Genomic DNA, 56,740 nt, shown 5'->3' with positions numbered 1-56,740 from the left:
CACCACCAGGTCCGCCGCGTAGCGGACGAACGGCCCGTCGGCCGCGGCGAACGTCGCCTGCTGGACCGCGCCGCAGAAGCGGCCGATCAGGTCGCTCGTCAGGTTCTTCAGCGCGGCCAGGCTCCCCCGCCGGCCGTCGTACGCCGCCCGCGGCCAGCTGCCGATCGACCGGAGCCGGTCGAGGACCGCGTCGAGCTCGTCGTCGGTCGCGTCAGGGAGGTACCAGGCGCGCACGGTCGACCACACGCCGGCGGTGTCGAGCCGGGTCAGGTCGACCTTGCCGGCGACCGTGCCGTCCTCGACGTCGTGGACCGAGTAGGCGACGTCGTCGGCGAGGTCCATCACCTGCGCCTCCATGCAGCGGCGTCGGCCGGGGGCCGCGCGACGCACCCAGTCGAAGGCCGCCCGGTCGTCGTCGTACACGCCGAACTTGGTGTCCTCGGCCGGGGTGCCGTCGGCGTGCAGCCGGCCGGTGCTCGGGGCGTCGGCCCGGGACCACGGGTACTTCGTGCAGGCGTCCAGGGTGGCCCGGGTGAGGTTCAGCCCGACCGACTCCCCGGCGGGATCGGTGGACTTCGCCTCCAGCCGGGTGAGCAGCCGCAGGGTCTGGGCGTTGCCCTCGAAGCCACCGCAGTCGGCGGCGAGCGCGGCCAGCGCCCGCTCGCCGTTGTGCCCGAACGGCGGGTGCCCGAGGTCGTGCGCCAGTGCGGCCGTCTCGGTGATGTCGGGATGGGTGCCGAGCGCCCGGGACAGGTCGCGGGCGATCTGCGCCACCTCGAGGCTGTGGGTCAGCCGGTTGCGGACGAAGTCGTCGCTCTGCGGCCCCACCACCTGGGTCTTGGCGGCCAGCCGCCGGAACGACGCGGCGTGCACGACCCGGGCGCGGTCGCGCTCGAACGCCAGCCGCTCCGGCGCCTCCACCCGCTTGGGCGGCTCGGGCACGATCCGCTCGCGCGCGTGCTCGTCGTAGCGCCGTTCCAGCTCGTCCACGCCCCGGACCCTATCGACCGACGGCGACGACGCGGACGCACCGTCGCCGGCGAATCAGTAGGTGGTGACGTGGACGTGGTCGTAGTGGTTGGCGGTGGCGGACCCGCGGTCCGACATGCCGCGCCAGCCCTCGCCGGACCGGTCGACCGACCAGATCTTCTGCGCGTAGATCACGTAGTTGACGCCCAGCGCCGCGTAGTTGGCGCGGACGAACTCCGCGACCTCCCACCCGCGCGCACCCGAGACCATGATGTCGACGGCGATGCCCTGGGCGTGCTCGCCGTCGCTGCGGAAGGTGCCGTAGGTGGTGATCTCGGGGAAGTTGGCGCAGACGGCCGCGTGGACCTTCTTGATGTTGGGGCTGACCGCGGACGGCACGGTGGTGCCGTTGGTGCAGTCGCCGCCGAGCGTGGCCGGCTTCTCGTCGCTGAAGTAGCCGGCGGTGACCCAGCGGGCCTTCCCGTCGACGACGACCTCGGCGCGCTCGCCGTAGGTGCGGCCGGTGACGAGGACGCGCTCACCCTGCTCGATGTCGCCGATGTCCTTCCCGCGCTTGTCCGGGCGGGTCCACAGGTTCAGCGTCTCGGTGGTCCAGCGCTTGGTGCGGGCGTTGCGCACGGCCTTCGCGACCGCCTTCTCGGCGAGCAGCCTCTCGAGCGCGCTGGGCGGCTTCGGCTTCTCGGCCGCCTTCGGCTTCTCGCTCCGTGCGCTCTTGCGCGAGATGACGGGCAGCTCGCGGGTCTTGTCGCTGACCGAGCCCGCGGCCGACGACGCGGTGCGGTCGACGGCGACGAGGTCCTTCTCGGGCGCTGCGGAGCCGAGCACTCCGGCGGTGACGACGGCACCGGTCGCCAGGGCGGCGAGCGAGCCGGCCAGGGCGGCGGCTCGGGGCGTACGTCGCGCGGTTTCCCGCTTGTGGCTGGTGGCCACGCGCTGATTCCTTTGCTGTCGCTTGCAGGTCAAGGGAGGCGGGCGGTTCGCGACCTGCCTCCGGCCGTGCCCGTCACCCTAGCGGCGAGTGGCACGACGTGGGAGTCAAGCACACCGAAAGAATGGTTCACGAATCAACAAACCCTCTCACCGGGGTGTTCCCCGTCACCCGCCGGTGGTCTCGTCGACGTCCTCCTGGAGGGCGCAGGCCGCGCCGTCGGTGTCGTCGAGCCAGCCCTCGGGCAGGACGACGCGGTTGCGCGGCGAGCCCTGGCGTCCCCGCGGCGCGCCCAGCTCGGACACCGGGTACGGCTCGGTGGGATCGAGCTCGGCGAGCAGCCGGTCGAGGGCGGCGAGGGAGTCGACGAGGCCCAGGGAGCGGCGCAGCTCCCCACCGGCGCGGAAGCCCTTGAGGTACCAGGTGACGTGCTTGCGGAACTCCTTGCAGCCGCGCTCCTCCCCCATGTGCTCGGTCAGCAGCTCGGCGTGACGCCGCATCATCGCCGTCACCTCGCCGAGGGTCGGCAGCGCCGTCACCGGCTCGCCCGCGAAGGCGGCCGCCAGGTCGCGGAACAGCCACGGCCGGCCGAGGCAGCCGCGCCCCACCACGACACCGTCCACGCCGGTCTGCTTCACCATCCGGATCGCGTCGGCGGCCTCCCAGATGTCGCCGTTGCCGAGCACCGGGATGTCCACGTGGTCGACGAGCTCGGCGATGGCCTCCCAGTCGGCCTGGCCGGAGTAGGCCTGGGCGACGGTGCGGCCGTGCAGGGCGATGGCGGCGCAGCCGGCCTCCTGCGCGATCCGGCCGGCGTCGAGGTAGGTCAGGTGGTCGTCGTCGAGGCCCTTGCGGGTCTTCATCGTCACCGGGACGTCGTACGGCGTCGCGGCAGCGACCGCCTCCTCGAGGATCCGGGCGAGCAGGCCGCGCTTCCACGGCAGGGCGCCGCCGCCGCCCTTGCGCGTCACCTTGGGGACCGGGCACCCGAAGTTGAGGTCGATGTGCGCGACGCCGTACTCCTCGCACAGGATCCGGGCGGCGCCCCCGACGTACTCGGGGTCGGTGCCGTAGAGCTGCACGGACCGGACCTGCTCCGCGTCGTCGAAGACGAGCATCCGCTTCGTGGTCTCGTCACCCTCGACCAGGCCGCGGCTGGTGATCATCTCGCACACGTAGAGGCCGGCGCCCTGCTCCGCACAGAGCCGCCGGAAGGCGGCGTTGGTGACACCGGCCATCGGCGCGAGCACGACGGGCGTCTGCACGCGGAGACTGCCGAGGGCGAGTCCCTCGCGGACGGGTGCCAGCATGGCGCTCATTCTCCGGGGGCCCGCGGCGGCGCCCAAATCAGCCTTCGCGGCCCCTGCGGCCTAGCGCCGCTTGTTGCCGGACTTCTTGCGCTCCGGCGGCGAGACCTTGCCGACCTTGCCCGTCCAGGTGATCGGCTCCAGGTCGGCCGGCGGCTGGTAGGTCACCGCCTCCAGGTCGTGGTCGGGCGCGATGAAGTAGACCTGGCACAGCTCGGCCGTCGCGCCGGTCGGGAAGTCCTCCGGCAGCGGCCCGCCGTGGCAGCTCGGCAGCTGCTTCTTGTCGAAGTAGGCCGGCGCCTCCAGGTGCTCGCCGTCGTCGGCCCAGATGATGTTCTCCAGCTTCAGCCCGCCGAGGTCGTTCTCACCCCGGTTGGTGACCGTCAGCCGCACGAAGTACGGCGTCCGGGCGCCGGTCTCGGCGTCGACGTTCCACCCGGAGAAGGACTGCTTGAACGACGTGCGCTCGATCCGCTCGACCGTCACGGCCAGCGCCGCGTTGTAGTCCTGGCGGAGCTCGAAGGCGATCACGCCCTCCTCGCCGAGGTCCAGCGCGGTGCCGGGCGGGGTGAGCTCCACGTCCGACGGCACCTCGAGGTAGGGCCCGGCGCTGGTGGTGGTCGTGGAGGGGCTGGGCGTGGCCGGCCGCTCCTCCTCCGCACGCCGGTCGTCTGCTCCGCACCCGGCCAGCCCGATCACGAGCCCGAGCGCGAGTCCGAGCACGGGCATCGGGACCAGGCCCTGCCGGGTGCGGTTCAGCATCCGACGAACCGCTCGGCGAAGTAGGCGGTGAGCCGGTCGAGCGACACCCGCTCCTGGGACATCGAGTCACGCTCGCGCACCGTCACCGCGTGGTCGTCGAGCGTCTCGAAGTCCACGGTGACGCAGTACGGGGTCCCGATCTCGTCCTGCCGGCGGTAGCGGCGGCCGATGGCACCGGAGTCGTCGAAGTCGACCGTCCACGCCCGGCGCAGCTCCGCGGCGACGTCCTTGGCCTTCGGCGAGAGGTCGGCGTTGCGGCTCAGCGGCAGCACCGCGACCTTGACCGGCGCGAGTCGCGGGTCGAGCCGCAGCACGGTGCGCTTGTCGACGCCGCCCTTGGTGTTGGGCGCCTCGTCCTCGGACCAGGCGTCGACGAGGAAGGTCATCAGGCTGCGCGACAGGCCCGCCGCCGGCTCGATGACGTAGGGGACGTAGCGCTCGTTGTTGGCCTGGTCGAAGTAGCTGAGGTCCTGACCGGAGTGCTTGGCGTGCGTCGACAGGTCGAAGTCGGTGCGGTTGGCGATGCCCTCGAGCTCGCCCCACTCCGATCCGGCGAAGTTGAACCGGTACTCGATGTCGACCGTGCGCTTGGAGTAGTGCGAGAGCTTCTCCTGCGCGTGCTCGTAGTGGCGCAGGTTGTCGGGGTCGATGCCGAGGTCGGTGTACCAGCGGGTCCGCTCGTCGATCCAGTACTGGTGCCATTCCTCGTCCTCGCCGGGCTTGACGAAGAACTCCATCTCCATCTGCTCGAACTCGCGGGTGCGGAAGATGAAGTTGCCGGGGGTGATCTCGTTGCGGAAGCTCTTGCCGATCTGGGCGATGCCGAACGGCGGCTTCATCCGCTGGGAGGTCACCACGTTGGCGAAGTTGAGGAAGATGCCCTGGGCCGTCTCCGGGCGCAGGTAGTGGAGGCCCGACTCGTCCTCGATCACGCCGAGGTAGGTCTTCAGCAGGCCGGAGAACTGTCGCGGCTCGGTCCAGGCGCCGCGGGTGCCGCAGTTGCTGCACGCGACGTCCTTGAGGTCCACGTCGTCGGGGTCGTCGATGCCCTTCTTCTCCGCGTACGCCTCCTGCAGGTGGTCGTAGCGGAACCGCTTGTGGCACGACTGGCACTCGGTCAGCGGGTCGGTGAAGGTGGAGACGTGGCCGGAGGCCTCCCACGTCTGCCGGGGCAGGATCACGCTGGAGTCCAGGCCCACGACGTCCTCGCGGCTCTGCACCATCGAGCGCCACCACTGGCGCTTGATGTTGTCCTTGAGCTCGACGCCGAGCGGCCCGTAGTCCCAGGCCGAGCGGGTGCCGCCGTAGATCTCGCCGCAGGGGTAGACGAACCCACGACGCTTGGCGAGGGAGACGACCTGGTCGACGGTGGACGGGGGCGGCTTGGCCACGAGGGATCCTTTCCTGGGCCGCACGGCCGGCTGCCGCGCGGTCTTCACGGTTCGAGGAGGTTGCGCAGCAACCGTCACGAACCTCCTAGGTTACGCGGCTCCGGGCCACGTTGAGCACCGCATCGGGCTCGACGACCTCGTAGGCGCTGGGCTCGTCGATCGCCCGGCTCAGCACGGGCACCCCCCGCAGCTTGAACTCGTACGACGACAGCGCCCGCCGGTAGGCGCCGACGTTGTGCCACCGGGTCGCGAGCACCCACAGGTCCGGCTCGTCGAGGTTGCGGCCGAGCCATCCGTCGAGGTAGCCGGGCGCCGCGGCGAGCAGACCGTGCACCGCCTCCAGGTCGGCCCGGAGGTCCGCGGGGCCGGTCGGGTCGGGGGCGCGGAAGCGGTTCACGACGAGCACGCCGGCACTCTACGCACCGGGCGATTTGATCGCGGACCGTCGCAATGTGAGAATGATTCTCATGCGCTTGTCGACTGCGGTCTCCGCCCTCGCCACCACCGTCCTCCTCACCTCCGGGTGCTCGGCCTTCTCCGACGACTCCGACGACGGCCGGCCCAGGGTGGCGGCCGCGTTCTACCCGTTGGCGTACGTCTCGGAGCGGGTGGCCGGCGACCACGCGGCGGTCGACGTGCTGACCCAGCCGGGCGGCGAGGCCCACGACCTCGAGCTGGACGTCCAGACCACCGCGTTCGTCGCCGAGGCCGACCTGGTCGTCTACGAGGGCGGCTTCCAGCCGGCCGTCGACGAGGCCGTCGAGCAGAACGCCGAGGGCGAGACGCTCGACGCCGCCGACGTGGTCGACCTGCTGGCCGTCGACGAGTCTCCCGAGGAGCACGCGGAGCACGGCGAGGACGAGCACGCCACCGAGCAGGGCGAGCACGCCGAGGAGGAGGGCGGGCACGCCGAAGAGGCAGAGGCGCACCACGGGCACGAGCACGAGCACGGTGACGAGGACCCCCACTTCTGGCACGACCCCCTGCGGATGGCCGACCTCGGGGACGCCGTGGCGCAGAAGCTGGCGGAGATCGACCCGGACCACGCGGCGTCGTACGAGGCGAACGCGGCCGAGCTCCGCGCCGACCTCGAGGCACTCGACGCCGAGTTCGTCGCGGGGCTCGCCGACTGCGAGCGGGACACGGTCGTCGTGTCGCACGACGCGTTCGGCTACCTCGAGAAGTACGGCCTGCACTTCGCCCCGATCGCCGGCCTCTCCCCGGACGCCGAGCCGTCGCCGGCGCACCTCGGCGAGCTCCAGGAGCTGATCCGGACCGAGGGCATCACGACGGTCTTCAGCGAGCGGATCGCCTCCCCCGCGCTCAGCGAGTCCCTGGCGGGCGACCTGGGCATCGAGACCGGCGTGCTCGACCCGGTCGAGGGCCTCACCGACGAGACCTCCGGGGAGGACTACCTTTCTCTCATGAGGCAGAACCTCGAGGCGCTGCGCGCGGCGAACGGCTGCCCGTGACCCGGACCGTCGTCGCCGTCCGCGAGGGTTCGGTGGTCCTCGGCGGGCGACCTGTCCTGCGGCACATCGACCTCACCGTCGAGCAGGGCCAGTTCGTCGCCCTGATGGGCGCCAACGGCTCCGGCAAGTCGACGCTGGTGCGGGCCCTGCTCGGGCTGCGGCCCCTGGCGGGCGGGCAGGTGCGGCTCTTCGGGACGCCGCTCGAGGACTTCCACGCCTGGCACCGGATCGGCTTCGTGCCTCAGCGAGCGAGCGCCGCCGCCGGCGTGCCCGCATCGGTCTGGGAGCTCGTGGCGTCGGGCCGGCTGACCCGGCGCCGCCTGCTGCGGCCCCTGACGCGCGCCGACCGGGCCGCCATCGAGGAGGCCCTCGAGGTCGTCGGCCTGGCCGACCGGCGGCACGACGCCGTCAGCCTCCTCTCCGGCGGACAGCAGCAGCGGGTGCTCATCGCCCGCGCCCTCGCCGGCCAGCCCGAGATGTTCATCCTCGACGAGCCGACCGCCGGCGTCGACCTGCCGAACCAGCAGGCCCTCGCCACCGCACTGTCCGCCCTCAAGGACCGTGGCGCGACCGTCGTGCTGGTCGCCCACGAGCTGGGGCCGCTGGGGCCCCTGGTCGACCGCGCCGTCGTGATGCGCGACGGGCGGGTGGTCTACGACGGCGCGCCGCTGCTCGACCACGAGGTGCACCAGCCCTGGTTCGCCGAGCCGCACACCCACCACCACCATCCGGCGACCGAGCAGCGCCCGCGTCCGGACCACACGCCGCAGTTCTCCGCGCCGCTCGACCCTCCGGCGGGCGGACGATGACCCAGCTGACCCCGTTGGAGCTGCTCGGCACCGACTTCATGCAGCGGGCCCTGATCGCGGCGCTGCTCACCGGCCTCGCGGCCCCGGCCGTCGGCACCTTCCTCGTCCAGCGACGGCTCGCCCTGATGGGTGACGGCATCGGACACGTGGCGGTGACCGGGGTCGCGATCGGCCTCCTCACCGGCACCTCGCCGACCTGGACCGCCGTGGTGGTGGCGGTGCTCGGTGCCGTGCTGATCGAGGTGATCCGCGAGCGCGGCCAGGCCAACGGCGACGTGGCGCTCGCCCTCCTCTTCTACGGCGGTCTCGCCGGAGGCATCCTGATCAGCGGCCTCGGCGGCCAGAGCGCCGCGACCCTCGGCAGGTACCTCTTCGGCTCGATCACCAGCATCTCCGAGCAGGACGTCGTCGTGACGCTGGTCCTCGCGACCATCGTGATCGTGCTCTGCGTGGGCCTCTCGCCGCAGCTCTTCGCCGTCACCCAGGATGCCGAGTTCGCACGGGTCGCCGGTGTGCGCGTGCGTGCCTACAACGTCATGATCGCCGTCCTGGCGGCGGTGAGCGTGACGGTCGCGATGCGGACCGTGGGGCTGCTCCTGGTCTCCGCGCTGATGGTGGTGCCGGTGGCGACGGCCCAGCAGCTCACCCGGTCGTTCCGCTCGACGATCGGCGCCGCCATGGTGCTCGGTGGGGTGGCGTCGCTCGGGGGCCTGGTGATCACGACGTTCGCCCCGCCGGAGACGCCGGTGGCACCGGGCGCCACGATCGTGCTGGTCGCCCTCGCGGGCTTCGTCGTCGCGTGGCCGATCGGGGTGTGGAGCCGGCACCGCGCCCGGCTCCGCGAGCCGTTCGCCGGCGGCGCGGCCACCGGCCACGAGCCGACCGGCGAGCATCCCCACGAGCACGGCCCGCGCTGCGGCCATGTCGCGGTGCCGCACGACGACCACGTCGACTACGTGCACGACGGCCACCGGCACGCCCCCCACGCCGGTCACTACGACGAGCACTGAGCCCGCCGGCCGAGCGCGGCCGGCGCCTCAGCCCACCGGGTTCGGCTCCGCTCCCCCGTAGCGACGGTCGCGGCGGGCGTACTCGTCGATCGCCTGCCAGAGGTGGCGCCGGTCGACGTCGGGCCAGAGCACGTCGGAGAAGACGAGCTCGGCGTACGCCGCCTGGTAGAGCATGAAGTTGGACAGGCGCTGCTCGCCCGAGGTGCGCCAGATCAGGTCGGCGTCGGGGAGCTCGGGCACGTAGAGGTAGCGGCCCAGGGTGCGGTCGTCCACCCGGTCGGCGTTGACCCGCCCGACGGCGACGTCCCGCGCCAGTGCCCGCGCGGCGTCGCCGAGCTCGGCCCGGCCGCCGTAGTTGACGCACATCGTCAGCGTCAGCACGTCGTTGTGCCGGGTCAGCTCCTCGGCGACCCTCAGCTCGTCGATCACCGACTTCCACAGCCGCGGCGCGCGGCCGGACCAGCGGACCCGCACGCCGAGCTCGTGCATCTCGTCGCGGCGCCGGCGGATGACGTCGCGGTTGAAGCCCATCAGGAACTTGACCTCGTCGGGGCTGCGGGACCAGTTCTCCGTGGAGAACGCGTAGGCGGAGACGGCCTTGACCCCGATCTCGATCGCGCCCTCGACCACGTCGAACAGCGAGGACTCCCCCGCCTCGTGGCCCCTCGTCCGGGGCAGGCCCCGCTCCTTGGCCCAGCGGCCGTTGCCGTCCATCACGATCGCGACGTGCCGCGGCACCAGCTCGACCGGGATCGACGGCGGTCGGGCACCGGACGGGTGCGGGCTGGGCGGACGTGGGTCGGCTCGGCGTGCGGCCACCGCAGCGGCACGCGTGCGTCGGGAGGCGCGGGTCACGGGTGCAGTGTGTCAGGGGCGGCGGGGCGGACGCCCTCACACATGCCTCAGCGCTCGACGTAGGTCAGCGACCGCAGGCCGCGCTCGAGCTGCCACTGCACGAACGCCGCCACCAGGCCGCTGGCCTCGCGGACGTGGCGGGGATCCGACGCCTCGACCACCGGCCAGTCGCCGGCGAGCAGCGCGCCGAGGAGGGTCAGGGTCTCGGGTGCAGGCGTGGCGGAGCCCGGGATGCGGCAGGTCGAGCAGAGGACGCCGCCCATCGAGGGGTTGAACCAGCGGTGGTGGCCGAGCTCGCCGGTGGGCGTCACCGGCGCCCGCCCGCAGTGGGCGCAGTCCACGAACGTCGGCGCGTAGCCGGCGACGGCCAGGGCGCGCAGCAGGTAGGAGTCGAGGACGTGCCCCGGGCGCCGCTGGCCGGACGCCATCGCGTTGAGGGCGCCGAGCAGCAGGCCGAACTGCTGGCGGGCCGGCTCACGCTCCTCGACCACCAGCCGCTCGGCCGTCTCGAGCATCACCGTGCCGGCCGTGTAGCGGTCGTAGTCGAACCCGATCGCGGCCGCGTAGGAGCCCCTGGTCTCGGCCTGGGTGACCACGTCGAGGCTGCGGCCCTCGGCGAGCTGGAGGTCGACGTGGGTGAACGGCTCCAGGCGCGACCCCCAGCGCGACGTCGTACGACGCACGCCCTTGGCCACCGCGCGCACGCGACCGTTGCCGCGGGTCAGCAGCGTGATGATGCGGTCTGCCTCGCCCAGCTTGTGGGTGCGCAGGACGATCGCCTCGTCACGGTAGAGCGGCACCCACCTATTGTGCCGTCATGGCACCGACAGACCCGGCCGCCACCCCGATCGTCGTGCCGCCGGCCGCGGGCGGGAGTGCGCCGAGACGACGAGCCGGCAGGCCCGCGGCACCTCCGGTGACCCTCGTCGACTGGGTGATGCTGCTGCTCGCCGTGATCTCCGTGGGGCTGCTGGCGTGGATCACGTTCTGGGACGTCGACCCCGACGTGGCGAGCCGGGTGGTCGCGGCCGACATCGCGATCTGCGGGGTCTTCCTCGTGGAGTTCTGCTGGCGGTGGCGCCGCTCGGGGATGGGCCCGCGGTTCGTGCGGTCGTACTGGTACGAGGTGCTCGGGATGATCCCGCTCGCACACCCGGCCTTCCGTGGCTTCCGGCTGCTGCGCATCGTGGTGATCGTGGCGCGCCTCGGTCGGGCCGCCGACCGGGCCTTCGGCGACCGGGTCACGGTCTACCTCGTCGCCAGGTTCGCCGACACCGTCGTGGACGTGATCCGCCGACCGGTCACCGTCGCGGTCCTCGACGAGGTGATCGCCGTGATCCAGACCGGCAACTACACCCGCCACGTGGCCACGGCGATCGACGAGAACCGGGCCGAGCTCGACGCGCTGATCCTCGACCTGATCCGGGAGGACCAGGCGACCGGGAAGCTCCGGTTCGTGCCCTTCCACGACGACGTGGTCAGGTTGGTCGCCGACACGGTGTTCCGGATCGCGGAGGGCGCTCTGGCCGACCCCCGGGTGCACGAGCTGATCTCCGACGCCATCCGCGAGTCCGCGACCGAGCTCCGCGCGAACGTCGGGGCCCGGATGCACGAGGCGGTCAGGGACGACGTCGGGAAGGTGGGGGTCCGCTGACCTACGGTGGAGGCATGCGCCAGCACCTCCACGTCGTCGTCATGGGTGTGGCGGGCACCGGGAAGTCCACCGTGACGCACGCGCTCGCCGACCGGCTGGAGCTCGTCGTGACCGACGGCGACGACCACCACCCGCCCGCCAACGTGGCGAAGATGGCGGCCGGCGTACCGCTGGACGACGACGACCGGGAGCCGTGGCTGGCGGCGCTCGCCCGGTGGACGGCCGCCGGACACGCGGCCGACCGGCCCACCGCCCTGGCGTGCTCGGCGCTCCGCCGCCGGCACCGCGACGTGCTGCGCAGCGCGGTGCCGGAGCCGACCGTCTTCGTCCACCTCGCCGGCTCCCAGGAGGTGCTGGCCAGCCGGATGGCCAACCGCACGCACTTCATGCCCCCGGCGCTGCTGGAGTCGCAGCTGCGCACCCTCGAGCCGCTCGAGGACGACGAGGTCGGCGGCATGGTGGACACCGACCTCCCGCTCGACGCCGTCGTCCGGGACGCCGTGGCCCTGGTCGGCCGCCTGTCGGGCCAGCGCATCTAGCGAGGCGGCGGCTCACGCCCCCGTCGGGCGGGTACGGCGACTGCGGCGCGCCGGCCGCCAGCAGTCGAGCATGAACCGGGTGGCCGCGAGGTCGAGCCGCTCGGGTCGCAGCCGCCACTCCAGGATCCCGCGCGCCTTCAAGAAGGTCGCGTTCGGCAGCTGGTCGGCGAGCAGCTCGGCGTCGGCGCCCGGGTGGATCGGGTCACGGGGGTGCCCCACCACCAGGGCCGGTACGTCCATCGCCCTCCGCTCCCGCACCGACGGCGCGGCGCGCCCGAAGAAGACGCCGTGGACGTAGGCGGCCATCGGGCCGGGCCGCTGGTCGAGGGTGTCGAGGCCGATCCCGACCCAGTACGGCGCGAGCCGACGAGGCACCCGCCGCGTGGCGAACCGGACCCCGGAGACGGCCAGCGGGGCGAACCGGGCGACGAGGAGGAGGGGCGCGAACGCCAAGATCGCTGCCTCCACCGCGTTGTCGAGCACCGGCATCTCGATGAGCAGCCCACGCACCCGCTCCGGCGCGATCGCCGCGACCTCGAGGGCCACGTTGGCGCCGAGCGAGGTGCCGCCGACCACCGCCTGCCGCGCGCCGAGGTGGTCGAGGAGCACAACGACCTGCTCGGCGAACGACGTCACCGAGTAGACGAGGGGGTCCTCCGGCTTGTCGGAGGACCCGTGGCCGAGGAGGTCGAGGGTGACCACGTGGGCGCCGGCGCCGGCCAGCGTGCGCGCCAGCCCGTGGTGCATGCGGCGCGGGATGAGCAGTCCGGGCAGCAGCACGACCCACTTCTCGCCGGAGCCGTACTCGGTGTACTCGAGGCGGTCGCGACCGCGCTCGGTCTCGACGAAGACCTGCCCTGTCCGCTGGGACACCAGCGTTCGCTCGTCCGCGCTCACGCACCGATCCTGACAGATCGGCCCGGTCGCACGGCGGTCGCTACGGTGGAACGCATGGTTCACCTCGACGCCGCGCCCGGCGACGCCCGCCCGCTGGCGGGCAAGGTCGTCGTCGTCACGGGCGGCAACTCCGGCATCGGCGCCGGCATCGTGCGCCAGGCCGCCGCCCAGGGTGCGCGGGTGGTGATCGACTACGTCGACCGCGCCGAGGACGCCCGCGCGCTGGTCGAGGAGATCATTGGCGCCGGCGGAGAGGCCACGGCCGTGCGCGCCGACGTGAGCAGCGTCGTGGAGCTGCGCGGCCTGGTCGAGCAGGCGGTGGCGACCTTCGGCCGGCTCGACGTGATGGTCAACAACGCCGGCATCGAGTCCCGCCAGGACCTCGGCGCGCTGACCGAGGAGATGTACGACCTGCTCCTGGGCGTGAACCTCAAGGGTGCCGTCTTCGGCACCAAGCTCGCGGCGGAGCAGATGAGGAGGCAGGGAGGCGGCGGGGTGATCGTCAACATCACCTCCACCCACGAGGACTGGCCGATGCCCACCGACCTCGCCTACTGCGTGTCCAAGGGCGGCATGCGGATGCTGACCCGGACGGCCGGCGTCGAGCTCGGCAAGCACGGGATCCGGGTCGTCGGCGTCGGCCCGGGCGCGGTCCGCACGCCGCTCAACGCCGGCGACACGCCCGAGCAGGTAGCGGCGCTCGAGGCGGCGATCCCGCTCGGCTACATCGCCGAGCCGGAGGAGATCGGCCGGCTGGTCTGCCTGGTCGCCTCGGACGCCGCCTCCTACCTGACCGCGACCACGGTCATGGCCGACGGTGGCCTGATGCAGAACCCGGGAGCGACGTGATGGCCCTGCCCATCGAGGACTACGCCCTGATCGGCGACCGGCACACCGCGGCCCTGGTCGGCAAGAACGGCTCCGTCGACTGGCTGTGCCTCCCCCGGTTCGACTCACCGGCCTGTCTCGCCGGGCTCCTCGGCACCGACGAGCACGGGCACTGGCAGCTGTGCCCGACCGACGACCACACGGCGACCCGCCGCTACGTCGACGACACGACCATCCTGGAGACCACGTTCGAGACGGCCGGCGGGACGCTCACGCTGACCGACCTGATGCCCACCGGTGTCGAGCGGGCCGACGTCGTGCGCGTGCTGCGCTGCACCCGCGGGACCGTGCGCGTGCGTCACCGCTGGCGCATCCGGTTCGACTACGGCGCCGTACGCCCCTGGGTGCGGCGCGAGAAGGTGAGCGGCAACGAGGTGCTGACCGCGGTCGGTGGGCCCGACCAGATCGTGCTCCGCGGCCCCCGCCTCCCCACGGAGCAGGACGACGGCGGCTACCTCGACGAGTTCGAGCTCTCCGAGGGCGACGCGGCGGCCTTCGACCTGGTCTGGCTGCCCTCGCACGCGCCTCCTCCCGAGTTCGACGACGTCGACCAGCGGATCGACGACACCGTCCGCGGCGACCAGGAGTGGGCGAACCTCTGCCCCGAGGACCTGCCCCACGCCGACGTCGTACGCCGGTCGCTGCTCACGCTGCGGCTGATGACGCACGAGGTGACCGGGGGGATCGTCGCGGCACCCACCACGTCCCTCCCGGAGGACTTCGGCGGGGTCCGCAACTGGGACTACCGCTTCTGCTGGCTGCGCGACGCCGCGCTGACGCTGACCTCGCTGGTCGCTGCCGGCCAGACCGCCGAGGCGGGGCTGTGGCGCGACTGGCTCCTGCGGGCCGTCGCGGGAGACCCCCGCAAGCTGCAGATCATGTACGGCGTCGACGGGACCCGGCGGCTGACCGAGCACGAGCTCGACCACCTCCCCGGCTACGCCGACTCCCGCCCGGTCCGGATCGGCAACGGCGCGTACGGACAGCACCAGCTCGACGTGATCGGCGAGACGCTCGACGCGCTGGCCGTGATGCGCGACAGCGAGCTCGGCTCGTCGGCCGACGCCTGGGCCATCCAGCGCCAGCTCCTCGAGGACCTCGCCGAGCGCTGGCGGCAGCCCGACCACGGCATCTGGGAGATCCGCGGGGCGCCGCAGTACTTCACCCACTCCCGCGCGATGGTGTGGGTGGCCTTCGACCGTGGGGTGCGGGCGATCGAGGAGTACGACCTCGACGGTCCGCTGGACCGCTGGGCGAGCCTGCGCGACGCCGTGCGCGAGGAGGTGCTCACCCGCGGCTTCGACGAGGAGCGCAACACGTTCACGCAGCACTACGCGACCACCGAGGTCGACGCGGCGCTGCTGGTCCTGCCCATCGTGGGGCTGATCCCCGGAGACGATCCCCGCATGCTCGGCACGATCGAGGCCATCGAGCGCGACCTGCTCCGCGACGGCCTTCCGCTCCGCTACCGCACCGAGTCCGGCGTGGACGGGCTGTCCGGCGAGGAGCACCCGTTCCTCGCGTGCGGCTTCTGGCTGGTCTCGGCGTACGCACTCGCCGGCCGGCTCGATGACGCGCACCGGCTCTTCGACCGGCTGGTCGGGTTGGTCAACGACGTCGGCCTGCTGTCGGAGGAGTACGACCCGGCCGAGCGCCGAATGGTGGGCAACTTCCCGCAGGCGTTCAGCCACCTGACCCTGGTCGAGGCGGCGCTCCACCTGCGGGAGGCGGACCGGGCGAGGACCGGCTGACCGGTCTCGCCGGGTCCGCCGCCGTCAGCGGTGCGGGATGGTGATCGCCTGCGCGCGGTTGGCGGCGCACACCACGGCGCGCAACGACGCCGTCACGATGTTGTGGTGGATGCCGATCCCCCACACGATCTCGCCGGCGATCTCGCACTCGACGTAGGCGGCCGCGAGCGCGTCACCGCCCGAGGAGAGCGCGTGCTCGGCGTAGTCGAGGACGCGGATGTCGGCACCGGCGTGGCGCATGCCGTCGACGAACGCGGCGACCGGCCCGTTGCCCATGCCGGTGAACGTGCGCTCCTCGCCCCGCACCCGGAGGTGCACCTCCTGCCGGTCGTCGCCCTCCTCGTCGGTGGTGGAGGTGAAGCTGAGCAGGTGGTAGGGCTCCTCGCGGTCGAGGTACTCGCTGCGGAAGATCGTCCAGATCTCCTCCGGCGTGACCTCGCCACCCTGGCTGTCGGTGTGCTCCTGGATGACCCGGCTGAACTCGATCTGGGCCCGGCGCGGCAGGTCGAGGCTGTGCTCGGCCTTCAGGACGTAGGCGACGCCGCCCTTGCCGGACTGGCTGTTCACCCGGATCACGGCCTCGTAGGTGCGGCCGACGTCCTTCGGGTCGATGGGGAGGTACGGCGCCTCCCACGGGATCTCGCCGACCGGCTTGCCCTGCTCGGCGGCGATCCGCTCGAGGTCCTCCAGGCCCTTCTTGATGGCGTCCTGGTGGGAGCCGGAGAACGCGGTGTAGACCAGGTCGCCGGCGTAGGGGTGCCGCGGGTGGACGGGCAGCTGCGTGCAGTACTCCACCGTCCGGCGGACCTCGTCAATGTCGGACAGGTCGACCTGCGGGTCGATCCCCTGGCTGAACAGGTTCATCGCGAGGGTGACCAGGTCGACGTTGCCGGTGCGCTCACCGTGCCCGAACAGGCAGCCCTCGACCCGGTCGGCACCGGCCATCAGGCCCAGCTCCGTCGCGGCGACCGCCGTGCCGCGGTCGTTGTGCGGGTGCAGGCTGATCACGCTGTGGGCGCGGCGGGTGAGCCCGCGCGAGAAGTACTCGATCTGGTCGGCGTAGGTGTTCGGCGTCGACATCTCCACCGTCGCCGGCAGGTTGAGGATGATGTCGCGGCCGTCCTCGGGCTGCCAGACGTCGGAGACCCGCTCGCACACCTCGAGGGCGAAGTCGGTCGGCGTCTGGGTGAAGATCTCGGGGCTGTACTGGTAGCCGAAGTCGGTGCCGTCCAGCAGCTGCTCGGCGTGCTTCATCACCCACTCGGTCCCGCGCGTCGCGATCGCGATGCACTCGGCCTCGGTGACGCCGAACACGACCCGCTGGAAGAGCGGCGCCGTGGCGTTGTAGAGGTGGACCGTCGCCCGGTCAGCGCCCACCAACGACGACACCGTGCGCTCGATCAGGTCCTCGCGGGCCTGGGTCAGCACCGAGATCCGGACGTCGTCGGGGATCCGGTCGCCCTCGACGAGCTGGCGCACGAAGTCGAAGTCGGTCTGGCTGGCCGCCGGGAACCCCACCTCGATCTCCTTGTAGCCCATCCGCACGAGGAGGTCGAACATCTTCATCTTGCGCGAGGGGCTCATCGGGTCGATCAGCGCCTGGTTGCCGTCGCGCAGGTCGGTCGAGAGCCACCGCGGGGCCCTGGTCACCTTCTGGTCCGGCCAGGTGCGGTCGGGCACGGTGACCGGCTCGAACGCCCGGTAGCGGTGGTAGGGCATGCCGCTCGGCTGCTGGCTGGGTACGGTGACGCGCTTGTCGCTGGGGACGTCGGGAATGGTCATGAGTTCCTCGGCTGGGTGGTCGATCGGGCGCCGGGCGCGCTACTCACTCCGCAGCGAGGGGGTCCGGCTCATCGACTGGTGGGGACCTCGCTGCGGCCGCTAAGAAGCTGGGCGCGCGTCATGACACGGACACTCTACCCCACCGGACCCCACGGGCCCGCGGCAGCGGACCGGAGCACCACCGGTCTCCCCGGCACGGCGGTGGGTACCACCGGAGGACCCCAGCCTCTCGGAAGGAACCCCCCCATGGACCCCAAGCAGGCCGCCAAGGACGCGGCGAGCAAGGTCGCCGACGTCGCCGAGACAGCCGTCGAGAAGGCCGCCGAGATGATGGCGCCACCCATCCCCGGGACGCCCGGCTCGGCCCCGCCGTCCCTCGAAGAGCCGACCTCGGTGACGTCGCCGCTGCCGCCGAAGCCCGACCAGGCGGCGCCCGAGGTCCGCACCGCCACGGGGGCCGACACAGGCGCCGACCCCCACGACCGGTCCCAGCAGGGCGCCTACCTGACCACGGCGACCGGTGCGAGGCTGCGGGACACCGACCACTCGCTCAAGGCCGGGCACCGCGGACCGACCCTCCTGCAGGACCACCACCTCCGGGAGAAGATCACCCACTTCGACCACGAGCGGATCCCGGAGCGGGTCGTGCACGCGCGGGGCGCGGGCGCCCACGGGGTCTTCGAGGGCTACGGCACCGCGGACGGCGTCTGCCTCGCCAGCGTGTTCAAGAAGGGCGAGCAGACGCCGGTGTTCGTGCGGTTCTCGACCGTCCTCGGCAACCGCGGCTCGATGGACACCGCGCGCGACACCCGCGGCTTCGCCACGAAGTTCTACACCGCCGAGGGCAACTGGGACCTGGTCGCCAACAACATCCCGGTCTTCTTCATCCAGGACGGGATCAAGTTCCCCGACATCGTCCACGCCGCCAAGCCGCACCCCGACCGGGAGATCCCGCAGGCGCAGAGCGCCCACGACACGTTCTGGGACTTCGTGTCGCTGCACACCGAGGCCCAGCACCACACGCTGTGGAACATGTCCGACCGAGGCATCCCCCGGTCCTACCGGATGATGGAGGGCTTCGGCGTCCACACCTTCCGGCTCACCAACGCCGAGGGACAGACGTCCTTGGTGAAGTTCCACTGGAAGCCCAAGCTGGGTGTCCACTCCCTGACCTGGGAGGAGGCGCAGATGCTGGGCGGGGTCGACCCCGACTTCCACCGCCGCGACCTCGCCGACGCCATCGAGTCCGGCGCCCATCCCGAGTGGGAGCTGGGCATCCAGGTCTTCGAGGACACGCCCGAGCAGACGTTCGAGGGCATCGACCTGCTGGACCCCACGAAGATCGTCCCGGAGGAGCTGGCGCCGGTGCAGCCGATCGGACGCCTGGTGCTGAACCGCAACCCGACGAACTTCTTCGCCGAGACCGAGCAGATCGCCTTCCACGTCGGGCACCTGGTGCCGGGCATCGACGTGACCGACGACCCGCTGCTGCAGACCCGGCTGTTCTCCTACGTCGACACCCAGCTGTCCCGGCTCGGCGGGCCCAACTACAACCAGCTGCCGATCAACCGCCCCCACGCCCCGGTCAACGACATGTTCCGCGACGGCTTCCACCAGCACGCGGTGCACAGCGGCGTCGCTCCCTACAAGCCGAACTCGCTCGACGGCGGCTGCCCGTTCGCCGCCGGCGCCGACCTGGGCGACGAGGAGGCGCGCGCGTTCGTCGAGGCGGCGGTGCGGGTGACCGAGTCGACGAAGGTGCGCGCCCAGCCGGCGTCGTACGACGACCACTTCAGCCAGACCCGCCAGTTCTGGCTGAGCATGACGGCGGTCGAGCGGGAGCACATCGTGCGCGCCTACACCTTCGAGCTCGGCCGGTGCTACGAGCAGGCGGTCAAGGAGCGGCAGCTGCAGTGCCTGGCCAACATCGACCCGGTGCTGTGCGAGCAGGTGGCGCTGGGGCTGGGCCTGCCCGCGCCGGAGCCCACCGTCCCGCTCGTCGACCTCGAGCCGAGCCCCGCCCTCTCGCAGCTGGCGGGCGGTCCGTGGGCGCCGGAGGGGCGGATGGTCGGCATCGTGGTGGACCCGGCCGCCGGCGCCGAGGGCGTCGAGACGGTGCGCGCGGCGCTGCTGGGCGCCAAGGTCGTACCGCTCCTCGTGGCGCCCCACGGCGGCACGGTGGACGGCCTCGACGTGCAGCGCACCTTCGCCGCCGCCCGGTCGGTGGAGTTCGACGCCGTCCTGGTCGCCGGATGCCCGGCGCCCGCGCCCGATGCGCTGCCGATCCGCGACGAGAAGGCCGGGGCGGAGGGCACCGCCACCCTCGACCCACGCGTCGCGATGCTGCTGCAGGAGTGCTACCGGCACGCCAAGGTGATCGGCGCCTGGGGCGCGGGTGCGGACGCGCTCGCGGTCGCCGGCGTGGCGGGAGGTCCGGGTGTGGTGACCGGTGACGACCCGGCCACGGTGCTGACCGGTGTCCAGGAGCAGATGGCGGCACACCGGGTGTGGGAGCGCTACACCGCCGCCGTCTAGCCTGGCGGCGTGCCGAGGCTGCTGATCGTCCACCACTCGCCGAGCAGGTCGATGCGCGCGTTGCTCGACCAGGTGGTGGCCGGCGCCCGCGACGACGCCATCCTCAGCGTCGACGTGGCCGTCCGGCCCGCCCTGGAGGCCACCGCCGAGGACGTGCTCGACGCGGACGGGTACGTCCTCGGCACGACCGCGAACTTCGGCTACATGAGCGGAGCGCTCAAGCACTTCTTCGACTCCACGTTCCTCGCGGTCGGTGGCGCACTGGACTCCTCCGGCGCTCCGGCCGGCGAGGAGGGGCGGACGGCGGGCCGGCCCTACGGCCTGTGGCTGCACGGCCGCTACGACCTGACCGGCGCCGAGCGCTCCGTGCGGTCCATCGTCGGGGCCCTCGGCTGGCGGCAGGGGTACGACGTGCTCGGGGTCCTCGGCGAGGTCGATGACGCGGCGCTCGGGTCGGCCTACGAGCTGGGCGCTACGATCGCGGCACTGCTGACCGACTGAGTCGGCGCCGGGACAGCGCACGAGAGGGGACCTCCGCGATGACGCATGCGCGCGCCGTCGCCGCCTCCCTGCCGGCGCCGCTCCCCGCTCTCCTGGCGACGCTGGTGACCGCGCTCGTGACCGCCCTGCTGGCCGGGTGCAGCAGCGAGGGGCAGGGGTCCAACACCGACCCGGACCTGGTGGACTCCGTCGAGATGCCGCCGAACGGGGTGTGCCGCGAGCTCACGCCCGAGGACGTCGCGATGCCGGCCAACGCGACCCGGACGGTCGACTGCACGCAGCCGCACACCGCCGAGACCTTCGCGGTCGGGGCGCTGCCGGAGAAGTTCGACGATGCGGACTACGAGGACGCCGCCCTCGGCCGGTTCGCCTACCGGACCTGCTCGAAGGCGTTCGCCGAGTTCGTCGGAGCCGACGAGAGCCTCGTGCTGCGCACGACCGTCAGCTGGGCCTGGTTCCGGCCGTCGGAGAAGGCCTGGGACCAGGGCGCGCGGTGGTACCGCTGTGACGTCATCGGCGGCAGCGCGAGCAGCCCGACCTACCGGCCGCTCCCCGCGACCGCCAAGGGCATGCTCTCCGGCCGTCCCGACGACAAGTGGCTCAGCTGCGCGCGCGGCCCCTCGGTGGGCGCCGGGGAGAAGGTGCCCTGCTCCCAGAAGCACGACTGGCGGGCGGTGACCACCGTCAAGATCGGCGAGCCGGAGGACGAGTACCCCGGGGACCGGGTCATGGAGAGCCGCACCCGCTCGTTCTGCGCGACCTCGGTGAAGGCCTGGCTGAACTATCCGGCCGAGTTCGAGTACGGCTTCACCTTCTTCCACGAGGCGGAGTGGGAGGCGGGGATCCGCCGGTCCGTGTGCTGGGCGAGGACCGGTGAGTGAGGTGACCCGCCGGCCGCGGGCCCGAGCCCTCCTCGCCGCCGGGTCCTTCGTCGTGCTGGCGTCTCCCCTGGCCGCGTGCACCGGCGACGGCGGGGCGCCGCGCGCCGATCCGAGTCCGGAGCCGACCGCGTCCCAGACCACCGCCCCGGAGCCGCCGGCCCGCCCGGAGGTGGGCGCCTGCTACGACCTCCCCTTCGAGGCCGCGGTCGCGCCCACCACGGAGGCTCCGCCCGTCAGCTGCAGACAGCCGCACACCACCGAGACCGTCGCCGTCGGCACGATCGACGCCGTCGTGGACGGCCACCTCCTGGCCATCGACTCCGAGCACGTGCAGGCGCAGGTCGCCTCGGTGTGCCCCCGGCGCCTGATCCGCTACCTGGGCGGCACGCCGCGGAACCTGCGGCTGAGCATGATCCGCCCTGTCTGGTTCACGCCGACCGTGGAGAAGTCCGACGAGGGAGCGGACTGGTTCCGCTGTGACGCGGTGGTGCTGTCGGGGAGCGAGCAGCTCGCCGAGATGCGCGGGACGCTCAAGGGGGCGCTCCGGCGGGCACCCCGCCCCCAGCACGCCATGTGCGGGACCGCGGCACCGGACGCGAAGGACTTCGAGCGGGTGCCGTGCTCGGAGCGGCACAGCTGGCGCGCCATCGACGTGGTCACCTTCGACGACGGCGGCTATCCCGGGGAGAAGAGGGTCCGGGCCGCCGGTCGCCGGCAGTGCGAGGACGCCGGCGCCGAGGTGGCCGAGGACCCGCTGGACTTCCGGTGGGGCTACGAGTGGCCCACTCGGGAGCAGTGGGAGATGGGACAGAAGTTCGGCCGCTGCTGGGCGCCGGAGAGCTGACCGCGCAGGTCCCGCGGTCGCGAGACCTAGAAGCCGAGGCGACGGAGCTGGCGCGGGTCGCGCTGCCAGTCCTTGGCGACCTTCACGTGGAGGTCGAGGAAGACCGGCGTGCCGAGGAGCGCCTCGATCTGCTGCCGCGCCACCGTCCCGACCCGGCGCAGCCGGGCCCCCTTCCTGCCGATCACGATGCCCTTCTGGGAGTCGCGCTCGACGAAGAGGTTGGCGTGGATGTCGAGCAGCGGCTTGTCGTCGGGGCGTCCCTCGCGCAGGCCCATCTCCTCGACGACGACGGCGATCGAGTGCGGCAGCTCGTCACGAACGCCGTCCAGCGCCGCCTCGCGGATCAGCTCGGCGGCGAGCACCTCCTCGGGCGCGTCGGTCAGGTCGCCGTCAGGATAGAGCGGCGGCCCCTCGGGCATCAGCCCCACGAGGAGCTGCGCCAGCAGGTCGATCTGGTCGCCCCCCACCGAGGAGACCGGGACGATCTCGGTCCACTCGGTGCCGGTGCTGCGCCCCAGCTCGGCGATGTCGACCAGGTGCTCGGCGATCCGGTCGGGTGCCGCGAGGTCGGTCTTGGTCGCCACCGCGATCTTGGTCGTACGACGGACCTTGGCCAGCTCGTTGACCAGGAAGGTGTCTCCCGGGCCGATCCTCTCGTCGGCGGGGAAGCACACCGCCACCACGTCGACCTCCGCCCAGGTCGTGCGCACGAGGTCGTTGAGGCGCTCGCCGAGGAGGGTGCGCGGCCGGTGCAGGCCAGGGGTGTCCACGAGCACCAGCTGCCCGTCGGGCCGGTGCACGATGCCGCGCACGACGGTGCGGGTGGTCTGCGGCTTGTCGGAGGTGATCACGATCTTCTGCCCGACGAGGGCGTTGGTCAGCGTCGACTTGCCCACGTTGGGCCGGCCGACGAAGCAGGCGAAGCCGCTGCGGTAGCCGTCGGGGACCTCGCCGGTGCCGAACGCCGGCGCGACCGCGGGGGCGGGCGCCGGAAGGCCGGCGAAGTCCTCGTCGAGCTCGTCGTCGAGGTCCTCGTCGAGCCCGTCGAGATCCTCGTCGAGGTCCTCGCCCCGCTCGTCGTCCGGGCGCGCCATCACGAGGACCTCGCCTCGTCGTAGTCGGCCCAGATCTCCTCGTCGGTCTTCCCGGCAGCCTTGCCGGCGCGCCAGATCGGGCCGGGGTCGACGGCGCGCGGCTGCCGCTCGGCGACCGCGCGCCAGTAGCCCATCACGTCGTAGTGGGTGCTCGGCAGCCTGCGGTCGCACATCAGATGCTTGCGGATCGCGCGCATCTGGGCGGACTCCCCCGCCATCCAGAAGTAGCCGGGGCCCTCCGGCCAGTCCAGCGAGGCCACCACCTCCGACAGCCGGCTGCGACCGTCGGGCGGCGGCGCCAGCCAGGTCACGTCGCTGCCCTCGGGCAGGTAGTCGAGGAGGTCGGCCGGGTCGTCGGGGACCTCGGCGTGGACCCGGAGCGGCAGCTGTGAGCCGTGGGTCTCCGCGATCCGCGCCATCGCCGGCAGCGCGGTGAGGTCGCCGACCAGCAGCAACCACTGGGCGTCGGGAGGCAGGGCGAAGGAGCCCTTGGGCTCGCTCACCGTGACCTGCTGGCCGACCGGGTCGCCGGCCTTGCCGGTCGCCCACTCGGTGACCAGCCCGACCTGGTGGACCACCACGTCGAGGATCAGCTCGGCGGGCCGGGCCGACCCGTCGCCGGGCCGCCACGACCGCACGGTGTAGTAGCGGCTCTGGAACTGCCCGGGCACCACGAGGCCGACCCACTCGTCGGGCACCCCGGTCGAGCCGAACCCGTCCAGCCCCGCACCACCGAGCGTGAGCCGGAGCAGATGCGGTGTGATCTGCTCGCGGGCCACCACGTCGGCGACGTACTGCTCGGCGCGGGTGCTCACCGGTTCAGGCTATCGGGTGGGACGTGGTTCCCCCCTGACGGTCCCGCGCCGCAACGACCGGGGCGAGCGGTCAGAACTCGTGGCGGAGCGGGTAGCCGCTGGCCCCGTCGACCGTCTTGGTCGCCAGCACGTGGTGCAGCTGGATCTCGTTGCGCTCGAAGGCGATCCGGGAGCCGGCCATGTAGAGGCCCCACACCCGGGCCGTGCCCTCGTCGGTCTCGGCGACACAGGCGTCCCAGTGCTCGGCCAGGTTGCGCGACCAGCCGGCGAGGGTCCGCGCGTAGTGGACCCGGATGTTCTCGTGGTGCTGGACCTCCAGACCGGCGTCCTCGATGGCGCGCACGATGGTGCCGGACCCGGCGAGCTCCCCGTCGGGGAAGACGTAGCGGTCGATGAAGGCGCCTGCGCTGGGCCGGCCCCGGTTGTCGTGGCGCGTGATGCAGTGGTTGAGCAGTCGCCCGTGCGGCTTGAGCTTGTCGCGGACGAAGCCGAAGTACGACGGGTAGTTGGCCACGCCGATGTGCTCGGTCAGCCCGATCGAGCTGACGGCGTCGAAGTCACCCTCCTCGACGTCGCGGTAGTCGGAGAACCGGACCTCGGCCATGTCGTCGAGGCGCTGCCGCTTGATCTCCTCCTGCGCCCAGGTGGCCTGCTCGCGGGAGAGGGTGACGCCCAGCGCCTTGACGCCGTAGTGGCGGGCGGCGTGACGCACCATCCCGCCCCAGCCGCAACCGAGGTCCAGGAGTCGCTGACCCGGCTGCAGCCCGAGCTTGCGGCAGATCAGGTCGTACTTGTGCTCCTGGGCCTCCTCCAGCGTCGCGTCCTCGTGCGGGAAGACGGCGCAGGTGTAGGTCATGGACGGGCCGAGGACGTGCTCGTAGAAGGTGTTGGAGACGTCGTAGTGGTGGTGGATCGCGTCCGCGTCGCGCTCCTGGGAGTGCCGGCTCCACCTCCCCAGTGCCCGCAGTCCCTCCATCCGGTGCCGCCAGGCGGGCAGGTGCTCCTGCGGCGGCGGGGGCGGCGGGAACAGGTGGCCGACGCCGAGCCGGCGGACGATCGAGACCAGCTCGGCCGGCTTGGGGATGCCGAAGTCGGTCTTGTCCTTCATCAGCCGGAACGCCGGGTACGGGTCACCGGGGTGGGCGCCGTGGAGGACCAGGTCGCCGGCGACGTACGCACGCGCCAGCCCGAGGTCGCCCGGAGCCGACATGATGTAGGAGAGCCCGCGCTCGTTGACGATCTCGAGCCCGTAGGGCTGGTCCAGGGCGCCGGCGGAGCTGCCGTCGTACGCCGTGAGCCAGAGGGGAAGCCCGCTGCGGAACAGCGAGGCGATCGTCGGGGCGATGCCCTGGGGGGTGGTCATCGGCTCCTCACCGCCTTGTCGTAGAGGGTGGTCAGTCGGTCGTCGGGGTCGTAGCGACGCTTCACCTCGTCGAGGGCGCCGGCGTGGTAGAGGGCGTCGAAGGTCTCGCGGTCGTAGAAGGCCTCGGAGTAGAGCGACTTGTGACCGCCGAGCTCGTGGACCTTCGCCTCGATGGCGCGGTTGAGCGGGGCGTGCACGGCGTCCGGGCCGACGTGCACGGTCCCCCAGAAGCCGAGATTGACGTAGAGGCGGCCCGGCTCGAGCGGGTAGTGCGGCCACTGGGCGCCGCCCGAGCCGTCCGGCCCGGTCGTGCCCTTCGAGACGAGGGGACACAGCCACACCGGCCGCATGCCGACCTCGGCGTCGAACCACTCCAGGAACTCCGCCAGCCTCTCGACCGGGACCTCCACGTCCTGGACCACCCGCTCGCGCAGCGGGCGCCCGGCACGGCGGTCGAGCCGGTCCGCGATCCCGAACCTGCGGTCGAGGTGGAGCAGGCGCATGTAGACGTCCGAGCGCCGCTTGCTGCGCGGCCAGACCCTGCGGAGCAGGGGGTGCTGGGCGCCGAAGGCACCGGAGCACCAGAACCAGTCGGTGTCCCACCGCCAGAGGTAGTCGTAGGCGGTCAGCAGGTCGCGGTCCCGGGTCCGCAGCGAGCGGTAGTAGACCTGCTGGCCGGCGTAGTCCGAGGTCGGTCCGCCCTCGTCGGTCCAGCGGGCGAGGGTCAGGACGTACTCCCCCGGCGCGAACGCCACGCCGTCGAGGGCGTGCACCGGCTCGCCGTCAAGCTCCTGCGTCGCGGTGATCTCGCCGATGGTCTTGGCGAGCAGCTCCGCGTCGTCGAAGGTGACGTGGCGCAGCGCGACGTACGGCGGCGCCGGAGCCAGCCGGATCCGCAGGCGGGTCGCGTAGCCCAGCGAGCCGTAGGAGTTGGGGAAGGCGTCGAAGAGGTCGTCGCCGGGCCGCGTCGTGACCACCGCCCCGCCTCCGGTGAAGACGTCCATCTCCAGCACCGACTCGTGCGGCAGGCCGAGGCGGAAGCTGGTGGACTCGATGCCGAGCCCGGTGACCGCGCCGCCGAGCGTGATCGTGCGCAGCTGAGGCACGACGAACGGCATCAGGCCGTGCGGGAGGGTCGCGTCGACGAGGCTCTCGTAGGTGCACATGCCCTGCACCTCGGCGACCGGACCGTCCGGCCCGTCGGGCAGGACCTCGATCACCCCGTCGAGGCCGCTGACGTCGAGGCCCGGCGCCGTGCTCGCCGCACGCGCCCGGAACAGGTTGGTGGTGCGCTTGGCGAGGCGGACCGGCTCACCCTGCGGGATCGCGGCGTAGGAGTCGGCCAGCCGCTGCACGGCCCGCTCGTGCATGTCCCAGGCACGGTTCGCCATGGAGACGAACCTATCGCCAAACCGCGCCCGGCGCGTCCTGCATTTTCGGCGGCTACGCGGTCCGGGTGGCGGCGACGGCGCCGCGGACGTCGCCGAGGTGCACCGTCACGCCCGCGCTGCCGGCGAAGTCGCGCAGCACCGCTGCGTCGTCGTCGGCGAGCTCCGCCGCGCCTCCGAGCAGCACGCAGGCGTCGACCGCCGTCGAGCCGGAGGCGACCGCCATCGCGACCACCGCCTGCACCGCGCTGAGCCGCAGCGACGGAAGGTCGACCGTCGCCGCGGCGTACGTGCGGCCGTCGGTGTCGCGGACCGCGGCACCCTCGGCCGCGCCGATCCGGGCGCGGGTGGCGCGGGCCAGCGTGACGAGCTTCTTGTCCTCGGCGGAGAGGTCGGCCATGGGGCGATTATCGCGGAGCGGACCTGCGCGCGGGTCGCCGGCACCGCCTCTCGGCTGTGCCGGTCGGGTCAGCCCGTCGCGGCGTCGTCGGCGAGCCGGGAGATGAGCACCGTGCCGATCTTGTTGCGCCGCCCGGCGGCGTGCTCGGCCTCGAACCGCAGACCCCAGGCGTCGACCACCGATCCCGGGATCGGCACCCGGCCGAGGTGCTTGGCCATCAGGCCCCCGACGGAGTCGACGTCCTCCTCCTCGATGTCGAACCCGAAGATCTCGTCGAGGTCGTCGACGGGGTAGCGCGACGACACCCGCACCCGGCCGTCGTCGAGCTGCTCGGTGGCGACCTCCGCGGCGTCGTACTCGTCGGTGATCTCGCCGACGATCTCCTCCAAGAGGTCCTCGATGGTGATCAGGCCGGCGGTGCCGCCGTACTCGTCGACCACGATGGCGATGTGCTGGCGCATCGACTGCATCTCGCGCAGCAGGTCGTCGATCGGCTTGGACTCCGGCACCCAGTGGACCGGGCGCATCACCGCCTCGACCCGCTCCGTCAGCTCGACGTCGGGGTCCTCGAAGTCGCGGCGGACCACGTCCTTGAGATAGGCGAAGCCCCGGACGTCGTCGAGGTTCTCCCCGATCACCGGGACCCTGGAGAACCCGGAGCGGAGGAACAGCGAGAGCGTCTGGCGCAGGTTCTTGTGGGTCTCGATGTAGACCACGTCGCCCCGCGGCACCATCACCTCGCGGACGGTCGTGTCGCCGAACTCGAAGACCGAGTGGATCATCCTGCGCTCGCCGGCCTCGATCACCTCCGACGCCTCGGCGATGTCGACGAGCTCGCGGAGCTCGGTCTCGGTCGAGAACGGACCTTCACGGAAGCCTCGCCCGGGCGTGATCGCGTTGCCGACCAGGATCAGCAGCCTCGGGAGCGGGCCCAGCACGGTGGTCAGCGCCGACAGCGGCCACGCCGACCACAGTGCGACGCTCTCGGCGTGCTGACGGCCCAGGGTGCGGGGCGCGACGCCGACGACCACGAACGACACGACCAGCATCGAGCCCACCGCCACCGCGGCGGTGGCCCACCACGACCCGGCGAGCCAGGCGTCGACGTAGAGGGTGATCAGGACGATGGCCGCCACCTCGCACAGCAGCTGCAGCAGCAGCGCGGTGTTGAGGTGGCGTGGCGCGTCCTCCAGCACGGCGACCAGCCGGCGGGCGCCGGCACGCTCAGCGGCGACCAGCTCCTGGGCGCGGGCGCGGGAGAAGGCGGCGACGGCCGCGTCGGCCGCCGTGAAGAGGCCGGCGAGCACGACCAGGACCGCGGCCGCCGCGAGCTGCCAGACGCCAGGATCCATGGGTCAGGCGTCGCCGGGCTCGGCGCGCCACTGCGCCAGGAGCTGGTCCTGCAGCCCGAACATCACCTTGTGCTCCTCGGGCTCGGCGTGGTCGTAGCCCAGCAGGTGCAGGATGCCGTGGACGGTCAGCAGCTCCAGCTCGGCGAGGGTCCCGTGGCCGGCGGCCTCGCCCTGCCGCTCGGCGACCGTGGGGCACAGTACGACGTCGCCGAGCACGGCGCTATCGAGCGGCTCCGGCTCCTCGTTGACCAGACCGGGGCGCAGCTCGTCCATCGGGAAGGCCAGCACGTCGGTCGGGCCCTCCTTCTCCATCCACTTCTCGTTGAGCTCGGCGATGGTGGCCTCGTCCACGGCCTTGATGCACAGCTCGGCGAGCGGGTGCACCCGCATCCGGTCCATCACGAAGCGGGCCAGCCGGGAGAAGTGCCGGGTGTCGAACCCGGAGCCGGACTCGTCGAGGATCTCGATGCTCACGACTCGGGGGCGGCCTCTCGGGAGTGCGGGCGCCGCGGCGCGCTGCGGGCGTCGTACTCGTCATAGGCGGCGACGATCCGGGCCACGAGCTTGTGGCGCACCACGTCGTGGCTCGTCAGCCGGACGAAGGCGAGGTCCTCGACACCGTCGAGGATGCCCTCGACGATGCGGAGCCCCGACGTGGTTCCGGAGGGGAGGTCGACCTGCGTCACGTCGCCGGTGACCACGATCTTGGACCCGAAGCCCAGCCTGGTCAGGAACATCTTCATCTGCTCGGGCGTGGTGTTCTGCGCCTCGTCGAGGATGATGAAGGAGTCGTTGAGCGAGCGACCGCGCATGTAGGCCAGGGGCGCCACCTCGATCGTCCCCGCGGCGAGCAGCTTGGGGATCGACTCGGGGTCGAGCATGTCATGGAGCGCGTCGTAGAGCGGGCGCAGGTAGGGGTCGATCTTCTCGCTCAGCGTGCCCGGAAGGTAGCCGAGCCGCTCGCCGGCCTCGACCGCGGGCCGGGTCAGGATGATCCGGGTCACCTGCTTGGCCTGGAGCGCCTGGACCGCCTTCGCCATGGCGAGGTAGGTCTTGCCCGTGCCGGCCGGGCCGATGCCGAAGGTGATCGTGTGCTTGTCGATCGTCTCCACGTAGCGCTTCTGGTTGAGCGTCTTGGGACGGATCGACCGGCCGCGGTTGCTGAGGATGTTGAGCGAGAGCACGTCGGCGGGGCGCTCGGAGGTGGCGGTCTCCGCACGCAGCATGGCCTCGACCCGCTCCACGACCTCGGGCGTGACACCCTGGCCGGTACGGAGGATGGCGACCAGCTCGTCGATGAGCCGCTCGGCGAGCCCGATCTCGCGGGCATCACCGCTGAGTGTGATCCGGTTGCCGCGGACGTGCACCTGGACGGCGAACCGCTTCTCGATGAGACCGAGGTGCTCGTCGCCCGGACCGAGGAGGGTGACCATGTCGATGCTGTTGGGCACCACCACGGTGTGCCGCGTGGGAGCCGCTGCGGAGGACGTGGGGGTGGCTGGGTTGCTCTCGGTCATCGATGCCCCGGCGGGGCGGCCTTTCCGTTGCGGCGACGTGTCGCTCCCATGGTACGCCGCCGCCCCTCGCGCCTGGCTACGCGTTATCCCGGCGGCCAGCTCATCGGCCGGCCGGCGAGCACGTGGAGGTGGGTGTGGAACACGGTCTGGCCGACGCCCGCTCCGGTGTTGAACACCAGGCGGTAGTCGTCGTAGCCCTCCTCCGCGGCGACGTCGCGCGCTGCCAGGGCGAGTGCTGCGAAGGTGTCGGCGTCCGCGGCCGCGGTGTCGGCGGCGCTCACCGTGTGCTCCCGCGGCACGACCAGGACGTGCAGCGGTGCCTGCGGGTTGATGTCGCGGAACGCGACGGTGAGGTCGGTCGTGTGGACGATGTCGCCGGGGATGTCGCCGGCGACGATCTTGCAGAACAGGCAGTCGTCGCTCACACCCCCACCTTCGCAGATCGCGGCGCGCCGACGCCAACCTCCTGATTCGGCGTTGCCGCGCGGGAGGATCGGTCCATGCACCAAGCCCCCCGCACGGCCGTCTCCCTCCTCGGCGGAGCGCTGCTGGCGCTCGGCCTGCTCGCCGGATGCGGCGACGACCCGAGCGATCCCGACCCCTCCGCCGGGCCGACCAGCACCGCCGACGGCACGACCGACCCGTCCGACCCGTCCAGCGGCGCGGCGGCGGACCCCGGTGCCACCGGCGACCCCGACGCCACCGACGGGCGGGGTGAGCAGGAAGCGGCCGTCCCCGCCTACTACGTGGGCCGGACGCCGACCGGCGACCGGCTCTACCGCGAGTTCCGGCGGGTCCCGGCCGACGACCTGCTCACCGCGGCGGCCGCGGCGGTCACCGACGGCGATCCCCTGGACCCCGACTACCGGACCCTGTGGCCCGGCGGCCGGTTCGCGGGCGTGACGCAGGAACAGGACGCGATCGTCGTCGAGGTCGCCGACGAGTCGTGGCTCGGGCGCGCCGGGCTCAGCGCCGCCGAGGCGCGGCTCGCCGTGCAGCAGCTCGTCTACACGCTCCAGGGCACGGTGGGCGACCGGCTGCCCGTCCGCGTCGAGCACGAAGGCCGACCGGCACAGACGCTCCTCGGCGTCCGGGTGGGGTCAGGACTGACCGCGCGGCCGCAGCTCGACGTCCTCGCCCTCGTCGACGTCACCGAGCCCACCGAGGGTGCCACCGTGGGCGAGACCTTCACCGCCAACGGCCGGGCCAGCTCGTTCGAGGGCACCGTGGTCTGGGAGGTGCTCGACGAGGACGGTGCGGTCGTGCTCAACGGGTTCGCGCAGGCGGACGGCTGGGTGGACCGGCTCTACCCCTGGGAGACGCAGGTGAGCACCACCAGCCTGGCTCCCGGCAGCTACACCTTCGTGGCGCGCACCGACGACCCCTCCGACGGCGAGGGGTCCGGACCGACCGAGGACACGAAGCGGATCACGGTGCGGTGAGGTTCACCCGCCAGCGCCTCAACCGCACCCTGCTGCTCCGACAGCACCTGGCCGAGCGGACAGCGGTGGAGCCGTCGACGATGGTTCGTCACCTCGTCGGGCTGCAGGCGCAGGAGCCGCTGCCCCCGTACCTCTCGCTCGCGGCCCGGATCGAGGACCTGGATCCCCGGGCGGTCAGCCGCCAGATCGAGGAGCGCACCCTGGTGCGGGTGCTCAGCCTCCGCGACACGGTGCACCTGCACGTGCCCGAGGACGCGGTGAGCCTGCCGGTCTGGGCCGCTCCGGTGCGCGAGCGCGAGATCAGGCAGAGCCAGTCGGTCGGCGACGCGCGCTCGGTCGACCGGAGCGAGTTCACCGCCACCCTGCACGAGGTGCTGGCCGAAGGCCCGCTCCCCCAGCGTGCGCTGGCTGCCGCGCTGGCGGAGCGGTTCCCCCAGCACCCGCCGGCACAGCTCGGCCAGCTCGCGCGGCTGGTCGGCGTGCTCCCCCAGCTGCCGCCGCGCGGCTGCTGGAAGCCGACCGCGTCGACGGCGGTCGCCTACGACCTGGCCGAGCGCTGGGTCGGCTTGCCGCTGCGCGAGCCCGACGTGCCCGCGGTGCTGCGCCGCTACCTCCGGGCGTTCGGCCCCGCCACGGCGGCGGACGCCACCACCTGGTCGGGCATCACCCGGCTGGGGCCCGTGCTGAAGGGGATGGCGGACCTCGTCGTCCACGAGGACGAGGCCGGCCGGCCGCTCCTCGACCTGGCCGACGCACCGGTCGCGGAGGAGGACGCACCGGTGCCCGTGCGGCTGCTCGGCACCTACGACAACCTGTGGCTCTCCCACGCCGGGCGCGACCGGGTCACCGAGCCGGAGAAGCGCGCGGCGTGGATGGGCGCCAACGGTGCGCAGCAGATGGTGGTCCTCGTCGACGGCTGGCTGGAGGGCCTGTGGCGGATCGAGGACGGCAAGGTCGTCGTCGGTGACCTGCTGCGGCCTCTGACGCGGGGTGAGCGGGCGGGGCTCGACGAGGAGATCGCCCGGGTGGAGCAGCTGTTGAGCCGGTAGCGGCTGTGCCCATGGCCGACGGCGGCGGGCGTCCGGGGCCGCGGCCTCACGCTCCCCAGCGGGTGGTCCGCGCCAGGAGCGCCGCGACCGCCGCGACACCGGCCGTCGAGGTGCGCAGCACCTCCGCACCGAGCCGCACGGGCACGGCACCGGCGTCGGCGAGAGCCGCGACCTCCTCGTCGGTCAGACCGCCCTCCGGACCCACCACCACGACCACCTCGCCGGCGGTCGGCACCGCCACCCGGGCCAGCGGCTCGCCGGCCTCCTCGTGCAGCGCCACCGCGGCGTCGGCGGTCGCGACCCGGGCGAGCACCTCGCTCGTGCCGGCCAGCGGGGTGACCTCGGGATGCCAGGCCCGCCGCGACTGCTTGGCCGCCTCGCGCGCGGTGGCCTGCCACCGGGCGTGGGACCTCGTGGCCCGCTCGCCCTTCCACACCGCGACGCTGCGCGTCGCCGCCCACGGCACGATCCGCGCCACCCCGATCTCGGTGAGCACCTCCACGGCCAGCTCGCCGCGGTCGCCCTTCGGCAGCGCCTGCACGACCGTGAAGCGGGGAGCGGGCTCGGGCCGGTCGTCGACCTGCGTGGCGAGCACCGTGAAGGAGCGCTTGGACGTCTCGGTCACCGTCCCGGTCACCACGCGGCCCGCGCCGTCGGTGAGCTGCACCGCCTGACCCACGCGCAGGCGTCGTACGACGACGGCGTGGTGGGCCTCGTCGCCCTCGACGACGACGTGGTCGCCCTCCCCGACACCGGCCAGGGCGGGGACGAGGTGCTGCGGCAGCGTCACCGGTCGGGGGGCGTCAGTGCGCGGTGAACGCGTCGCGCAGCCGGCCGAACACCGACTTGTGCGCCGGCCGGACATCGCCGCTCGGCTGCTCCTCGCCGCGGATCTCGGCGAGCTCGCGGAGCAGCTGCTCCTGGCGCGCGTCGAGGCGGGTCGGCGTCTCGACGGCGACGGTGACCACCAGGTCGCCGCGACCCCCACGGAGGCCCGGCACCCCGCGACCGCGCAGCAGGATCTCGTGGCCCGACTGCGTCCCCGGCGGGATGGTCAGCTCGAAGTCCGTCTCCAGGCCGGCGTCGGCGGGGTCGGGCAGGTCGGCCTCGAGGGTGGGCATGGTGATCGTGGTGCCGAGGGCGGCGGCCGTCATCGGGACCGAGACGGTGCAGTGCAGGTCGTTGCCGTGGCGGTTGAACACCGGGTGCTGCGCGACGTGGATCTCGACGTAGAGGTCGCCTGCGGGACCGCCACCGGGGCCGACCTCCCCCTGCTCGGCGAGCTGCACGCGGGTGCCTGTGTCGACGCCGGCGGGGATCTTCACCGTGAGCGTGCGGCGCGACCGGACCCGGCCGTCGCCGGCGCACTCGCGGCAGGGGTCGGGGATGACGGTGCCGAAGCCGCGGCAGGCGGCGCACGGGCGGAGGGTGCGGATCTCGCCGAGGAACGATCGCTGCACCTGGGCGACCTCGCCCGCCCCCCGACAGGTCTCGCAGGTGACCGGCCGGCTGCCGGGCGCAGCGCCGTCGCCGCCGCAGGTCGAGCAGCGCACGGCCGTGTCGACCTTGAGCTCGCGGGAGACGCCGAAGGCCGCCTCGGCGAGGTCGACCTCGAGCCGGATCAGGGCGTCCTGGCCGCGTCGCGTGCGCGGGCGCGGACCGCGACCGCCGGCCGCCCCCGGTGTGCCGCCGAAGAAGGCGTCCATGATGTCGGTGAAGGAGAACCCGGCGCCTTGGCCACCGAAGCCGCCGCCGAACGGGTCGCCTCCGCGGTCGTAGGCGGCACGCTTCTGCGGGTCCGAGAGCACCTCGTAGGCGGCGGAGACCTGCTTGAACCGCTCCTGGCTCTCCGGATCGGGGTTGACGTCGGGGTGGAGCTGCCGCGCGAGGCGCCGGTAGGCCTTCTTGATGGCGTCGGCGTCCGCGTCGCGGTCGACGCCGAGCAGCTCGTAGGGGTCCTGGCTCACGTGGTGTTCGCTTTCAGCTCTCGTCGAGGATGCGCGAGACGTAGCGCGCCACTGCGCGCACGGCCGCCATCGTTCCTGGGTAGTCCATCCGGGTCGGGCCCACGATGCCCAGCGAGGCCAGCGCGTCGTCGGGGCCGTAGCCGGTCGCCACGACGCTGGTCGACGCCAGCTCCTGGTAGGGGCCCTCGGTGCCGATCCGCACCGTCACCGCGCCGCTGCTGGTCGCCTCGCCGAGCAGCTTGAGGAGCACGACCTGCTCCTCCAGCGCCTCGAGGAGGGGCTTGACCGAGGTGTCGAAGCTGTCTCCGAACCGGGCGAGGTTGGCGGTGCCGCCGACCGCGACCCGCTCGTCGGAGCGGTGGTCGCTCATCGCCTCGACGAGGGCCTCGACCACCGCCACCATCGTCGCCGACGGCTGCGGACCACCCTCCTCGGCCTTGACCAGGTCGTCGAGCGCAGCGGCCGCGTTGGCGATCACCTCGCCGGTCGCGGCGAGGTTGACCCGGGACCGCAGGGCGGCGAGGTCGTCCTCGGCGAGCTCGCTGTCGAGCTCGACGAGCCGCTGCTCGACCCGGCCGCTGCTGAGGATGAGCACCAGCAGCAGTCGGGTGGGCGTGAGGGCGACGATCTCGATGTGGCGCACGGTGGAGCGGGACAGGGTGGGGTACTGCACGACGGCGACCTGCCGCGTCAGCTGGGCCAGCAACCGCACGGAGCGCCGGACCACGTCGTCGAGGTCGATCGCGCCGTCGAGGAAGCTCGCGATCGCCCGCCGCTCCGCCTGCGTCATCGGCTTCACCGTCGACAGCCGGTCGACGAAGAGCCGGTAGCCCTTGTCGGTGGGGACCCGGCCGGCGCTGGTGTGGGGCTGCGCGAGGTAGCCCTCGTCCTCGAGCGCCGCCATGTCGTTGCGGATCGTCGCCGGCGAGACGTTGAGGTGGTGACGCTCGACCAGGGCCTTGGACCCCACCGGCTCCTCGGTGGCGACGTAGTCCTCGACGATCGCGCGCAGGACCGCGAGCCTGCGTTCCTCCTGCATGCCCACCTCCTGACCACGGCCGTTGGCGGCCGTCCGACGACGCCCGCTGGCACTCCGCTCTGACGAGTGCCAATGCTACCGCTGCCGTGGCGGGAACCGACGAGTCGCGCCCCGCGGCCAGGCGACCCGGCCGGGCGGGGTTGCCGGCGCCGTACCCTTCGACATAGGTTAGGCTCACCTTAGACACAGGAGAGGTCCGGCGATGACGGGGCACCACGGCGCGGAGACGGTCCGCACGGAGATCAGCCGGCTCGCGGCTGCCGCGCGCAGCATCCTCTCCTGTCCGGCCGAGGTCCAGCTGGTCGTCGACGGGGTCGATGACGTCACCGCCGACCTCGGCGGGACGCACCTGGAGATGCACGACCGCACCGGGCACCCGGTCTTCTCATGCCCGGCGGGCTCCGCCCTGGCGGCGGCGGCGACCGAACGGCGCGCCGCGCTGCTCACCGTCGACAGCGGCCTGGGCCGTCCCGGCTCGGCGGACCGGGACGCGTCGCTGACGCTGTCCGGCCGGCTCTCGGCGAGCGGGGCCGAGCAGTGCCCCTGCTCGCCCGAGGCGCGGATCGAGGTGCGGCTGCACGTCGACTACGTCCTCCTGTCGCGGCCGGCCACCCACGGCGGGCCGCACCTCCGGGTTCCCGTCGGCGCGTTCACCGCCGACCAGCACGAGCTCAACCGGGGCTTCCTGCAGCGCGCTGCCGAGCACGCCAACCTCTGTCACCAGGCCGAGCTGCGCCGCGCCGTCGCCGCCACCACCGGAACCCACCTCGGTCGGGTGCTCGGGGTCCACCTCCACCACCTGCGGCGCGACGGCGTCGACCTGCAGTGGGTCGACCCGGACGGCGGGCACGCGCGCCGGCTCACGTTCGCGCGCCCGGCGGCGACCAGCCAGGAGCTGGGCGAGCTGCTGCGCTCGGAGCTGCACGCCGGTCTGTGCTGAGGCCGATACCCTGACGGCGTGCCGTTCCACGAGGTCGCCGACCGGGTCTGGGTCTGCCGCCATCCCTGGCTCGACCTCAACGTGACCGCCGTCGGCGGTGATCGGGGCCTGGTCGTGGTGGACACCCACGGCTCTGCCGCCGCCGCCCGCGAGGTCCTCGGCGAGGTCCGCGCCCTCGGCGCCGGAGAGGTCGTCGCCGTGGTCAACACCCACGAGCACTTCGACCACACCTTCGGCAACGCCACCTTCGCCGAGGAGTACGACGACGTGCCCGTCCACGCGACCGAGGAGGCCGCCGCCCGCACCATCGCCGCCGGCGAGCGGGTGCAGGAGGAGTACCGCCGCTCCGCGGACCCCCGAGCGGCGGAGGTCCTGGCCACCACCATCAGGCCCGCCGACCGCACCTTCTCCAGCGCCGCGGTGATCGACCTCGGCGACCGCCAGGTGGAGCTTGTCCACCCCGGCCGGGGCCACACCGCCGGTGACCTGGTGGTGCGGGTGCCGGACGCCGACGTGCTCGTCGCCGGAGACCTGCTGGAGGAGTCCGCTCCCCCGGCGATCGGGGCGGACTCCTGGCCGCTCGAGTGGCCGCTCACCCTGGATCTGGTGCTCGGGCTGCTCACCGCCGAATCCGTGGTGGTGCCCGGGCACGGGGCCGTGGTGGACCGGGGCTTCGTGGAGTCCCAGCGCGGCGACCTCGGCGTGGTGGCGGAGACCATCCGCGACCTGGCCACCCGGGGCGTGCCCGTGGCGGAGGCGCTCGGCGCCGCGGACTGGCCGCTGCCCCGGGAGGCGCTGGAGCACGCCGTACGCCTCGGCTATGCGCACCTGCCCCGCAGCCAGAAGCGACTGCCCCTGGTCTGAGCCGGGTACCGCCCCGGCATGAGCCAGCACAACGAAGAGTCCAAGCAGGTCGGGATCCCCGACGAGGCGCTGCCCGCCGACCTCGTGCCCGACGAGGACAACCCGCTCGCCGAGGGCCTGCCCGCCGGCGAGACCGCAGAAGGTCTGCTGACCGAGGGCAAGCGAGGCGACGAGACGGCGTACGCGCCCGGTGAGGGCACCGGTGCCGACGGCGCCACCGCGGACCCGCCGCCGCCCGAGGAGTCCGCCGAGCCGCAGGAGACCTGACCACGCCTGGACGCGACCTCCCGCCCGTCACCGGCGGGGGCTCCCGGCGCGGCAGCCCCGACCGGGACCGTCGAGCACCTACGGTTGTCGGTCGTGGATCGCTACGGGACCGACGTGCTGGCCGGCGACTGGAACGTGCCCAAGCGGGGCCGGGCCGTGGAGACGGCCGCCGACCCCGGGCTGGTCGTCGAGGAGGTCACCACCGACTGGTGCGGCGAGATCGTCGCCGTCGACCGGGACCTGCACACGGTCACCCTCGAGGACCGCCGCGGCAAGCGCCGCACCTTCCCGCTGGGTGCGGGCTTCCTGCTCGAGGGAAGGCCGGTCATCCTGACCGCACCGGTGCGGCGCGCCGCGCCCGCCAGGCCCACCCGCACGGCCAGTGGCTCGATCGCGGTCCACGACGCCAAGGCGCGGGTCGCCCGGGCGAGCCGGATCTTCGTCGAGGGCCGCCACGACGCCGAGCTGGTGGAGAAGGTGTGGGGCGACGACCTCCGGATCGAGGGCGTCGTCGTGGAGTACCTCGGCGGCGTCGACGACCTCGCCGACCATCTCGTCTCGTTCCGGCCGGGCCCCGAGCGCCGGGTCGGCGTGCTGGTCGACCACCTCGTGCGGGGCTCCAAGGAGTCGAGGATCGCCGACGCCATCGCACGCGGGCCCCACGGCGCCCACGTCCGGATCGTGGGTCACCCGTTCGTCGACGTCTGGCAGGCCGTCAAGCCCGATCGGCTCGGACTGCGGCAGTGGCCCACCGTTCCCCGCGACGTGGAGTGGAAGAAGGGCATCTGCCAGCAGCTCGGCTGGCCGCACCGCGACCAGGCCGACATCGCGCGGGCGTGGAAGCACATCCTGTCGAGGGTGACGTCGTACGCCGACCTCGAGCCGGCGCTGCTGGGCCGGGTCGAGGAGCTGATCGACTTCGTCACCGCTCCCTGACCACGGACGTCAGCGCAGCACCCGCCCCTGGGCGTCGGTGAACGCCTTGTTGGTGAACATCAGGATCCCGTCGACGACGCCCCAGATCACCATGCCGATCCACAGCGGCAGGCCGATCAGGATGCAGGTGAGCACGATGCCCACGATGGCGCCCACGAGCTGGACGACGCCGATCGCCACGTGGCCGGTGTAGAGGCGCCCGATGCCGGGGATGCCGAACAGGCACGGCAGCAGCTGGCACAGGCCCGCGGTGAGGCGCTCCTTGTCGGAGTAGACCAGCCCGGTCTCCGGGTCGACCTGGCCCGGGATCTTCGCCCCGACGACCGGCAGCCCGTAGCCGACCGGCGGCTGCTGGACCGGGCCCGGCTGGTAGGCCTGCTGCGGCTGACCGTAGGCCGGGTACGGCGCCTGCGGTGCCTGCGGTGCCTGCGGGGGCTGTGATGCGTAGGGGGGCTCGGGCGGCTGCGCGTTCGAGGAGCTGGGCGGGGTCGGTTCGGGGGCACCGGGCTGCTCGGTCATGCGCCGGACCCTAGCGACCGGTGACCGCGCAGGTGGCCGCATTCGGCAGATCAGCCGAGCAGCACCCGGACGACGGCGTCGGCCAGGAGCCGTCCGCGCCGAGTGAGCAGCACCCGGTCCCGCCGGTCCTCGACCAGCCCGTTGGCAGCGAGACGGGCCAGCGACGCACCGTTCGGGACCGCGTCCACCGGCAGCCCTTCCCGCAGCCGCACCTCGAGCAGCACCCGCTCGAGCCGCCGCGTCTCGTCGTCGAGCACTTCCCGCGCGTGGGCGGGGCTGCGGCCCTCGGCGATCCTGGCGGCGTACGCCGCAGGATGCTTCACGTTCCACCACCGGACGCCGCCGACGTGCGAGTGCGCGCCGGGGCCGACGCCCCACCAGTCCGCACCGGTCCAGTAGCCGAGGTTGTGCCGGCAGCGCGCCGCCGGGCCGCGCGCCCAGTTCGACACCTCGTACCACCCCAGGCCGGCGGCCGTGAGGCGGTCGTCGGCCTGGAGGTACTTGTCGGCGAGGTCGTCGTCGTCGGGCATCGGGAGCTCCCCGCGGCGCACCCGCCGGGCGAGCGCCGTGCCGTCCTCGACGATCAGCGAGTACGCCGACACGTGGTCGGGCTCGCAGGCGAGTGCCGCGTCCAACGTCGTGGCCCAGTCGGCACCCGTCTCACCGGGCGTGCCGTAGATCAGGTCCACGCTCACCTGGTCGAAGCCCGCGGCGCGGGCGGCGGCCACGACCGCCGGGACGCGGTCGGGGTCGTGGGTGCGGTCGAGCACCTCCAGGACGTGCGGCACGGCTGACTGCATGCCGAAGGACACCCGGTCGAAGCCGGCGGCGCGCAGCCGCTCGAGGCGGCCGCGGTCGACGGAGTCGGGGTTGGCCTCGGTCGTCACCTCCGCGTCCGCGGCCAGTCCGAACTCGCAGTCGATCGCGGAGAGGATGCGGCCGAGGTCGGCGGGGTCGAGCAGGGTCGGCGTGCCGCCGCCGAGGAACACCGTCGACACCGGCAGGTCCACCGCCCCCAGGACCTGCCGCGCGCGGCGCACCTCCGCGACCGCCTGGGCGGCGTACGACGAGCGGGAGACGCCCGGGCCCAGCTCCTCCGCGGTGTAGGTGTTGAAGTCGCAGTAGCCACACCGCGCCGAGCAGAACGGCACGTGGACGTAGAAGCCGAACGGCCGGGTGCCGAGCCCCGCCAGGGCGGCGTCGGGAAGGGAGCCGTCGGCTGGGACGGGCTCCCCCTCAGGCAACGCGGACGGCACCCGCCCAGTGTCTCAGGCGCGGCTCACGCCGGCACATCCGAGACACCGGGCTGGTGCCGCCCGCAGCAGCCTCAGGCCCCGTAGAAGGACTCGATCAGCGCCTTGTTGTTGGCCTCCACGACGTTGCGCTTGACCTTCAGCGACGGCGTCAGCTCACCGGACTCGATGCTCAGGTCGTGGTCGAGCAGCTCCCACTTCTTGATGGTCTCCCACCGGTTGAGCTGCTGGTTGAGCTCGTCGACGTACTCGCCGACCATCGCGCGGACCTTCTCGGACCTGACCAGCTCGGTGTAGGAGGAGCCCTCCATGCCGTTCTCCGCGGCCCAGCCGGCGATCGCGTCGGGGTCCAGGGTGACCAGGGCCGAGACGAAGTTGCGCTCGGCGCCGAACACCATGAACTGGCTGACGTAGGGGCAGATCGCCTTGAACTTCGCCTCGATGGCGGGCGGGGCGATGTACTTGCCGCCGGAGGTCTTGAAGAGCTCCTTGATGCGCCCGGTGATCCGCAGGAAGCCCTCGTCGTCGAGCTCCCCCTTGTCACCGGTGCGGAGCCAGCCGTCCTCGGTGAACGCCTCGGCGGTCGCGTCGGGCCGGTTGTGGTAGCCGGCCATCAGGTGCGGCCCGCGGAGCTGGACCTCGCCACCCTCGCCGATCCGCACCTCGGTGCCCGGGAAGGGGTGGCCGACGGTGCCGATCCGGTAGTCGTCGGGGTGGTTGACCGTGGCGCCGGCGGCGTTCTCGGTCATGCCGTAGCCCTCGAGGATCAGGATGCCGGCGGCGTGGAACCACTCGGCGATCTCGGCGTTGAGCGCGGCCGACCCGGAGATGAAGAAGCGGACGCGCCCGCCGAAGCGGTCCCGGACCTTGCTGAAGACCAGCTTGTCGAAGAGGCCGTGCTGCAGCCTGAGCGGCAGCGGCACGGACTTGCCCTCGCGCTTGAGGTGGTCGACCTTGACGCCGACCTCGAAGGCCTTCTTGAAGATCTTCTCCTTCGCCCCGCCCTCGGCGGCCTGCATGGTGACGATCCGGGCGTGCGCCTTCTCGAAGATCCGCGGCGCGGCGCCCATGAAGGTGGGCTTCACGATGCCGAGGTTCTCGACGATCTTGTCGACCCGGCCGTCGATGGCGGTCGCGAACCCGCAGGCCAGCTGGGTGGAGAGCAGCACCTTGCCGAACGAGTGGGCCATCGGCAGCCAGAGGAACTGGAGGTCCTCCTCGCTGAGGATGCCCTGGGCCTTGATCGCCTCGCCCTCGAAGACCCACGCGCGGTGGAGCGTCCGCACGCCCTTGGGCTTCCCGGTGGTGCCCGAGGTGTAGATCAAGGTGGCCAGCTGGTCGGGCTGGATCTCCTTGGTCACCTGCTCGACGGCGTCCGGGCGCTCGGCGAGATGTCCCTCGCCGAGCTCGGCGAGCTGGTCGAGCGAGATCACCCAGTCGCCGTCGGCCAGGGCGTCGTCGAAGGTGATCACCTTGTCGAGCGCGGGCAGCTCGGCGCGGTGGTCGCGCAGCTTGGCGACCTGGGACTCGTCCTCGGCGAAGACGAAGCGGCTCTCGGAGTCGCCGAGGATGTAGGCGGTGTCGTCGCCGCCGGTCGTCGGGTAGACCGTGGTGGTGGCGCCTCCCGCGCACATGATCGCGAGGTCGGCGAGGATCCACTCGTAGCGCGTGGCCGAGGCGATGCCGACCCGCTGCTCACGCTCCAGGCCGAGGGCCAGCAGGCCCGCGGCGAGGCGTCGTACGCGGTCCCCGGCCTGCCGCCAGGTGACCGACTCCCATCCCTCCCCGCGTGGGAACCGGAACGCCTCGCGGTCCGGACTGGTCTCGACCCTGTCGAGGAACTGCATCGCGCAGTTCTGCGGCAGCTGGTCGAGGAAACTCGTGTCGTGATTGATGGGCATGACGCTCCTGCATGCTCGTCCCGAGAACGGCCGATGACTGAGCAGTAACCTAGATCACCTCGACGGACCACGGTAGCGGGACCCCCCGGGCGGAGCCGGTCAGTCCTGGACCGCCTTGGCGATGCTGACGCACCTGGTCAGCCAGTCGCCGGTCCGCGGGCCTCGCGGCGCGGCCTCCTGGCGCTCGAGGAGCCGCCGGGCGAGGTCGAGCGTCCGCACCACCACCCAGTCCCGCGCGCGCCGCTCGTCGAGCCCGGCAGCGTCGACCGCGGCGTGGAAGCGCGCCCGGAGGCCGTCTCGGACCTGGCCACCGAGCTCGTCGTAGCGGGTCCACAGCAGCGGCGCGACCTCGAAGTGGGGGTCGCCGCTGAGCGGCTTGGGGTCGATCGCGAGCCAGGGCTCCCGGCTGCCCGCGAGGACGTTGCCGTAGTGGAGGTCGGCGTGGACCAGGACGCCGTCGGTCTCGGGGTCCTCGGCGAAGGAGCGCGCGAGCGCCCGCGCCTGGTCGACGAAGCGTGGCGGCAGCGGCGCCCCGCCGGGCAGCGCGTCCAGCCGGTCGGCGACCCGCGCGGCGTGGTCGGAGAGCCGGCGCAGCTGTGGGGGTGCCGGCCGGTGCAGCCTCCGGTAGAGGTCGCCGACGACCTCGCAGGCCGCGACGTCCCCCGTCCCGGCCAGGTCCTCGTCGGCGAGCCGCTCGAGGAGGAGGGCTCGGCGCCGCGGATCGGCGCGCAGCAGGAGCACCGCGCCCGCACCGTGCCAGTGCTGGAGGGCCAGGTGCTCGTGCGCCGAGTCCTCGTCCGGGCGGCCGAGCTTGAGCGCCGCGGGCTCTCCGGCACGGGTGCGCACCGGCAGGACCACCGACTCCCGCGCCCGCCACGGCTCACCGTCGGCGGTGAGCTCCCACTCCTCGAGCAGCGCCGGCAGCGGGGCCACGCCTACTTCTTCGGCTTGTCGCCCGCCGGACCGGTGGTGGACAGCGCTGCGACGAAGGCCTCCTGCGGCACCTCGACGCGGCCGACCATCTTCATCCGCTTCTTGCCTTCCTTCTGCTTCTCCAGCAGCTTGCGCTTGCGCGTGATGTCACCGCCGTAGCACTTGGCGAGCACGTCCTTGCGGATCGCCCGGATGGTCTCCCGAGCGATCACGCGAGCCCCGATCGCCGCCTGGATCGGCACCTCGAACTGCTGTCGCGGGATGAGCTCCTTGAGCTTGCCGGCCATCATCACGCCGTAGGAGTACGCCGCGTCGCGGTGCACGATCGCGGAGAAGGCGTCGACCGGCTCTCCCTGCAGCAGGATGTCCACCTTGACCAGGTCGGCCGCCTGGTCGCCGGAGCGCTCGTAGTTGAGCGAGGCGTAGCCCTTGGTCTTCGACTTCAGCTGGTCGAAGAAGTCGAAGGCGATCTCCCCCATGGGGAGCGTGTAGCGCATCTCGACCCGGTCCTCGGAGAGGTAGTCCATGCCCAGGAGCGTGCCGCGCTTGGCCTGGCACAGCTCCATGATGGTGCCGATGTAGTCGGAGGGGGCAAGGATCGTGGCGGCCACCACCGGCTCACGCACCTCGTGGATCTTGCCGTCGGGGTACTCGCTCGGGTTGGTGACCGTGAGGCGGGTGCCGTCCTCCATCACGACCTCGTAGACGACGTTCGGCGCGGTCGAGATCAGGTCGAGGTTGAACTCCCGCTCCAGCCGCTCGCGGGTGATCTCCATGTGCAGGAGGCCGAGGAACCCGCAGCGGAAGCCGAAGCCGAGCGCCCCGGAGGTCTCCGGCTCGTAGGTCAGCGAGGCGTCGTTGAGCTGCAGCTTCTCCAGGGCGTCGCGGAGCTCGGGGTACTGGTCGCCGTCGATCGGGTAGAGACCGGCGTACACCATCGGGTTGGGGTGGGCGTACCCGCCGAGGGGCTCGCTCGCCCCGTGGTGCTGGCTGGTGACGGTGTCGCCGACCCGCGACTGGCGGACGTCCTTCACGCCGGTGATCAGGTAGCCCGTCTCGCCGACGCCGAGCTCGTCGGCCTTCATCGGCTCCGGGCTGATCACGCCGACCTCGAGCATCTCGTGCACGGCGTTGGTCGACATCATCTTGATCCGGTCGCGGTGCTTGAGCGAGCCGTCGACCACCCGCACGTAGGTCACCACACCACGGTAGGTGTCGTAGACCGAGTCGAAGATGAGGGCGCGGGCGGGGGCGTCGGCGTCGCCGACCGGCGCCGGCACCTGCTTGACGATCTCGTTGAGCAGCGCCTCCACCCCGACACCGGTCTTGGCGGAGGTGAGAAGCACGTCCTCGGGCTCGCAGCCGACGAGGTTCGCCAGCTCCTGGGCGTACTTCTCGACGTTGGCCGACGGGAGGTCGATCTTGTTGAGCACCGGGATGATGTGCAGGTCGGCGCCCATCGCCAGGTAGAGGTTCGCGAGGGTCTGGGCCTCGATCCCCTGCGCCGCGTCGACCAGGAGGATCGCCGCCTCGCAGGCCTCCAGCGACCGCGACACCTCGTAGGTGAAGTCGACGTGCCCGGGGGTGTCGATCATGTTGAGCACGTAGGTGCCGGGCTCGGCCTCCATGTCGTGGGCCCGGACCGCCTCCTCGGTGACCGTCCAGGGCATCCGCACGGCCTGCGACTTGATGGTGATACCGCGCTCGCGCTCGATGTCCATCCGGTCGAGGTACTGGGCCTTGGCGTCCCGCTCGCTCAGCACCCCGGTGAGCTGCAGCATCCGGTCGGCGAGCGTCGACTTGCCGTGGTCGATGTGCGCGATGATGCAGAAGTTGCGGATGATCGCGGGGTCGGTGCGACCGGGCTGCGGGGCGGCGGGTGCGGGCATGGTCCGGTCATTCTCCCAAAGGGGCCACACATCAGGAATTCGTCGCCACCGATTCAGCATCCGGCCACCGGAGGGCCCGTCGGAGTTGGCCTCCGGACGCCAGCCTCGGCGACATGGACTCGGCCTCGCCCTCGACCCCCGCCCACCCCTCCTCCCCCACGCCGGGGCTGGACCGTCGTCACGTGCTCCGCGGCCTCGCGGGCGCCGCGGTCGTCACCGGCGCGGCCGCCGGCGGGGGGCTCCTGCCCGCGCGCAGCGCGGCCGCCCCGCTGCTGGTGCGTCGCAACCGGCCGCTGCTGCCGTTCGGCGTGCAGTCCGGCGACGTGCGGACCGGCTCCGCGGTGCTCTGGGCCCGGGCCGACCGGCCGGCGCGGCTGGTCGCCGAGATCAGCCGAGACCCGTCGTTCCGCCGGAGGGTCCGCCGCGTCCGCGGGCCGGTCGTGACGCCCGCCTCCGACCTCACCGGCACCGTCGCGCTGCGCGGACTGCCCGACGGCACCGACCTGCACTATCGGATCCGGGCGGTCGACCTCGACGACCGGCTGGCCTCGAGTGAGCCAGTCGTGGGGCGGCTGCGCACCGCTCCCGGCGGCCGCGATGACATCCGGTTCCTGTGGTCGGGCGACATCGCGGGCCAGGGCTGGGGCGTGAACCCGCAGTACGGCGGGTTCCGGATCGCGGACGCGATGCGCGCCCGCAACGCCGACTTCTTCCTCTGCAGCGGCGACACCGTCTACGCCGACGGGCCCGTGCAGGAGACCGTCGCCCTTCCCGACGGGTCGGTCTGGCGCAACCTGGTCACGCCCGAGAAGGCCAAGGTCGCCGAGACGCTGGACGAGTTCCGGGGCCAGTTCCGCTACAACCTGATGGCCGACAACTGGCGAGCATTCCTGGCCGAGACCTCGCAGGTCGGCCAGTGGGACGACCACGAGGTGACCAACAACTGGTACCCCGGCGAGGTCCTCGAGGACGCCCGCTACACCGAGAAGCGGGTCGACGTGCTGGCCGCCCGGGCGCGGCGGGCCTACCACGAGTACGTGCCGGTGGCGCCGATCTCACCCGACCCCGACGGCCGGGTCTACCGGGTGCTCCACTACGGCCGGCGGCTCGACCTCTTCGTGCTCGACATGCGCACGCACAAGGACCCCAACACGGCCAACCGCGAGGCCGGCGCCGACGCGATGGACGGCGGCGTGCTCGGCCGGCGGCAGACCGAGTGGCTGCTCCGCGAGCTGGAGCGCTCGCGTGCCACCTGGAAGGTGATCGCCGCCGACCTGCCTCTCGGGCTCGTGGTGCCGGACGGCTCGGCCGCGCAGGAGGGCATCGCGCAGGGCGACGCCGGCAGCCCCCTCGGCCGCGAGGCCGACATCGCGCGGGTGCTCACCGCGCTGTCCCGGCTCGGCATCCGCAACCACGTGTGGCTCACCGCCGACGTGCACTACACCGCGGCCCACCACTACTCCCCCGACCGCGCCGCCTACCAGGAGTTCGACCCCTTCTGGGAGTTCGTCTCCGGCCCGCTCAACGCAGGCGCGTTCGGTCCCAACCGGCTCGACGGGACCTTCGGCCCCGTTGCCGACTTCGTGGCGGCCCCTCCGGTGGCCAACACCTCCCCGGCGATCGGTCACCAGTACTTCGGCGAGGTGGAGGTCGACGGACGCACCGGCCGGTTGACGGTCACCCTGCGCGACGTCGAGGGCGCCGCGATCTACACCAGGACGCTGGACCCGGCCGAGCGCTGAGCCTCCGGCCCGCGCCATGATGTGCGCGTGCTGCCCACCCGGATCCCCCACGGTCGCACCGCGCGCCGGCTCGAGTGGGTGCACCTGCCGCCGTACGTCCGGTCGCTCGTGGAGGCGCACCTCGGCGCACCGGTGACCGAGGCGGTGTCGCAGGGCGGCGGCTTCACGCCGGGGTTCGCGTCGGTGCTCGTCTGCGACGACGGGTCGCGACACTTCGTGAAGGCCGCCTCCGTCAAGGCGCAGCGGGTGTTCGCCGAGTCCTACCGGGAGGAGGCACGCAAGCTGCGACTGCTCCCCGCGGAGGCTCCGGCGCCCCGCCTCCTCTGGGTCGAGGACGACGGGGAGTGGGTCGTGCTCGGCATCGAGCACGTGGCCGGCCGGGCGCCGCACCGGCCGTGGACCGCCGACGACCTGACCGCCGCGTCCGCGATGGCGCTCCGGGCGGCCACCGTGCTCACCCCCGCGCCGGAAGGCGTGGACCGGGCGATCGACGAGTTCGCCGACTGGCCCGACCTGTGGGACCGGACCTCTCATCCCCGCAGGGCGGACCTGAAGGCCCTCGCCGCGCACCACCGCGACGTGCTGGACGGGGAGACGCTGGTCCACGCCGACGTCCGCGACGACAACATCCTGATTCGCGCCGACGGCACCGCCCTGCTGTGCGACTGGAACTGGCCCGTGGTCGGCGCCGCCTGGCTCGACTCGCTGCTGCTGCTGGTCGGTCCGCGCGGCGACGGCCTCGACGTGGAGGCGCACCTGGCGGCGCACCCCCTGCTGAGCCGGGTCGCGGCCGACGACGTCGACGTCGCGCTCGCGCTCGTCCTCGCCTTCTTCTGGACGTCCTCGCTCCAGCAGGTGCCGCCGACGTCGCCGTACATCCGCCGGGCCCAGGCCTGGCAGCGTGACGTGATCGACGACTGGCTGGCCGAGCGCCGAGGCTGGGACCGCTGAGCCGGCCCTCATTTTGGTGGCACTGTCGCGGCGCTGTTAGCCTTGCTGGTCGCGTCTCCGCGTGGTTCCGCCTGCCCGGCGGCCCGCCCACCGGGAGCGAGACGCACTCCGGACCAGACCAGACACCCGATCAACACAGAGGCATTCAACGTGGCGAACATCAAGAGCCAGATCAAGCGGAACAAGCAGAACGAGAAGCGTCACGAGCGCAACAAGGCGGTCAAGACCAACCTCAAGACCGCCATCCGCAAGTTCCGCGAGGCTGCCGAGGCCGGCGACAAGGACAACGCCGTCGCCCTGGCCCGCGAGGCCACCAAGAAGCTCGACAAGGCTGCCTCGAAGGGCGTCATCCACAAGAACCAGGCCGCGAACCGCAAGTCGTCGATCGCGAAGCAGGCTGCCTCTCTCTGAGCCTCGCTGAGACCTGCCTGCACGTCAGGCCTGGCTCCGGTCCGGAGCCGACACGAAGGGGAGCCCCGCTGCTGCGGGGCTCCCTTCGTGCTTCTCCGGACGCCTTCCGGACGTACGCCGGTCAGCGGCCCTTCCAGACCGGCGGCCGTCCCTCGGCGAACGCCGCGACGCCCTCCGCCGCGTCCTGGGAGAAGAGCGCCGTGCCGGCCAGCTCGGACTGGCGCGCGAACTCCTCCTCGGTGCTCCAGTCGGGCGCGGAGTCCACGATCTGCTTGCTGACCTGCAGCGAGATCGGCGCGTTGACCATCAGCTCCTCGGCGAGCTCGACCGCCGCGTCGAGCACCGAGCCGGGCTCGGCGAGGCGGTTGACCAGGCCGAGCTCCGCCATCCGCGTGGCAGGCATCGGGTTGCCGGTCAGGGCCAGCTCGAGCGCGATGTTGCGCGGCAGGCGCTGCGCGAGCCGCAGCACCCCGCCGGCCGCGGCGACCAGGCCCCGCTTGGCCTCCGGGAGCCCGAACTGGGAGTCGGTGGACGCGACCACGAGGTCCGCGACCAGCGCGAGCTCGCAGCCACCGGCGAGCGCGTGCCCCTCGACCGCGGCGATCAGCGGCTTGCTGATCGGTGCCCCGGTGATGCCCAGCGGCCCGCGGCGGTCGGTCATGGGGAACTGCCCGCCGGCCGCGGCCTTGAGGTCCATCCCCGCGGAGAAGGTGCCGCCGGCGCCGGTGAGGATCGCCACCCGCGCGCCGTCGTCGGCCTCGAAGGCGTCGACCATGCGCTCGAGCAGCTGCGCGGTGGCGAGGTCGATGGCGTTGCGACGCTCGGGGCGGTTGAGGGTGATCACCCACAGCGGGCCCCGCTTGTCGAGCAGCACCGGCGGCACCGGCGGCGGGGGCACGGCGGTCCGACCGCGGTCGAGCACCTCCAGCGCGCTGTCGCCGGTGACCTCCACCCGCCAGCCCAGCGGATCCTCGTCGACGAAGAGCGTGACGGTCGCCGGGTCCACCGCACGCAGCAGGACCCGCTCCCCCGCGTCGTTGACCGCACTGACGATCGCAGCCGAGGGCTCGCCCTCCCGCCCGTAGGGCACGGTGTAGGCCTCGACGACGGCCGGGCCGGTCCAGCCGGCGCGGACGGGACGGGTCGGCGCCGGCTCCAGCACCGGGGCGAGGGCGCGGTAGGACTTCGCGGGCGGCTGCGCCGAGTAGACGCCGAGCGCGTGCTTGGTGACGTACCAGCCCAGCGACGTCGAGATCCCGAAGTCGGCCGGGTTCTCCCGCAGCCGCTGCACCAGCTGCGCGACCCCGTGTCCGCCGTAGTTGTTGCCGGGGCCGCCGCCGAAGGTCAGGCCGCCGGTGAGCGAGAGCGGGCGCTCCGGGTCGTCGACGGGGAGGCCGAGCGCGGCAGCGCCGACCTCGACCGCGACCGGGAAGCAGGAGTAGAGGTCGACGTGGGCGACGTCGTCGATCGTGATGCCGGCGTGGTCGAGTGCGGCGCGGCCGATCGACCGGATCGCCGGGGAGTCGGCCAGGTCGCCCCGCTCGCTCACGAACCATTCGTCGTGGGCCGCGGCCCCGGCGTGGAGGAAGACCCAGCGGTCCTGCGGCACGCCGGCGGCCTCGGCGGCAGCCACGCTGGTGACGATGATGCCGCTGGCGAGGTCGACCTGCATGTTGGCGCACAGCAGCTTGGAGTAGGGCGCGGAGATCATCCGGTTGTGCTCGCCGGTGTGGAGCAGCTGCTCGGGGGTGTGCTCCTCCGGCTGCCACGCGTAGGGGTTGCGCGCGGCGATCCCGGACATCCGGGACCACAGCTCGGCGATCGCCCGCTGGTGCTCCTCGCGGGAGCGACCGAGCTTGTGGCGCAGCGCCGTCTCGAGCAGCGCGTAGACGTAGATCGGCGCCATCAGGCCGGCGCCGCCCTCCTCGGCGTTGTTGGCCTCTTTGTCGCTGCCGAGCCGGCGGGTGGGCGCGGTCCCCGCCGGCTGCTCGGGCCAGGTCGGGGCGGCGCCCTGCTTCTGCGCGGCGGCGAAGGAGTTGCCGGCCTCGGCGCCGCAGACCAGCACGACGGAGACGTCGCCGGCGGCGATCGCCTGCCCGGCGTCGTTGATCAGCAGCTGGCCGGCGTCGCCGCCGTACGGCGCGGACTGCACCGTCTCCGCGGGGTCGACGCCGAGCTCCTCGGCCACGGCGGCCGCCTGGTCGCGATAGGTCCACGAGGCGCTGGAGACGGCGTAGATGCTGTCGGCACGAGCCAGCAGCCCGGAGACACCCGCGTCCCGCTCCGCCTCGCGCAGCGCCTGCGCGGCGAGCTGGGCGGGGTGCACGTCGGGCGCGGGCTCGCGCTGCACGACCTGGCCGACGCCCACGATCACCGGCGTCCGCGGGTCCAGCCGCCGTCCGGACGCGTCGTGCAGTACCGGCGCCACGCCGTCGCCGCCCTTGCCCTCGACGCCGCGCTCGTGGAGGGCGACGAGGCGGGCCAGCGACTGCTCCATCTCGTCGTGCACGGTGCGGGCGATGGTGCCGCCGAGCGGGCCGCGCAGCGGCTCGCCGCCCATGCCGGCGTCGATCCGGACCGTCGAGCCCGACGTGGTCGGCAGGACGGAGAACCACAGGCCCATCTGCAGGCCCATCGGGCCGGTGCCGGTCATCCCGACCCGGTCGGGCGACGCCTCGACCACGCTCCACCGGATCTCGGCGGGCACGCCCATGATCTCGACCTGCTCGGTGAAGTCGACGCCCACCGCCGGCGCCGGCGGCACCTGCCCGCGCCAGCCGGCGTGGATGGTCATCCAGTCCGGGAGGAGCGTGAGGTCGCCGACCAGGGCGCGCATCTGCCCCGCCGAGCCGGAGGCCTCGACCTGGGCGCCGACGGCGCGGTCGAAGTCGGCCAGGCCTGGGGGCGGCTCGCGGTCCCCGGCCGGGGCGGCTGTCGCGGCTTCGGTGCCTGGGCGCACCAGGCCGACGAGGAGGTCCCGGACCGTGCCCGGGTTGTCCTTGGCCCAGCGGGCCGTCGCCGAGATCGATCGCACGCTCTTGCGCAGGTCCATCAGGTGCCCTTCCGGAGGCGTGTGGCGGAAACCGTACGATCGTACTGTAAGTGTCCGTACACTCCCTCGCATGGCACCAGCGACGCGGCGGACCCAGCAGGAGCGACGTGCCGTGACCACCGAGCGGCTGCTCGCGGCCGCGACCGCCTCGCTGCTGGAGCAGGGCTACGCCGCCACCTCGATCACCGGGGTCCAGGAGCGCAGCGGTCTCGGGCGCGGCACGGTGCAGCACTACTTCCCCACCAAGGCCGAGCTGGTCGTGGCCGCGACCGCCCGCCTCGTGGAGCAGCGCCTCGAGCGGACGAGGGACGCCGCCGCGGCGCTCGACCCCGCCGTGGACCGGGTCGACGCACTGGTCGACCTCGTCTGGCAGGACCTCAACAGCCCGCCGTTCCTCGCCGCCCTCGAGCTGTGGGTCGCGGCCCGCACCGACGCCGAGCTGCGCGCTGCCCTGCTTCCCCACGAACGACGCCTGATGGCGTCCACCGCCGAGCTCTTCGTCTCGGTGCTGGGCCCCGACCACAGCGCCGACCCGCGGACCGCGACGCTGGTCGAGTTCACCATCGACGTGTTGACCGGGCTGGTGATGACCACCCTGCTCACCGGCGACCTCGGCAGCAGGAGCCGCCTGGTGGACCGCTGGAAGCTGGCGCTGCGGACCTTGTTCGCGCACATGGAGAGCCCACGCGGCTGAGCCGTTGTGGGGCCGCCGCCGGCGTCGGCGCCGGTGCCGTCAGCGGGCGCTGCGCAGGCCGGTGATGGTCAGCACCAGCCGCTCCAGGGCGTACGACGCGTCGCTCGCCGCTCCCTTGATGTCGGCGTCGGCCTGGGCCACCGCGCGGACCGCCCGGGCGAGGCCGCCCTCGGACCAGCCGCGTGCCTGGTCGCGCAGGGTCCGCAGCTTCCACGGCGGGACGCCGACCTCACGGGCGAGGTCGACGTCGCGGATCCCGCGCGGCGCGCTCACCAGCCGGGCGAGACCACGGGCGCTGCCGGCGAAGGCGGACGTGATCAGGACCGGCGCCGTGCCCGAGTCGAGCGCCCAGCGCAGCTCCTCGAGCGCCGCGCGGTCGCGACCGCCGAAGGCGGCGTCGGCCACGGCGAAGGACTTGGCCTCGGCGCGGCCACCGAAGTAGCGGCGGACCTGCGCCTCGGTGATCCGCTCGCCCGGGAAGTCGTTGGTCAGCTGGTGGGCGGCACCGGCCAGCGAGCGCAGGTCGCGACCGATCGCCTCGATCAGCACGTCGGCCGCGTCGCGGTCGATCGCCGAGCCGTGGCGGCGGACCTCGTGGGCGACGAAGCCCGGGAGGTCCGAGGGCTTCAGCTCCTCCGACTTGTGCTCGGTGACGGTCGGCAGCTTGCGCAGCTTGGTCAGCACGCCGCTGCCCTTCTGGCCGCCACCGTGCACGAGGACCAGGGCCACCTCCTCGGCCGGCTCGGCGGCGTAGCCCAGCAGCCCCGCGACGGACTCGTCGGGGAGGTTCTCCAGGCCGCGGACGACCACGCACCGCACCGCGGAGAACAGCGACGGCGCGGACAGCTCGCCGAGCGAGGCGAGCGTCAGCTCCGCACCGGCAGCCTCGGAGAACTCGGCCTCCGGGTCGTGCGCCCGCACGGCGGTCCTGACCTCGTCGACCGTGCGAGCGCCGAGGAACTCCTCCTTGCCGGTGACCAGGATGACCCGCCCCAGCACGTCCGACGCCTGCATGCGCTCACCCTCCCACACGGCTCCGACGGCATCGGCACCGCAGGAGCGCCGTCAGTCGCGCGTCACGACGTCCAGGGCGCCGGCCTCGTCGAGGACCACCGCCACGTCGCCGCCGGTGTCGGTGCGTGCCACCGCCGCTCCGGCCGCCCGCAGCGCGGTGAGGAGCTCGGGAGCCGGATGACCGTAGTCGTTGTCCGCCCCCACCGACACCACGGCGACCTCCGCACGCAGGGAGACCAGCCAGTCGGTCTCCTGGTGCGCGCTCCCGTGGTGGGGCACCTTCAGCACGTCGAGGTCGATCGCGCCCAGTGCCGGCGCGAGACGCACCTGTCCGGGCGGCTCGAGATCACCGGTCAGCAGCATCCGCACGCCGGCCACGTCGACCAGGAGCACGACGCTCGCGTCGTTGGCCGAGCTGCCGTCGCCCGCACCGGCCACCGGCTCGGACCCCGCGGGGTGCACGACCTGGAGCGTCGCGTCGCCGTACCGCCTGGTCACACCATGGGTCGCGGTGTGCAGAGGCACCCCGGCGCGGCCGGCGATGCGCCGGACCTCCTCGGCCGCGTCGGGAGGGTCGAGCACCGGGCTGGTCTCGACCGCCGCGACCCGGCGGCCACGGAGCACGCCCTCGAGACCGGCGACGTGGTCGGCGTGGAAGTGGGTCAGCACCAGCAGCGGCACCTGCTCCACGGCGAGCCGGTCGAGGCAGGCGTCGACGGCGTCGGCGTCAGGACCGGCATCGACGACCAGGGCAGCACGCTGTCCTGCGCGGACGGCGAGGGCATCGCCCTGACCGACGTCGCAGGCCACGAGCAGCCACCGGTCGGGCGGCCAACCCAGGCCGGCCGACGACCAGAGCCGGCCCGGCACGCCGGTGACCACGACCAGCACCAGGACACCGAGTCCCACACCGAGCACCCGCCTCCGGGCGACGACCGGCAGGACCAGGGCGAGGACGACGCAGAGGACGACCAGCAGCGTGATCGCGACCGGGCCGCTCCCCCACCCGATCGACGCGCCCGGGAGCGCCGCGCCCCACTCGGCGACCGCGACGATCCACCCGACGCACCATCCCGCGCCGGTCCCGAGCACGCGCCCGCCGGGGGGCCAGGCGAGGCCGACGAGGCCGCCGAGCAGCCCCAGCACCGTCGCCGGCGCGACCGCCGGGGCGGCGAGCAGGTTGGCCAGGACCGCGACGAGGCTCACCTCACCCGACAGCGCCGCGACGACCGGCGTGCACGCCAGCTGTGCGGCGGTGGGCACCGCCACGGCCTCGGGCAGGCCACGCGGCAGCCACCGGGCGAGCGCGTGGGCGAGCGGCGGAGCGAGCAGCACGATGCCGGCGGTCGCCAGCACGGAGAGCGCGAACCCGGCGGCCACGGCGAGCGCCGGCGCCAGGAGCAGGAGGGCCACCACCGCGACGCCCAGGGCCCGAAGTCCGCGGCGCCGACCGTCCGCCCCGAAGGCGAACAGCGCCACGGTGCCCATCGCGGCGGCACGGAGCACGCTCGGCTCCGTCCGGGCGACGAGGACGAACCCGGCGATCCCGAGCAGGCCGGTCAGCGTGAGCCATCGTCCGCGGACACCGACAGCACGCGCCAGCAGCAGCAGCGCACCCACGACGATGGTCAGGTTGGTCCCGGACACCGCCGTCAGGTGGGTCAGCCCGGTCGTGCGGAAGTCGGCCTCCACCTGCGCGGGGAGGTCGGCGTCGTCACCGTCGACGAGAGCCGGCACCAGGCCCGCCTGCGCGGGCGGCCGATGAGCGACGGCCTCCCGCACCGAGGTCCGTACGGCGGCCGCGGCGCGCCACCACGGGTCCGGTCCGCGGATCCGCGTCGGCGGACGGGCACCTGTGAGCAACCCCGCCTCGCCGCTCCGGTCGGACGGGGCGAGCCGGCCCTCAACGAGAACTCGCTCTCCGAGGGTGACCTCCGCCCAGGCCGGGTCGCCCAGCACGACGACCGTTCCACCCAGCCGGAGCACGCTCCCGCGCGCCGCGACCTCCGCCACCCGCACCCGCACCACCACCTGGTCTCCCCACGGCCCCCGCACCGGACGGGGGTCGGACACCACCGTCGCGACCAGGTCGGCGGTCGCCCGCTCGGCAGCCAGCCGGTGCAGCGGGCTGCTGGCGACGGCGTGGTGGCGCAGGAGGGTGCTCATGAGGACCGCAGCGGCCAGCAGCAGCGCCGCCAGCACGAGCCGCCGGAGTGTCGCGGGCGGCGACGCCCGGCCGGCCAGGAGCAGGGCCAGGAACCCGGCGGCGAGAGGGACCAGCAGCCACCGGGCGGCGGGGCCGGCGAGGTGGGCGGCCACGCCGGCGAGCCACGCGGCCAGTGCCAGGGCCGGCATCCGGAAGTCGTGCCCCGCCGGTCGATCCGCTGCTGTCACGCCGCGCAACCCCTAGGGTTCCGCGAGTGAACCGCTACACCGCCCCCGAGCTCGCCCGGGGAGCCCTCGGCGCCCTCGTGGGCATCGCCGTCGCCGGCGCGTCCGCCCGCGTCGTCCCCGGTGGCCCGGAGCTGCTGCCGTACATCGTCGCCCCGATGGGTGCCTGCGCCGTGCTGCTCTTCGCGGTGCCGGCGAGCCCCCTCGCCCAGCCGTGGCCGGTCGTCGGAGGCAACCTGGTCTCCACGGGGGTCGGCCTCGTCGCGCACTGGCTGGTCGGCGACGTGCTCCTCGCAGCAGCGGTCGGGGTGGGCGCGGCGATCGGCGTCATGATGCTGCTGCGCTGCCTGCATCCGCCGGGCGGCGCTTGCGCCCTGCTCGCCGCGACGGCCACGCCGGCGATCCACGAGCAGGGTGCGCTCTTCGTGCTGACGCCGGTGGCCGTCAACGCCGTCGCCCTGCTCGCCGTCGCGCTCGTGGTCAACAACGCCACCGGCCACCGCTACCCGCACCGTCCGGCCGCCCCGGCGGCGCCCGGAGCAGCCGCCGACCTCGGGATCAGGACCCCCGACGTGGAGGAGGCGATGCAACGGCTCGCCGCGCGGCTCGACGTGCTGCCCGAGGACGTGGTCGCGATCGTGCGGGACGCCGAGACGCACGCCCTCGACCGGCGGCTCGGCTCGATCCCGGTCTCGAGGATCATGCACACCGACGTCGCCGTCGCCCGGCCCTTCGAGTCGATCTATCGGGCCCGGACCCTCATCGTGCAGCGGGAGGTGAAGACGCTGCCGGTCGTCGACGAGGACGCCCGGGTGCTGGGCGTGGTCTCCATCATCGACCTCTTCAACCGCGACATCGTGGAGCTCGAGACGGTGGAGACCATCATGCGACGAGACGTCACCACGATCTCCGCCGCGACGCCCGTGGCGGAGCTCGTGCCGATGATGACGGCGGAGGGCTACAAGAACGTGCCGGTGGTCGACGAAGCGGGCCGGCTCGTCGGGATGATCACCCGCGGCGAGCTGATCGCCGTGCTGCACCGGGCGCTGCTCGGCGCGTCGTAGGGCGGTCACGACCGGACTCACACCGTGACGTGGGGCGTCAGGGTCGCCAGCGTCTTGTCACCGATGCCGTCGACCTCGAGCAGCTCGTCGACGCTGCTGAATCCGCCGTGCTGCTCGCGCCAGGCGAGGATCGACCGAGCCGTCACCGGCCCCACCCCGGGAAGCGTCTCCAGCTCGGCCTGCGACGCGGTGTTGAGGTTGACCAGGGGGCCGCCCGGCGCGGGCGCTCCCCCGCCGGACGCGGGCGGAGCGCCCGGGGCCACGGGCTGGGCGCCGGGCGGCGCCCCGACGACGATCTGCTCCCCGTCGACCAGCACCCGCGCCAGGTTGACCGACGTGAGGTCGACGCCGCGCCGGGCGCCGCCGGCGGCCCGCAGCGCGTCGGCGACCCGAGCGCCCTGGTCGAGCACGACGATGCCGGGCCGGCGGACCTTCCCGGCGACGTCGACGGTCACCGAGGCCGGCGACGCACCGGACGACGCGGCCGGCTCCGCTGCCGACGAGGAGGCGCCGGCGGGCGTGGGGGCGCCGACGAGCGGGCCGACCGGCTCGGCCGAGACGGCCGACACCGGCTCCGCCTGATCGCGGACGACCCACCAGGTGGTCGCGGCGAGCCCGACGGCGACCAGCACGGCGACGACGGCGACGTGCGCCGGCCCGACGGCCAGCAGCCCGCTGCCCGCCGGGCGCGCCCGGC

53 protein-coding genes (1 of these 53 cut by a window edge) are annotated in these 56,740 nt (G+C 73.1%); 22 read left to right on the top strand and 31 right to left on the bottom strand.

Annotated elements, in window-relative coordinates; translation table 11 throughout:
• The 6 genes from ACPOLA_RS14390 to ACPOLA_RS14365 all read right to left on the bottom strand — a co-directional run.
• A protein-coding gene (locus ACPOLA_RS14390) for a deoxyguanosinetriphosphate triphosphohydrolase (RefSeq protein WP_435771130.1) crosses the window boundary here: on the bottom strand, nt 1-990 show its 5' portion. 282 nt of this gene lie to the left of the window's left edge; only the first 990 of its 1,272 coding nucleotides appear in the window; it begins with the start codon at nt 988-990; the stop codon falls past the left edge of the window.
• Between the two features lie 54 nt (nt 991-1,044).
• On the bottom strand, nt 1,045-1,920 hold the full coding sequence (locus tag ACPOLA_RS14385; RefSeq protein ID WP_435771129.1) for a VldE C-terminal domain-containing protein: 876 nt from the start codon (nt 1,918-1,920) through the stop codon (nt 1,045-1,047).
• 165 nt (nt 1,921-2,085) lie between these two features.
• Nucleotides 2,086-3,237: a tRNA dihydrouridine synthase DusB gene (gene dusB, locus ACPOLA_RS14380; protein WP_435771128.1), complete on the bottom strand. Its 1,152-nt coding sequence runs from the start codon at nt 3,235-3,237 to the stop codon at nt 2,086-2,088.
• 51 nt (nt 3,238-3,288) lie between these two features.
• The gene (locus ACPOLA_RS14375) at nt 3,289-3,987 is read right to left on the bottom strand and encodes a hypothetical protein (protein WP_435771127.1); all 699 of its coding nucleotides are present in this window, start codon (nt 3,985-3,987) and stop codon (nt 3,289-3,291) included.
• Complete coding sequence (locus ACPOLA_RS14370; protein WP_435771126.1) at nt 3,981-5,378, bottom strand: glycine--tRNA ligase; 1,398 nt, start codon at nt 5,376-5,378, stop codon at nt 3,981-3,983. Before ACPOLA_RS14370 ends, ACPOLA_RS14375 begins: the two co-directional genes overlap by 7 nt.
• 85 nt (nt 5,379-5,463) lie before the next feature.
• Nucleotides 5,464-5,784: an antibiotic biosynthesis monooxygenase family protein gene (locus ACPOLA_RS14365; RefSeq protein WP_435771125.1), complete on the bottom strand. Its 321-nt coding sequence runs from the start codon at nt 5,782-5,784 to the stop codon at nt 5,464-5,466.
• A gap of 61 nt (nt 5,785-5,845) precedes the next feature.
• Between ACPOLA_RS14365 and ACPOLA_RS14360 the strand changes: the two genes are divergently transcribed.
• From ACPOLA_RS14360 to ACPOLA_RS14350, 3 genes are read left to right on the top strand one after another with little or no spacing between them, the layout of a single operon-like run.
• Nucleotides 5,846-6,850, top strand: a complete 1,005-nt coding sequence (locus ACPOLA_RS14360; protein WP_435771124.1) for a metal ABC transporter substrate-binding protein — start codon at nt 5,846-5,848, stop codon at nt 6,848-6,850.
• A complete protein-coding gene (locus tag ACPOLA_RS14355; RefSeq protein WP_435771123.1) occupies nt 6,847-7,659 on the top strand; it encodes a metal ABC transporter ATP-binding protein in 813 nt (270 codons plus the stop codon). Before ACPOLA_RS14360 ends, ACPOLA_RS14355 begins: the two co-directional genes overlap by 4 nt.
• Nucleotides 7,656-8,669, top strand: a complete 1,014-nt coding sequence (locus tag ACPOLA_RS14350) for a metal ABC transporter permease (protein WP_435771122.1) — start codon at nt 7,656-7,658, stop codon at nt 8,667-8,669. The genes ACPOLA_RS14355 and ACPOLA_RS14350 overlap by 4 nt, the downstream gene beginning before the upstream one ends.
• 27 nt (nt 8,670-8,696) lie before the next feature.
• Here ACPOLA_RS14350 and ACPOLA_RS14345 read toward each other — a convergent pair whose 3' ends face one another.
• The gene (locus tag ACPOLA_RS14345; protein WP_435771121.1) at nt 8,697-9,524 is read right to left on the bottom strand and encodes an isoprenyl transferase; all 828 of its coding nucleotides are present in this window, start codon (nt 9,522-9,524) and stop codon (nt 8,697-8,699) included.
• A 47-nt stretch (nt 9,525-9,571) separates the two neighbouring features.
• On the bottom strand, nt 9,572-10,324 hold the full coding sequence (gene recO / locus ACPOLA_RS14340) for a DNA repair protein RecO (RefSeq protein WP_435771120.1): 753 nt from the start codon (nt 10,322-10,324) through the stop codon (nt 9,572-9,574).
• Nucleotides 10,325-10,341: 17 nt separating this feature from the next.
• On the opposite strand from recO, the gene ACPOLA_RS14335 reads away from it, so the two are divergent.
• Nucleotides 10,342-11,178: an ion transporter gene (locus ACPOLA_RS14335; RefSeq protein ID WP_435771119.1), complete on the top strand. Its 837-nt coding sequence runs from the start codon at nt 10,342-10,344 to the stop codon at nt 11,176-11,178.
• Between the two features lie 14 nt (nt 11,179-11,192).
• Complete coding sequence (locus ACPOLA_RS14330) at nt 11,193-11,717, top strand: gluconokinase (protein WP_435771118.1); 525 nt, start codon at nt 11,193-11,195, stop codon at nt 11,715-11,717.
• A 12-nt stretch (nt 11,718-11,729) separates the two neighbouring features.
• Here ACPOLA_RS14330 and ACPOLA_RS14325 read toward each other — a convergent pair whose 3' ends face one another.
• Nucleotides 11,730-12,614, bottom strand: coding sequence for an alpha/beta fold hydrolase (locus tag ACPOLA_RS14325; RefSeq protein WP_435771117.1), 885 nt, complete (start codon nt 12,612-12,614; stop codon nt 11,730-11,732).
• Nucleotides 12,615-12,668: 54 nt separating this feature from the next.
• Here ACPOLA_RS14325 and ACPOLA_RS14320 point away from each other — a divergent pair, with 54 nt between their 5' ends.
• The gene (locus ACPOLA_RS14320; protein WP_435771116.1) at nt 12,669-13,463 is read left to right on the top strand and encodes an SDR family NAD(P)-dependent oxidoreductase; all 795 of its coding nucleotides are present in this window, start codon (nt 12,669-12,671) and stop codon (nt 13,461-13,463) included.
• A complete protein-coding gene (locus ACPOLA_RS14315) occupies nt 13,463-15,253 on the top strand; it encodes a glycoside hydrolase family 15 protein (protein WP_435771115.1) in 1,791 nt (596 codons plus the stop codon). The genes ACPOLA_RS14320 and ACPOLA_RS14315 overlap by 1 nt, the downstream gene beginning before the upstream one ends.
• Before the next feature lie 24 nt (nt 15,254-15,277).
• Here the strand turns inward: ACPOLA_RS14315 and leuA are convergent, their stop codons facing one another.
• Nucleotides 15,278-17,035 (bottom strand): 2-isopropylmalate synthase, encoded by a 1,758-nt coding sequence (leuA, locus tag ACPOLA_RS14310; protein WP_435771114.1) that lies wholly within the window; start codon nt 17,033-17,035, stop codon nt 15,278-15,280.
• A gap of 246 nt (nt 17,036-17,281) precedes the next feature.
• Between leuA and ACPOLA_RS14305 the strand changes: the two genes are divergently transcribed.
• The 4 genes from ACPOLA_RS14305 to ACPOLA_RS14290 are packed head-to-tail and all read left to right on the top strand — an operon-like array spanning nt 17,282 to nt 21,796.
• A complete protein-coding gene (locus ACPOLA_RS14305; RefSeq protein ID WP_435771113.1) occupies nt 17,282-19,570 on the top strand; it encodes a catalase in 2,289 nt (762 codons plus the stop codon).
• Nucleotides 19,571-19,579: 9 nt separating this feature from the next.
• Nucleotides 19,580-20,071, top strand: a complete 492-nt coding sequence (locus ACPOLA_RS14300; RefSeq protein WP_435771112.1) for a flavodoxin family protein — start codon at nt 19,580-19,582, stop codon at nt 20,069-20,071.
• 38 nt (nt 20,072-20,109) lie between these two features.
• Nucleotides 20,110-20,952 (top strand): septum formation family protein, encoded by an 843-nt coding sequence (locus ACPOLA_RS14295; RefSeq protein ID WP_435771111.1) that lies wholly within the window; start codon nt 20,110-20,112, stop codon nt 20,950-20,952.
• Nucleotides 20,945-21,796 (top strand): septum formation family protein, encoded by an 852-nt coding sequence (locus ACPOLA_RS14290; protein WP_435771110.1) that lies wholly within the window; start codon nt 20,945-20,947, stop codon nt 21,794-21,796. Before ACPOLA_RS14295 ends, ACPOLA_RS14290 begins: the two co-directional genes overlap by 8 nt.
• A gap of 26 nt (nt 21,797-21,822) precedes the next feature.
• Here ACPOLA_RS14290 and era read toward each other — a convergent pair whose 3' ends face one another.
• The 9 genes from era to ACPOLA_RS14245 all read right to left on the bottom strand — a co-directional run bounded on the left by era (nt 21,823) and on the right by ACPOLA_RS14245 (nt 30,150).
• Complete coding sequence (era, locus tag ACPOLA_RS14285; RefSeq protein WP_435771109.1) at nt 21,823-22,890, bottom strand: GTPase Era; 1,068 nt, start codon at nt 22,888-22,890, stop codon at nt 21,823-21,825.
• A complete protein-coding gene (locus ACPOLA_RS14280) occupies nt 22,890-23,705 on the bottom strand; it encodes a siderophore-interacting protein (protein ID WP_435771108.1) in 816 nt (271 codons plus the stop codon). The genes era and ACPOLA_RS14280 overlap by 1 nt, the downstream gene beginning before the upstream one ends.
• Before the next feature lie 70 nt (nt 23,706-23,775).
• Complete coding sequence (locus ACPOLA_RS14275; protein WP_435771107.1) at nt 23,776-25,068, bottom strand: class I SAM-dependent methyltransferase; 1,293 nt, start codon at nt 25,066-25,068, stop codon at nt 23,776-23,778.
• Nucleotides 25,065-26,459 carry an FAD-binding oxidoreductase gene (locus tag ACPOLA_RS14270; protein ID WP_435771106.1) on the bottom strand — a complete coding sequence of 465 codons (1,395 nt, stop codon included), beginning with the start codon at nt 26,457-26,459 and terminating at the stop codon, nt 25,065-25,067. Before ACPOLA_RS14270 ends, ACPOLA_RS14275 begins: the two co-directional genes overlap by 4 nt.
• 52 nt (nt 26,460-26,511) lie before the next feature.
• Nucleotides 26,512-26,856 (bottom strand): cytidine deaminase-like protein, encoded by a 345-nt coding sequence (locus ACPOLA_RS14265; RefSeq protein ID WP_435771105.1) that lies wholly within the window; start codon nt 26,854-26,856, stop codon nt 26,512-26,514.
• Between the two features lie 68 nt (nt 26,857-26,924).
• Entirely contained in the window at nt 26,925-28,208 is a 1,284-nt protein-coding gene (locus ACPOLA_RS14260; protein WP_435771104.1) for a hemolysin family protein, read from the bottom strand.
• A 3-nt stretch (nt 28,209-28,211) separates the two neighbouring features.
• Nucleotides 28,212-28,682 (bottom strand): rRNA maturation RNase YbeY, encoded by a 471-nt coding sequence (gene ybeY, locus ACPOLA_RS14255; RefSeq protein WP_435771103.1) that lies wholly within the window; start codon nt 28,680-28,682, stop codon nt 28,212-28,214.
• Nucleotides 28,679-29,725, bottom strand: coding sequence for a PhoH family protein (locus tag ACPOLA_RS14250; RefSeq protein ID WP_435771102.1), 1,047 nt, complete (start codon nt 29,723-29,725; stop codon nt 28,679-28,681). The genes ybeY and ACPOLA_RS14250 overlap by 4 nt, the downstream gene beginning before the upstream one ends.
• An 83-nt stretch (nt 29,726-29,808) precedes the next feature.
• Entirely contained in the window at nt 29,809-30,150 is a 342-nt protein-coding gene (locus ACPOLA_RS14245; protein WP_435771101.1) for an HIT domain-containing protein, read from the bottom strand.
• 75 nt (nt 30,151-30,225) lie between these two features.
• Here ACPOLA_RS14245 and ACPOLA_RS14240 point away from each other — a divergent pair, with 75 nt between their 5' ends.
• Entirely contained in the window at nt 30,226-31,167 is a 942-nt protein-coding gene (locus ACPOLA_RS14240) for a Gmad2 immunoglobulin-like domain-containing protein (RefSeq protein WP_435771100.1), read from the top strand.
• The gene (locus tag ACPOLA_RS14235; RefSeq protein WP_435771099.1) at nt 31,164-32,216 is read left to right on the top strand and encodes a winged helix DNA-binding domain-containing protein; all 1,053 of its coding nucleotides are present in this window, start codon (nt 31,164-31,166) and stop codon (nt 32,214-32,216) included. The genes ACPOLA_RS14240 and ACPOLA_RS14235 overlap by 4 nt, the downstream gene beginning before the upstream one ends.
• A 46-nt stretch (nt 32,217-32,262) precedes the next feature.
• On the opposite strand, the gene ACPOLA_RS14230 is transcribed toward ACPOLA_RS14235, so the two are convergent.
• From ACPOLA_RS14230 to hrcA, 3 genes are read right to left on the bottom strand one after another with little or no spacing between them, the layout of a single operon-like run.
• The gene (locus ACPOLA_RS14230) at nt 32,263-33,006 is read right to left on the bottom strand and encodes a 16S rRNA (uracil(1498)-N(3))-methyltransferase (RefSeq protein WP_435771098.1); all 744 of its coding nucleotides are present in this window, start codon (nt 33,004-33,006) and stop codon (nt 32,263-32,265) included.
• A 13-nt stretch (nt 33,007-33,019) separates the two neighbouring features.
• Nucleotides 33,020-34,183 carry a molecular chaperone DnaJ gene (gene dnaJ / locus ACPOLA_RS14225; protein ID WP_435771097.1) on the bottom strand — a complete coding sequence of 388 codons (1,164 nt, stop codon included), beginning with the start codon at nt 34,181-34,183 and terminating at the stop codon, nt 33,020-33,022.
• A gap of 13 nt (nt 34,184-34,196) precedes the next feature.
• Nucleotides 34,197-35,222 (bottom strand): heat-inducible transcriptional repressor HrcA, encoded by a 1,026-nt coding sequence (gene hrcA, locus ACPOLA_RS14220; protein WP_435771096.1) that lies wholly within the window; start codon nt 35,220-35,222, stop codon nt 34,197-34,199.
• A 202-nt stretch (nt 35,223-35,424) separates the two neighbouring features.
• On the opposite strand from hrcA, the gene ACPOLA_RS14215 reads away from it, so the two are divergent.
• The 4 genes from ACPOLA_RS14215 to ACPOLA_RS14200 all read left to right on the top strand — a co-directional run bounded on the left by ACPOLA_RS14215 (nt 35,425) and on the right by ACPOLA_RS14200 (nt 38,229).
• Nucleotides 35,425-36,162 (top strand): hypothetical protein, encoded by a 738-nt coding sequence (locus tag ACPOLA_RS14215; RefSeq protein ID WP_435771095.1) that lies wholly within the window; start codon nt 35,425-35,427, stop codon nt 36,160-36,162.
• An 18-nt stretch (nt 36,163-36,180) separates the two neighbouring features.
• Nucleotides 36,181-37,026 (top strand): MBL fold metallo-hydrolase, encoded by an 846-nt coding sequence (locus ACPOLA_RS14210; protein WP_435771094.1) that lies wholly within the window; start codon nt 36,181-36,183, stop codon nt 37,024-37,026.
• Between the two features lie 18 nt (nt 37,027-37,044).
• Nucleotides 37,045-37,293, top strand: a complete 249-nt coding sequence (locus ACPOLA_RS14205; RefSeq protein WP_435771093.1) for a hypothetical protein — start codon at nt 37,045-37,047, stop codon at nt 37,291-37,293.
• Between the two features lie 93 nt (nt 37,294-37,386).
• Nucleotides 37,387-38,229: a DUF3097 domain-containing protein gene (locus ACPOLA_RS14200; RefSeq protein ID WP_435771092.1), complete on the top strand. Its 843-nt coding sequence runs from the start codon at nt 37,387-37,389 to the stop codon at nt 38,227-38,229.
• A gap of 9 nt (nt 38,230-38,238) precedes the next feature.
• Here ACPOLA_RS14200 and ACPOLA_RS14195 read toward each other — a convergent pair whose 3' ends face one another.
• The 5 genes from ACPOLA_RS14195 to lepA all read right to left on the bottom strand — a co-directional run bounded on the left by ACPOLA_RS14195 (nt 38,239) and on the right by lepA (nt 44,724).
• Nucleotides 38,239-38,748, bottom strand: coding sequence for a TM2 domain-containing protein (locus tag ACPOLA_RS14195; protein ID WP_435771091.1), 510 nt, complete (start codon nt 38,746-38,748; stop codon nt 38,239-38,241).
• 50 nt (nt 38,749-38,798) lie between these two features.
• Nucleotides 38,799-40,004: a radical SAM family heme chaperone HemW gene (gene hemW / locus ACPOLA_RS14190; RefSeq protein ID WP_435771090.1), complete on the bottom strand. Its 1,206-nt coding sequence runs from the start codon at nt 40,002-40,004 to the stop codon at nt 38,799-38,801.
• Between the two features lie 71 nt (nt 40,005-40,075).
• Nucleotides 40,076-41,902: an AMP-dependent synthetase/ligase gene (locus tag ACPOLA_RS14185; RefSeq protein WP_435771089.1), complete on the bottom strand. Its 1,827-nt coding sequence runs from the start codon at nt 41,900-41,902 to the stop codon at nt 40,076-40,078.
• 99 nt (nt 41,903-42,001) lie between these two features.
• Nucleotides 42,002-42,835, bottom strand: a complete 834-nt coding sequence (locus ACPOLA_RS14180; protein WP_435771088.1) for an aminoglycoside phosphotransferase family protein — start codon at nt 42,833-42,835, stop codon at nt 42,002-42,004.
• A 2-nt stretch (nt 42,836-42,837) separates the two neighbouring features.
• Complete coding sequence (gene lepA / locus ACPOLA_RS14175; RefSeq protein ID WP_435771087.1) at nt 42,838-44,724, bottom strand: translation elongation factor 4; 1,887 nt, start codon at nt 44,722-44,724, stop codon at nt 42,838-42,840.
• Between the two features lie 113 nt (nt 44,725-44,837).
• Here lepA and ACPOLA_RS14170 point away from each other — a divergent pair, with 113 nt between their 5' ends.
• The 3 genes from ACPOLA_RS14170 to rpsT all read left to right on the top strand — a co-directional run bounded on the left by ACPOLA_RS14170 (nt 44,838) and on the right by rpsT (nt 47,828).
• Nucleotides 44,838-46,466: an alkaline phosphatase D family protein gene (locus ACPOLA_RS14170; RefSeq protein ID WP_435771086.1), complete on the top strand. Its 1,629-nt coding sequence runs from the start codon at nt 44,838-44,840 to the stop codon at nt 46,464-46,466.
• Nucleotides 46,467-46,493: 27 nt separating this feature from the next.
• Nucleotides 46,494-47,417: a protein kinase family protein gene (locus ACPOLA_RS14165; protein ID WP_435771085.1), complete on the top strand. Its 924-nt coding sequence runs from the start codon at nt 46,494-46,496 to the stop codon at nt 47,415-47,417.
• 150 nt (nt 47,418-47,567) lie between these two features.
• Nucleotides 47,568-47,828, top strand: coding sequence for a 30S ribosomal protein S20 (gene rpsT / locus ACPOLA_RS14160; protein ID WP_435771084.1), 261 nt, complete (start codon nt 47,568-47,570; stop codon nt 47,826-47,828).
• Between the two features lie 121 nt (nt 47,829-47,949).
• Here the strand turns inward: rpsT and ACPOLA_RS14155 are convergent, their stop codons facing one another.
• Nucleotides 47,950-50,880: a type II toxin-antitoxin system Rv0910 family toxin gene (locus tag ACPOLA_RS14155; RefSeq protein WP_435771083.1), complete on the bottom strand. Its 2,931-nt coding sequence runs from the start codon at nt 50,878-50,880 to the stop codon at nt 47,950-47,952.
• 70 nt (nt 50,881-50,950) lie between these two features.
• Here ACPOLA_RS14155 and ACPOLA_RS14150 point away from each other — a divergent pair, with 70 nt between their 5' ends.
• On the top strand, nt 50,951-51,574 hold the full coding sequence (locus ACPOLA_RS14150) for a TetR/AcrR family transcriptional regulator (RefSeq protein WP_435771082.1): 624 nt from the start codon (nt 50,951-50,953) through the stop codon (nt 51,572-51,574).
• Between the two features lie 39 nt (nt 51,575-51,613).
• Here the strand turns inward: ACPOLA_RS14150 and holA are convergent, their stop codons facing one another.
• Together holA and ACPOLA_RS14140 are read right to left on the bottom strand one after the other, a co-directional pair.
• The gene (gene holA / locus ACPOLA_RS14145; protein ID WP_435771081.1) at nt 51,614-52,588 is read right to left on the bottom strand and encodes a DNA polymerase III subunit delta; all 975 of its coding nucleotides are present in this window, start codon (nt 52,586-52,588) and stop codon (nt 51,614-51,616) included.
• 51 nt (nt 52,589-52,639) lie between these two features.
• On the bottom strand, nt 52,640-54,982 hold the full coding sequence (locus ACPOLA_RS14140; RefSeq protein WP_435771080.1) for a ComEC/Rec2 family competence protein: 2,343 nt from the start codon (nt 54,980-54,982) through the stop codon (nt 52,640-52,642).
• A gap of 26 nt (nt 54,983-55,008) precedes the next feature.
• Between ACPOLA_RS14140 and ACPOLA_RS14135 the strand changes: the two genes are divergently transcribed.
• A complete protein-coding gene (locus tag ACPOLA_RS14135; RefSeq protein WP_435771079.1) occupies nt 55,009-56,043 on the top strand; it encodes an HPP family protein in 1,035 nt (344 codons plus the stop codon).
• A gap of 17 nt (nt 56,044-56,060) precedes the next feature.
• On the opposite strand, the gene ACPOLA_RS14130 is transcribed toward ACPOLA_RS14135, so the two are convergent.
• A partial coding sequence (locus tag ACPOLA_RS14130; protein ID WP_435771078.1) for a ComEA family DNA-binding protein occupies nt 56,061-56,740 on the bottom strand: 680 nt, incomplete at its 5' end.

This window comes from Nocardioides proteolyticus (genome assembly GCF_051280635.3).
Lineage (GTDB): Bacteria > Actinomycetota > Actinomycetes > Propionibacteriales > Nocardioidaceae > Nocardioides.
This window is presented reverse-complemented; position numbering and strand designations above follow the sequence as displayed.

Excerpts from the sequence above, each read along its gene's own strand:
- dusB (WP_435771128.1), bottom strand. The coding sequence starts at position 3,237 with ATGAGCGCCATGCTGGCACCCGTCCGCGAGGGACTCGCCCTCGGCAGT.
- ACPOLA_RS14375 (WP_435771127.1), bottom strand. The coding sequence starts at position 3,987 with ATGCTGAACCGCACCCGGCAGGGCCTGGTCCCGATGCCCGTGCTCGGA.
- ACPOLA_RS14360 (WP_435771124.1), top strand. The coding sequence starts at position 5,846 with ATGCGCTTGTCGACTGCGGTCTCCGCCCTCGCCACCACCGTCCTCCTC.
- ACPOLA_RS14350 (WP_435771122.1), top strand. The coding sequence starts at position 7,656 with ATGACCCAGCTGACCCCGTTGGAGCTGCTCGGCACCGACTTCATGCAG.
- ACPOLA_RS14335 (WP_435771119.1), top strand. The coding sequence starts at position 10,342 with ATGGCACCGACAGACCCGGCCGCCACCCCGATCGTCGTGCCGCCGGCC.
- ACPOLA_RS14330 (WP_435771118.1), top strand. The coding sequence starts at position 11,193 with ATGCGCCAGCACCTCCACGTCGTCGTCATGGGTGTGGCGGGCACCGGG.
- ACPOLA_RS14320 (WP_435771116.1), top strand. The coding sequence starts at position 12,669 with ATGGTTCACCTCGACGCCGCGCCCGGCGACGCCCGCCCGCTGGCGGGC.
- ACPOLA_RS14315 (WP_435771115.1), top strand. The coding sequence starts at position 13,463 with ATGGCCCTGCCCATCGAGGACTACGCCCTGATCGGCGACCGGCACACC.
- leuA (WP_435771114.1), bottom strand. The coding sequence starts at position 17,035 with ATGACCATTCCCGACGTCCCCAGCGACAAGCGCGTCACCGTACCCAGC.
- ACPOLA_RS14305 (WP_435771113.1), top strand. The coding sequence starts at position 17,282 with ATGGACCCCAAGCAGGCCGCCAAGGACGCGGCGAGCAAGGTCGCCGAC.
- ACPOLA_RS14295 (WP_435771111.1), top strand. The coding sequence starts at position 20,110 with ATGACGCATGCGCGCGCCGTCGCCGCCTCCCTGCCGGCGCCGCTCCCC.
- era (WP_435771109.1), bottom strand. The coding sequence starts at position 22,890 with ATGGCGCGCCCGGACGACGAGCGGGGCGAGGACCTCGACGAGGATCTC.
- ACPOLA_RS14275 (WP_435771107.1), bottom strand. The coding sequence starts at position 25,068 with ATGACCACCCCCCAGGGCATCGCCCCGACGATCGCCTCGCTGTTCCGC.
- ACPOLA_RS14270 (WP_435771106.1), bottom strand. The coding sequence starts at position 26,459 with ATGGCGAACCGTGCCTGGGACATGCACGAGCGGGCCGTGCAGCGGCTG.
- ACPOLA_RS14265 (WP_435771105.1), bottom strand. The coding sequence starts at position 26,856 with ATGGCCGACCTCTCCGCCGAGGACAAGAAGCTCGTCACGCTGGCCCGC.
- ACPOLA_RS14260 (WP_435771104.1), bottom strand. The coding sequence starts at position 28,208 with ATGGATCCTGGCGTCTGGCAGCTCGCGGCGGCCGCGGTCCTGGTCGTG.
- ACPOLA_RS14250 (WP_435771102.1), bottom strand. The coding sequence starts at position 29,725 with ATGACCGAGAGCAACCCAGCCACCCCCACGTCCTCCGCAGCGGCTCCC.
- ACPOLA_RS14240 (WP_435771100.1), top strand. The coding sequence starts at position 30,226 with ATGCACCAAGCCCCCCGCACGGCCGTCTCCCTCCTCGGCGGAGCGCTG.
- hrcA (WP_435771096.1), bottom strand. The coding sequence starts at position 35,222 with ATGCAGGAGGAACGCAGGCTCGCGGTCCTGCGCGCGATCGTCGAGGAC.
- ACPOLA_RS14215 (WP_435771095.1), top strand. The coding sequence starts at position 35,425 with ATGACGGGGCACCACGGCGCGGAGACGGTCCGCACGGAGATCAGCCGG.
- ACPOLA_RS14205 (WP_435771093.1), top strand. The coding sequence starts at position 37,045 with ATGAGCCAGCACAACGAAGAGTCCAAGCAGGTCGGGATCCCCGACGAG.
- ACPOLA_RS14195 (WP_435771091.1), bottom strand. The coding sequence starts at position 38,748 with ATGACCGAGCAGCCCGGTGCCCCCGAACCGACCCCGCCCAGCTCCTCG.
- ACPOLA_RS14185 (WP_435771089.1), bottom strand. The coding sequence starts at position 41,902 with ATGCCCATCAATCACGACACGAGTTTCCTCGACCAGCTGCCGCAGAAC.
- lepA (WP_435771087.1), bottom strand. The coding sequence starts at position 44,724 with ATGCCCGCACCCGCCGCCCCGCAGCCCGGTCGCACCGACCCCGCGATC.
- ACPOLA_RS14170 (WP_435771086.1), top strand. The coding sequence starts at position 44,838 with ATGGACTCGGCCTCGCCCTCGACCCCCGCCCACCCCTCCTCCCCCACG.
- ACPOLA_RS14155 (WP_435771083.1), bottom strand. The coding sequence starts at position 50,880 with ATGGACCTGCGCAAGAGCGTGCGATCGATCTCGGCGACGGCCCGCTGG.
- ACPOLA_RS14150 (WP_435771082.1), top strand. The coding sequence starts at position 50,951 with ATGGCACCAGCGACGCGGCGGACCCAGCAGGAGCGACGTGCCGTGACC.
- holA (WP_435771081.1), bottom strand. The coding sequence starts at position 52,588 with ATGCAGGCGTCGGACGTGCTGGGGCGGGTCATCCTGGTCACCGGCAAG.